Consider the following 57,671-nt stretch of genomic DNA (forward strand, 5'->3'; position numbering starts at 1 on the left):
AGGGCCTCGGCCTCGGCGCTGCGGGCGTCGAGGCCCTGCGCGCACGCTTCGTCACGGACGACGCGAGCGAGAACACCACGAGCCCGGCCGCCACACCCACGAGGTCGGCGAACCAGTCCTGAAGCGAGGTGGTGCGGCCGATCGGCAGCGCGCCCTGCGCGAGTTCGGAGAGACCACCGAACGCCGCGAGCCAGACTGCCGTCACGAGCGTGCCGATACCCGCGAATCGCGACGTCACGGCCAGCATCGCGAACAGCGTGACATGGATGATCGTGCCGAGATGGGCGACGCCGGACGGCACGTCCGACGACGGCGTGAACAGCACGTAGAACGCGAACAGTGCCGACACCACGAGGGGAGCGACGCGCAGCGGCCGCGTCACCACCGCGCGTTCACCACGGCTCGATCTCGTCGTGCGCACCGGGGGACGGCGCGCCGTGCGGAAGATTGCCGGCCTCGGCGAACGCCGTCACGACCCGGAAACCGGTGTCGAGTGCCTCCTCGCCGTCGGGGTGCGCGAGACCCGCGATCGCGCCGTCGGGATCGAGCGTCACGTGCGCGAGCGGCTCGCCCGACGTCGTCTCGCACACCACCCAGCTGTACCGCGTGCCGGCGTGCCACTCGCCGAGGCTGTGCTCGACGTGGTCCGGGTCGGAGATGCCGAGGTCGGCGAGCGAGGTCCGATCGTCGATCCGGTCGTCCGCACGCGGCGCACGCAGGTAGAACTGTCCGGCGCTGATCTCGATGGGCTCCACGTCGTCAACCCTAGAACGTCGTGGGGCGCGGCCGCGCGGAAGCCGCGACCCGGCCGCACCCCACCGCGTTACCGTGGACGGATGGGCACGGAACCGGTGGCGGCACGGACGATGCGTGCCGTGCGTATTCCACGGCACGGCGGCCCCGAGGTCCTCGAACTCGTGTCGGTGCCCGTGCCGCGTCCGGAGCGGGGCGAGGTCCTGGTGAAGGTGAGTGCGGTCGCCCTGAACAACACCGACCTGTGGACGCGCGAGGGGGCGTACGGCAGCGCCGGAGATCCCGGCGCACTCTCGGGCTGGCGCGGGCCGATCGGCTTCCCCCGCATCCAGGGTGCCGACGTAGCCGGACACGTCGCGGCCGTCGGCGATGGAGTGGACGCCGAGCTCGTCGGCGCGAGAGTCCTCGTGGATCCGGCGATCTACGACTCCGACGGGCCCGACGCGAACCCCGTGGGGCTCATGGGCAGCGAACGCGACGGGGGCTACGCCGAGTACGTGACCGCACCGGCCGAGCGGGTCCACGACGTGACCGCGTCGCCGCTCACCGACGATCAGCTCGCGAGCCTGCCCACGGCGTACGGGACGGCACTCGGCATGGCCGAACGTGGTTGCCTGCGCGCCGGCGAGACGGCCGTCGTCTCGGGTGCGTCCGGGGGAGTCGGTCTCGCCGCGGTGCAGATCGCGCGGGCACGCGGCGCGACAGTGGTGGCGATCAGCAGCGCGGGCAAGCTCGACGCCGTGCGCGACGCGGGCGCCGATCATGTCGTCGACCGCGCAGGCGACCTTCCCGCGCAGCTGCGCGACGCCGCGCCGGACGGCATCGACGTCGGTCTCGACGTCGTGGCGGGTGAGCTCGTGACGCAGGCGCTGCCGTTGCTGCGCGAGGGCGGCCGGTGGGTCGTCGCCGGAGCGCTCGGCGGGTACGAGGTCGCGTTCGACATCCGCCGGCTCTACCTGCACAACGCGCGGCTCGTCGGATCCGCGATGCACACTCCCGCCCAGTTCGAGCAGCTCGTCGAGACTGCCCGGCGCGGCGACGTCGCGCCCGTCGTGTCGGCGACCTTCCCGCTCGACCGCGCCGCCGACGCCCAGCGGGCGCTCGCCCGGCGCGGGCACGTCGGGAAGATCGTGCTGCATCCCTGACCCGCGGCGAATCGGCTACGGCCGCAAGCCGACCGAACGATACGGCCGAGCGACCTCGGCCACCCGGACTCCCAGCGCGTCCGACCATCGGTGCGCGCCCGCAGTCGCGATCTCGTTGCCGGGGAAGCGCATCGAGAGGTTGATCCCCTCGGGTGTGCGATTGATCCACGCGTAGACGTCGTGGGTGTACTGCCGGCTGCGCAGGGCGCGCGCGTTGCGCTCGGGCCAGGTCTGCGCGCCCGGCAGTGAGCGAATGTCGAGATAGGACACCACGAATCGCGGTTCGACGGGCGCGCCGACGAGGTGGCGGATGCGGTCGAACGGGAACTCGCCCGCGGGAACGACACGTCGGATCGCGGCCTCGGCGAGCCGCGCGGTCGCCGGGAACGACTCCGCATCCACGGTGAATTGCAGTGGTGCGAGCCCCACGAACCAGCCCAGCGCGGCCTCCCACTGCGGTTCGTGCCGCGTGTGCACCGGCGTGACGGTGCGAAAGATGTGGCGATTGGGGCTGTCGGCGTCGAGGACGTCGTAGCTCGCCAGCCCGAGGCACGCCATGGTGCCCGCGAACGACGTGACTCCGACCTCCCGGCACGCCTCACCGAACGCACGCGCGCCGTCCGCGTCGAGCAGCCAGCGCGAGATCGACGCCTGCGCCGACGACGTGCGCGGACCCAGCGGGAGCGGGAACTCCGGAAGGCCGCTGCCGTCGAGCGCCGAGCGCCAGATGTCGAGCGCCCGCCGCGCCGCGCCGGGCGCAGGCCCGCTCTTGCGCTCGCGGTGCCCGAAATCGACGTAACTGCCCACCGAGGGAAGCTGCGGCGTGCGCCCCGCGCGGATCGAGTCGTAGAGCTCCGTGAGCTCGTGGGCCACGAGCACGATCGAGAAGCCGTCGAGGATCGAGTGGTCGCCCGCGAAGAAGACCGTGAACCGGTCGGTCCGGGACACCGTCGCGAACACGTACGACGGCCACGACCGCGCGGACGCGTGCTCGTCGAACATACGCTGCAGGCGATCGAAGTTCGACGGCGTACGCGTCGCGAAGACGATCCGGTCGACGTCGACCGTCCCGGGCGCCGTGGTGCGGCGGTGGACGCCACCGGCGTCGTCGGTGTGGGTGTCGGTGCGCAGCACCTCGTGCCGATCCACGAATGCCTGCAGCGTGCGCCGGAAGGCGTCGTGGTCGAGCGGGCCGTGGACGTCGAACGCGGTACCCAGCCACGACAGGCTCGTTCCTGCCGCCGGATCCCGGTTGAGGTGCGCCTCGTGGACGAACGACAACACCCGGTCGTCCTCGGCCCACGGTCCGTCGGAGGTGGGAAACCACTCTTCGAGAGCGCCGTCGGGTACGGGATAGTCGGCGAGTTCGGTGAATTCCATGGTGTCTCGTGCCCCGTCGCTCGCCGGTCCCGTTACCGCGATTCTCGGATACGGCGTTTCACACGGGTCAGCATCGCCGAGATTCCGCGCAGCCGAAGCGGACTCACGACGTCCGCGAGACCGAGCCGGACGTAGAAGTCGTCCGGAACGGCGAGGATCGCGTCGGCCGGCTGCCCGTCCAGGCCCTGATGGAGGATCGAGGCGAAACCGCGTGTCGTCGGAGCCTCGGGCGGTGCGGAGAAGAACAGCCGCACCGCACCCGGGTCGGACGCGTCGACCGAGAGGAACAGCGGCGACTGGCATTCCGGAACCGGCTCCATCGCCTGCTGCTCCATCTCGGCCGGCAACGCCGGAAGCTCGCGGCTCATCTCGAGCAGCAACTGCAGCTTGTCCTGACCGGACACCGCCTCGAAGTCGTCGAGGATCTCCGCGAGCGGAGCCGGCACGGCGGACGGGGAAGTCGAACTCATGACGCGGCGGGAACCTCGCCCGGCTCATCACCCTGGGCGATGGGCACGCGCACCGCGTTGCCCCATTCCGTCCACGAGCCGTCGTAGTTGCGGACGTTCGGGAAGCCGAGCAGGTGCGTGAGGACGAACCACGTGTGGCTCGACCGCTCACCGATCCGGCAGTAGGCCACGACGTCGTCGTCGGCATCGAGTCCGCCGTACACCTCGTCGAGATCGGCGCGGCTCTTGAACCGGCTGTCGGGAGCCGCGGCCTTCGCCCACGGGATGCTCACCGCACTAGGGATGTGGCCGCCGCGCAGCGCACCCTCCTCCGGGTAGTCCGGCATGTGCGTGCGCTCGCCCGTGTACTCCTGCGGCGAGCGGACGTCGACGAGCGGGCCCTTGCCGAGGTGTCCCAGGACGTCCTCCTTGAACGCGCGGATCGCGGCGTCGTCCCGCGTGACGACGGGGTAGCCGCTCGTCGTGGTCTCGGGGACGTCGAACGCGGTGTCGCGGTTCTCGGCGATCCAGGCGTCGCGGCCGCCGTCGAGCAGCCGGACGTCCTCGTGGCCGAAGAGCGTGAAGACCCACAGCGCGTAGGCGGCCCACCAGTTGCTCTTGTCGCCGTAGACGACGACGGTGTCGTCGCGGCGAATCCCCTTGCGGTCCATGAGCGCGGCGAACTGCTCGCCGTCGATGTAGTCGCGGGTGACGGGGTCGTTGAGATCGACGTGCCAGTCGATCTTCACGGCACCGGGAATGTGCCCGACGTCGTACAGCAGGACGTCCTCGTCCGATTCGACCACCTTGAGGCCCGGCGTCCCGAGATGGGCGGAGAGCCATTCGGTGGACACCAACCGCTCGGGGTGTGCGTACTCGGCGAAGGAGGGGTTGGGATCGGGCGCGACGGGCACGGCAGCTCCTGAGTCGGACAGCACGGATCGGCGGTCGTGGAACGAGCGCCGACGATTTTCGTCGCCGATTCTATGCGCCGCCGCCGCGGTGGTCACACCTGCGGCGACGGCGCGAGAGATGTCACACGATCGGCGCACCCGCGAACGCGCCGGCGCTGACGACCGAACCGACCGGTTCGGACCGCTCGCACACGTCGCGCATCGTCCGGACCAGCAGATCCAGGAACGCCGACATCGATTCGGACGCGCGCGCGGTGTCCGGGAACCGGGAACGCAGTGCGAGCCCGGTCGTCGTCCGCGAGATCCAGAACTGCGCGTCGTCGGCGACCGTCACGTTGGAGATGTGATGGGCGTTGAGCACGTCGTGCTGATCGGTACCGGGAAGCTTGCGGTAGTCGATGTACGACACCATGAACACGTCGGTGCGGGTGCGGCGGTACCGCTCGCCGAGTGCCTCGACGACCTGGGGCATCCGGACGCCGCCGAGGGTGAGCCCGGTGCGGAACTCCGCGTGGGTCGCCCTGAGGTCGGCGTCGAAGTCGCCCGTCGCGTGGGCGACCATCGGTGCGCTCGTGGTGAGCCAGCCGATCGCGCCCGCCCACTGCGGATCTCGCCGCGTGTGCAGCGGGTACTGCAGCGGCAGTTCGTCGAGACCGGTGAGATCGCGGAGCGCCGACGTCATGGCGGTGAGCGTTCCGGTGTACACGCTGCCGCCGGCCGCGAGGCAGGCGCGTTCGAACGCCTCGGTCTCGCAGGCGGACAACAGGGTTCGGACGTCCGCGCCCTGCGGCGCGGGATGGCCCGCCTCGACGCCGAGATCCAGCGGGAAGCTGGGAGCCGTTCCGCCGCACCGCTCGTAGAACTGTGCCCATGCCTGCACCCGCGGATCGGAGGTCTCGGCAGGGCTCGACTCCGCCTCGAGTCGGCAGTACTGCAGGAAACTGCCCGGCTCGCCGAGGCTTTCGTGGAGTTCGAGTCCGGCGCGCTCCATCTCGGCGCGGTCGCGTCCCGCGAACTCCTCGTAGATCGCACGCAGCTCACCGAGCGCGATCGCGATCGAGTAGCCGTCGACGAGCGTGTGGTCGAACGCGCTGATCACGGTGTAGTGATCGGGGCGCTCGATCGTCGCGAAGGTGTACGCGGGGAAGGTGTGCGGGTCGCACACGTCGGTGAACCGGCGGCGCAGGTGCTCGCGCAGCTCGTCGTGATCGGTGGCCGTCCACGGTTCCGACGGGTTGAGCTGGACGTCCCACGGATCGAACCCGACCCGGTGGACGTGCCCGGGCAAAGATGGAAGCCCGTCTGCAGGGTGTCGTGACGAGCGATGAAGTGCCGCACCGCGAGTTCGAACGCACGGCGATCGAGTTCGCCCGGCAGATCGAACGCCGCGGCCATCCACACACTGGTGCCGTGGCCGTGACGGCGTGCCGTCTCGAGATGGAAGCGCTGGTTGTACGACGGCGGCGTCGCCGACGGAGTGACCGTGACGGGGGTCACCGACCATTCGGTGACGGTTCCCGGTTCGAGGACGTAGCGATCGATCGAGGTCACCTTCATGCCGAAACCTCCTCGGCTGCAGGGATGTCGCTGCGGGCGATCGTGTAGTCGCCGGTCTCCGCGACACTGCGGATGACGGTGGCGAGCGTGTGCGCATAGGTCGACGTCGACTCGTGCGCGGTGGGGGTGTCGGGGTACGAGAAGGCCAGCCACACGCCCTCGTTCACCCGGTTGATCCACATCGACGCGATGCGGGTGTCCTTGCCGCCGACGATGCCGGTCGCGCGGGTCGAGACGAACGCGTCGGCATGGGGCATGTGGCGGGCGTCGATGTACGAGACGATCGGCGGGGGAGCGAGTGAGGCGGTGTCTCCGCTTCCCAGCGAGTCAGCCTGTGCCACAACGGTTTCGACGACCTGCTGCACCGAGACGCCGCTGAGCGACTTGCCCTCGGTGAACGCTTCCTGTGCGCGTCCGGCGAGATCGGCGAAGCTCCGCGCGCCGTCGATGTCGATCGCGACCGGGACGAGGTTGATGAACCAGCCCTGCGAGAGCATGTACTCGTTCTCGCGGACGGCGAGCGGCGTCATCGACATGTAGCTCGTGCGTCCCGCGACCTCGAGTTCGGTGATCGCGAGCGCGGCGAAGATGCCCCCCGCGAAACCCGAACCCAGCTCCTTGCACCGGCGCCCGAAGGCGAGGCACTGCTCGCCGTCGGCGAGTTCGAAGCGGGTGCCGACGGCAGGCTTCGGGCCGTCCTCGACACCGAGATCGAGCGGGAACTGCGGGAACGAGCCGCCCGAGCGCGAGAGATAACCGAGCCACTTCGCGACCTCGGGGGAGGCCATCGTCAGCTGGGACGCCTGCTCGCGCTCGCGTGCGGCGTAGTCCGCGTAGCTCGCGGCGGGCGGGAGTTCGGGTGAGGTGCCCGCGAGCCGGGCGTCGTGGAGCGTCCTGATCTCGGCGAACGAGAGCAGGATCGACACCATGTCGGTGTGCGCGTGATCGACGGCGTGGTAGAGCGTGAACGAGCCGTCCGGATCGTCGTCGTCGGGCTCGTGTTCGACGATGCCGAACACGAACGCGGGCCACGCGAGGGCGCTGGCCTCCTCGGCGAAGCGCTTCGCGACGTGGTCGCGGACCTTCTCGGTCGTGTCGAGCACACCGATGTCGGTTGCCTCGAGCGCGATGGCCTCGGTCGGCACGACCCGGCGCCGCACCGCGTTGTCGCGATCCGCGGCCGAGCGCGTGTCGTCCTCGAAGGAGAACCAGCTGTGGAGGGTGCCGTGGCGCCGGACGTACTGTTCGAGCACGGCGGTGATGTCCGAAATGGACGGTTTGCCAGGGAAATCGAACGCGACACCGATCCACGGTGACTGCATCTCGCCGGCCTCACGTGCGAGGCGGGCCCTGCGGAGATGACGTTCCTGCATCGTCGTCGGCGGCATGGGATCCACCGGCGCCGCCGCGGCGGCATCGCGCGCGGCGGGGGTTGCGGTCCACGTGACCACGCGCCCCGGGCGGGGACGCCACTGCGTGATCAAGTTCATTTCCATCGGGCATGCTCCTACAACGAACGTCGATGACGAGGGCGAGCGAGATGGAGGGAGGAGGGTTCTGCTGCCTTTGGCGTTTACCTGGTCCAGAATTGAGGTAACGCGGTCGATTTGGCGAGACGCTCGCTCGTATGACCTTCGTTACACGGCTTCGGTCCGGTACCCCTCCGCTCGCCGAAACGTGTGCCGCAGTGAGCATTTGCTGCGAACGGGATCTCCGTTCCGTGCTCGTGTGCGACACACCCTCGAGACGGTCGTCACGTTACACGATCGATGCACAATCGCTACGCTTGCTCGGTGTCGTCAGCTGCCCGCTTCCGTGACAGCGCTCGCGTAAGTCGTTGGGCGCCTTGGCTGGGGCTCGCCACGAGCCTCACCGCAGTTTTCATGCAGTTACTCGATGCGACGATCGTGAACGTCGCCTTACCCAGCATCGCTGTGGATCTGGGTGCCCCCGTCTCGACTCAGCTGCTCATGGTCAGCATCTACACGTTGTCGTTCGCGTGTGCGCTCATCACGGCCGCGAGACTCGGCGACATTCTCGGGCGACGCCGGGTGTTTCTCGCGGCACTCGCCGCGTTCGTCGTCGCCTCCGTGCTGTGCGGGCTGGCCACCTCGGGTCCGGCGCTCGTGGTGTTCCGGGCGCTGCAGGGTCTCGCCGCGGGGTCGATGTCGGCGCAGACCTTCGCGATCATCTCCGCACTGTTCCCGAAGCGCGCCCATCCCCGGGTGTTCGGCATCTACGGCGCGACCATCGCGCTCGCGACCGTCAGCGGACCGCTCGCGGGCGGCCTGCTCATCGAGTGGAATCTCTTCGACCTCGGCTGGCGGATGATCTTCCTCATCAACCTGCCGATCGGTGCACTCGCGCTGATCTTCGGCGCGGTCTTCCTCGTCGACGCGCGCGCTACTCGCCGCCCGAAACTCGACCCGGTCGGTGCCGTGCTCTCCGCGCTCGGACTCGTACTGCTCATCTATCCGCTGGTCGAGGGCCGCGAACGTGGCTGGCCCGCGCCGATCGTCGCGATGCTCGTGGCCTCGATCCCGGTTCTCGCGCTGTTCGTCTGGTACGAGCACCGGCTCGGCCGCCGCGGCGGCGATCCCGTGCTGCGGCTCGGGCTGTTCCGCGACTCCTCCTTCTCGCGGGGCGCGCTGCTCGCACTGCTGTTCTTCGGCACGCTCACATCGCTGATCTTCACGATCTCGCTGACTCTGCAGTTCGGCTTCGGATTCTCGCCGCTGCGGGCCGGCATCACGACGCTGCCGTGGGCGATCGGGACCGGTATCGCCGCCGTTCTGTCGTCGATGGTCTACCGGCGCATCGGCAACCTCGTGCTCCCCACCGGAATGCTGCTGTTCGGCGGCAGCCTGCTGCTCACGGCGGAGATCCTCGGCCGTGAGGGCACCGACCCGCGGTGGCTCGTGCTCGCGGGGCCGCTGCTGCTCGGTGGCGCCGGGCTCGGCCTGTTCGTCGCGCCGCTGCAGTCCGCGATCCTCGCGTCGGTGCGGCCCGCCAACTCCGGGTCGGTGTCCGGCCTGCTCCCCACCATCCAGCAGGTCGGCAGTTCGCTCGGCCTCGCCCTCATCGGCATCGTCTTCTTCCAGTTCGTGGCGGGCCAGGCCGACACGGCGGTGAACGAGCAGCGACCCGCGTTCGCGGCGAGACTCGAATCCGCCGGCATCCCGTCGTCGTACGTCCCACAACTCGAGACGCGGTTCGCCGACTGCGCGACGGCCCAGCTCGGATCGTCGTCCCCGATGCACGTGCCCGACGAGTGCGCCGACGCCGGGACGGGCGCCTCAGCGGCGCCGCAGGCGATGGTCGACTCGGCGCTCGCCGCCGCCCACGACGCGACACGCGCAGCGGCGGGGGAGGCATTCCTCGTCGCCCAGCAGCGCGTCATGTGGTCGATCGCCGGTGTGTCGGTCGTCGTCGCCGCACTCTCGCTGACGCTGCCGCGCCGCAACCGCATCGTCGAACCCGACGCCCTCTCGTCCGACGACGACGCATCCGACGAACCCGACAACGAGCCCGAGCCCGTGCCCGGGCGCTGACCGAGTCAGATCTCGCGCGGGACGCTCCACAGGTCCGACACCGCGAAACCGAGTTCGGTGAGCAGTGAACGGACGAGAGGCAGGCCGATCCCCACGACGCTGGACGGATCGCCCTCGATCCGCTCGACGAACCAGCCGCCGAGCGCGTCCAGCGTGAACGCCCCCGCGACGGCGAGCGGTTCACCCGACGCGAGATAGGCCTCGAGTTCGGCGTCCGTCGGAGTCGCGAAGTGGACGACGGTGGCGGTGTGCGCATGCCGTTCGCCCACGGTGACGCCGTTCGAGATGTGCACGATGCTGTGCCCGGTGAGCAGCGTCCCGCTGCCGCCCGCCATCGTGCGCCAGCGGGTCCGCGCCGCGTCGACGGTGCCCGGCTTGCCCTGCAGTTCGCCGTCGATCAGGAGCATCGAATCGCAGCCGACGATCACGGCGTCGTAGATGCCCTCACGGGTGACGGCCTCGATGACGGCCGTCGCCTTCGCCCGGGCCAGTTCGCCGACGACGAGTTCGGGCGCGGGATCGGGGCCGAGGCCCGCGGTGACAGCGTCCTCGTCGACACCCGACACGCGGACGACCGGATCGATGCCCGCCGCACGCAGCACGGCGAGCCGCGCCGGGGAGGCCGACGCGAGCACGAACGTCGTCATCGCACACCACCCGAGACGTTGCCGAACGCGAGCGGCGAGAACGAGGACGGCGAGCGCCCGACGCGCATCGAGCGCCGCGGGTCGGCCCACACCTCGGTATCCGACATCCGCGCGTACTCCTGGTGGTCGCGGTGCGCCTCGACGGCCTGCAGCACCGCCAGCAGCGCGGCCACGTCGTCCGCGGTGGGATTGCCGCGCACGATGTCGATCCGGCCGTCCCGCACGGTCACCGCATGACCGTGTCGTGTGTCATGGTCGGGCCGGTTCGTGGGGCTCGTCATGACGCACGAGCCTAGCGCGCCCGAGGACCGGTACACGGGTAGCGAGAGCGGCGCGTTCTAGGCTTCGAAGCATGTCGACGATTCCCGATCGCCCGCCGCTCGACGAGAGCGCCCTGCGCGGCGCGCTCCTCTCGCCCGACGACCCGGCGACGTTCTGGCGCGGCCTCGACGTCGTCGCGGACACCGGCTCGACCAACACCGATCTGCTCGCCCGCGCGCGGGCGGGCGACGCCGATCGCCGGCTGCTGCTCGCCGAGTACCAGTCGGGCGCGCGGGGCCGCCACGCGCGCTCGTGGGTCGGACCGCCGCGGGCGCAGCTCGTCGTGTCGGCCGTCGTCACGCTTCCGGACGCCTCGCTCGCCGCGGCGGGCTGGCTTCCGCTCGTCACCGGTCTCGCGGTCGTCGACGCCGTCCGCGAGGTCGCGGGCGTCGCCGCGGACCTCAAGTGGCCGAACGACGTCATGGTCGCGGGCCGCAAGCTCGCGGGGATCCTCGCCGAGGTCGCGGTGGCAGCACCCGATCCGGTCGTCGTCGTCGGCGTGGGCCTCAACGTGTCCACGACGCGGGACGAGCTCCCCGTGGACACCGCGACGTCGCTGCATCTCGAAGGCGCCACCGCCGTGGACCGCGGCGAGCTGGCCGTCGCGTTCGCACGTGCGCTGGGGGAGCGCCTCACCCGCTGGCTCGGCGCGAACTGGGATCCCGCCGACCTCGCCTCCGACTATCGCGAGCGCTGTTCGACCCTCGGGCGCCGGGTCCGCGCGGAACTGCCCGGCGACCGCGTCGAGATCGGGATCGCGCGAGACATCGACGCCGACGGGCGGCTCGTCGTCGAGCGGGACGGCGGGCAGGAGCCACTCGTCGTCGCGGCGGGCGACATCACGCACCTGCGCCCGATCGGGGACGACGGCGCACCGAGGGGGGACTGACGATGGCCTACCCCGAGGACGCGCTCGCCGACGACGAGGAACTCGTCCTGCATCGCCATCCGCACTGGAAGGCGCTCGTCGGTCCCGCGCTCGTGTTCGTGCTCGTCACGGCCGCCGCGGGATTCGCGGGAGGGCTCGTGCAGCGGCACGTCGAGGGCGCGGGCACGACGGTGGGCCTCGTCGCGGTGGCGGCGGTATGGCTCGCGCTGGTCGTCTGGCGGAGCCTCGTCCCGTTCGTCCGCTGGAACACGACGCACTTCATCGTGACCGACCGGCGCGTGCTGGTCCGCGAGGGCATCGTCACGCACCGCGGCATCGACATTCCGCTCGCCCGTGTGAGCAACGTCCAGTTCCGGCACGGCATCGTCGACCGGCTGCTGCGGACCGGGACGCTCGTCGTGGTCGCGGCCTCGGACGATCCCCTCGAATTCGACGACATTCCGCAGGTGGAGCGCGTGCACTCGCTGCTCTACCGCGAGGTCATGGACGCGACCGACCGGCGCGAGCCACCGTGGCGGCCGACGGCCGGTCCTGGCTCCGCCGACGACGTCGACCGGCCGCAGGGGCGGCGGTGACACGCGCGGGCGCGGGGGCCGTGACGATCACCGCAGTGTGCCGCGTTCCGCGCGCACACGAGGTCCGTACTCTGTCCCTGTGACCGCAGTCCTGCTGGCAGAAGACGACGAAGCCATCGCCGCGCCCCTCTCGCGCGCTCTGGGCCGCGAGGGGTACGACGTCACGGTCGAGCAGACCGGCCCCGACGCACTCGAGCGCGCTCTCGGCGGGTCGTTCGATCTGCTGATCCTCGATCTCGGACTGCCCGGGATGGACGGCCTCGAGGTGTGCCGTCAGGTCCGGGCGAACCGTTCCGATCTCGCCGTCCTCATGCTCACCGCCCGTACCGACGAGGTGGACTTCGTCGTGGGGCTCGACGCGGGCGCCGACGACTACGTCGGAAAGCCCTTCCGGCTCGCCGAACTGATGGCGCGTGTGCGGGCGCTGTTGCGCCGGCGCGGCGGCTCGGAGGACTCGGTGGTCGAGGTCGGCGACATCCGGCTCGAGCCCGCCGCCCGTCGCGTCCTCGTCGACGGCTCCGAGATCGCGCTCGCGAACAAGGAGTACGAACTGCTGCGGGTGCTGCTCGAACACGCCGGTCAGGTCGTCTCGCGCGAGCAGATCCTGCGCGAGGTGTGGGGAGACGTCGAACTGCGGGGATCGAAGACGCTCGACATGCACATGTCCTGGCTGCGGCGGAAGATCGGCGACGAGGGGCCCGTCGCCGAACGCCGCATCGCGACCGTGCGCGGCGTCGGTTTCCGATTCAACGCGGACTGATCACCCGTGCGCCGCCGTCTGCTCCAGACGATCCTCGCGGTCGTCATCCTCACGTGCCTCGTGCTCGGTGTGCCGCTCATGTACACCGCGTGGCTGTGGGTCGAGGACATCACGCGCAGCGATCTGCAGAGCCGCCTCGAGCGCATGGCCGACGAGATCGTCGAGCAGGAGAACGACGAGGGCGTCGTGATCGGGGAACTGAACGAGACCCCGTTGCGGCTTCTCACGCCCGCGGACGCGAGGCTCGTCGTGGTGTATCCGAGTCAGGTCGACTCGGCCGCGACGGCGGAGATCGGCGCGCGTGTCGTGCCCTCGCCGCTCGTGGAATCGCTGTCGATGGGCACGAGCGGATCGTTGCGGCTCGAGGTGCCGTCGGACGAGATGCGGATGCGCCAGCAGCAGGCCGTGGGCGCAGTCGGTCTTCTCGTGCTCGCCTCGCTCGGCGCCGGGACGTCGGTCGCGGTCGTCACCGCGCGCAGGCTCTCGGACCCGCTGCTCGACGTCGCGCGCAGAGCGGCGCGGCTCGCCGAAGGCGACTTCCGCCCGGACACGCGCCGGCACGGCATCGCCGAACTCGACCGCGTCTCGGACGTCCTCGACTCCGCGACCGTCGAGATCTCGGGCCGGCTGCAGCGCGAATACGAACTCGTCGGCGACGTCTCGCACCAGCTGCGCAGCCGGCTCACCGCGGTGCGGCTGCGGCTCGACGAGCTCTCGGTCCACCCCGATCCCGACGTCGTCCTCGAAGCGAACGAAGCGATGGCGCAGGTGGACCGGCTCACCGAGGCGATCGACGATCTCATGCGGTCGTCCCGGATCGGTGGCGCCGACCGCGCGGTACCGATCGTGGCGGCGCTCGAGAGCGTCGTCGGCGACTGGCAGGCGCCGTTCCAGGACGCCGGGCGCAGGCTCGAGCTCCGCGGCGACCCGGAGCTGCTCGCTGTCACGACGCCGCCGCGACTGCGCGAGGCCGTCGCGGTCCTCGTCGACAACGCCCTCGTGCACGGTGCGGGCCCGTGCTCGGTGTCGGTCCGTTCGGTGGCCCGGCGTGGTGCGGGCACCCGCGGCGAGCCGCTCGTCGCCGTCGAGGTCGCGGACGACGGCGAGGGCGTGAGCGACGATCTGGCGCCTCACATCTTCGACCGTGGCTTCTCGGGCGCGGGGTCGACGGGGGTCGGGCTCGCGCTGGCCCGTGCGCTCATCGAAGCGGACGGGGGACGGCTCGAACTGCAACGACGTCGACCGGCGCTGTTCGCGATCTTCCTGCCGACCGAACGCGACGCGGGCCGGATACGCGACGTGCGCGAACCCCGCTGACGGGCGGTCCGGTCAGGACCGCAGATCCCGGTCGCGTCGTTCGCCCGCCTCGTCGGCGAGCATCGCCTCTTCGGCCAGTACCACCTCTTCGGTCAGCGCGGCCGTCGAGACCGTCCCGGCGATCTCCGCCTCCGCGAGCGTCGTGTCCGTCCGGTGTCCCGCGTCCGGCGTCACGATCGGTGCCTTCTCGGGGAAGACGAACCACTTGAACGCGAAGTACCGGAACAGCATCTGCAGGATGTTGCCGATGATGTAGGCGCTCACGAAGTCGGCGATGTTCTCCACCGTGAGGCTGACGTTCGGTACCCGCAGGTTGAACGCGTAACTGGAGATGTAGAGCGGCACGAAGCTCAGCACGACGCCGACACCGCTGATCCCGAAGAACAGCAGCGCCTCACTCGCGCGATCGCGGCCACCGCGGTGTTTGAACGACCATTCGCGGTTGAGGACGTACGACACGAGCACCGCGACGACGCCCGCGATCACCTTCGCGGTGACCGGCTTGTGGTCGAGAATCGTCAGCTTGAGGGTGTAGAAGATCGCGGAATCGATGACGAAGGTCGTTCCGCCGACGATCGCGAACTTCACGAATTCGGCATGGCGGGCCACGAAATCCCGTGCGGGCTCCGGAAGCCGGGCGTGAACGCCCTCGAGTACTGACACAACGTTCGAGTGTACGAACTATGGCTGAGGGATTGCTATGAGGTGGACTCGATCGGCGCCCCGCGTGTCGCACGGCACGTCGTCGCGGCACGGTGCCGCTCTCTCCCGGCCGGCCCCGGACCGGCCCCGGACCGGGGCCGACGGCCGCTGTGACACCGCCGGCGACCGTCGTGACACCATATGAACGTGACCGTGACCCCCGACCAGTCGCCCGTGTCCGCCCGGCCCGAGCCGCCGCGCGAACTCGCGGCGGGGCAGCCCGTCGTGACGATGATCGGCGGCGGCCAGCTCGCGCGGATGACGCACCAGGCGGCGATCGCGCTCGGCCAGAGCCTGCGCGTACTCGCGGCGTCCGCTGACGAGCCCGCCGCGCGCGTGACGCCCGACGTCGTCCTCGGTAGCCACGACTCCCTCGACGATCTGCGGGCCGCCGCGACCGGGTCGCACGCACTGACCTTCGACCACGAGGGCGTTCCGACCGAGCACCTCGAGACGCTGGTCGCGGAGGGCGTCAACGTCCAGCCGCCGCCGCAGGCGCTGATCTACGCGCAGGACAAGCTCGCGATGCGTCGTCGGCTGAGCGAGCTCGGCCTCCCGATCCCGCCGTTCGCGGAGGTCACGTGGGCGGGCGACGTCGAGGCGTTCGCCGACGAGCACGGCTGGCCCGTCGTGATCAAGGCGGTCCGCGGCGGCTACGACGGCCGCGGCGTGTGGATGCCCGAGGACGCCGACGACGCCGAGCGCATCGTCGGCGAGCAACTCGACAAGGGCACGACCCTCATGGTGGAGCAGCGCGTCGCGTGGCGCCGCGAACTCTCGGCGATGGTCGCGCGCTCGCCCTTCGGGCAGGGCGCGGCGTGGCCCGTCGTCCAGACGGTGCAACGCGACGGCCAGCTCGCCGTCGCGATCGCACCCGCACCGGACCTGTCGCAGGAACTGGCCGACCACGCGTCCTCGCTGGCACTGCGGCTCGCCGGCGAGCTCGGCGTCGTCGGTGCGATGGCCGTCGAGCTGTTCGAGACCGAGGACGGCCGGGTGCTGGTCAACGAGCTCGCGATGCGCCCGCACAACTCGGGCCACTGGACGATGGACGGCGCGCGCACGTCGCAGTTCGAGCAGCATCTGCGGGCGGTGCTCGACTACCCGCTCGGCGACACCTCGCCGATCGCGCCGGTCACCGTCACCGCCAACGTTCTCGGTGGCGCCGAGTCGCCCGCGATGAGCATGGACGAGCGGATCCATCACCTCTTCGCGCGGATGCCCGACGCGAAGGTGCATCTCTACAACAAGAGCGAGCGCCCCGCCCGCAAGATCGGGCACGTCAACATCGTGGGCGGACCCGGCTCGCTCGACGACGCCGAGTACGTCGCGGACGTGCGTGAGCGGGCCGAACGCGCCGCCCACTGGCTCTCGCACGCCGAGTGGACGGACGGCTGGGACCCGCACACCGGGACGACCGACGAGGCAGGAGCACAGCGATGAGCGCGACGACGACCGGCGGCCCCCGTGTCGGGCTGATCATGGGCAGCGACTCGGACTGGCCGACGATGGAGCAGGCCGCGATCGCGCTCGCCGAGTTCGACGTCCCGTTCGAGGTGGGCGTCGTCTCGGCCCATCGCACCCCGCAGCGCATGCTCGACTACGCGCGCGACGCGGCGGGCCGCGGCCTGCAGGTCGTCGTCGCGGGCGCGGGCGGTGCGGCACATCTCCCGGGGATGGTGGCGTCCGTGACGCCGCTCCCCGTGATCGGTGTCCCGGTGCCGCTGAAGCACCTCGACGGCATGGATTCGCTGCTGTCGATCGTGCAGATGCCCGCAGGCGTCCCCGTCGCGACGGTCTCGATCGGCGGAGCGCGCAACGCGGGCCTGCTCGCGGTCCGCATCCTCGCCGCCACCGATCCCGCGCTGCGGTCGCGGATGGAGACCTTCCAGGCATCGCTCGAGACGATGGTGCTGGAGAAGGACGCGGCACTGCGCGAGCGTCTGCTCGGCTGACGGCGGAGCCGACCGTGCTGCGCCGGGTGGGGCCGCCGGAACGTTCCGGATCGCGGGCGCGCACCGTGGACCGGATCGTCGCCGTGATCGCGGCCGTCCTGTCGACGGTGTGGATCGTGACCGTCTCGGAGTGGTCGGGCGCGTCGATCGTGACGCAGCTGCTGGTCTGCGTCCTCGGACTCGGACTGACCGTTCCGCTCGCGTGGCGCCGGACGCGTCCCGAACTCTCCGGCTGCACGATCGCGGTGTTCGCGCTCGTGCATCTGGTGTTCGTCGACACGGTCGTCCTGGCCGAGGTGCTCACCGTGCCGGCCGCCGTCTATGCGATGGCGGCGTACGCGCGGCAGTGGGCGTGCGTCCTCGCGCTCGTACTCGGCGTCGTCGGCTCCGGCATCGCCGGTGCCGTCTACCTCGCGTACGACGGCATGCCGCGATGGGGTTTCGTCCTCAACATCGTCCTCTCGGCCGTCTTCGTCGCCGCGATCTGGGCGTTCGGTGCGGTGCGGCGGGTACGGCTGCAGGAACTCGATGCGCTCGCCGAACGCGCCCGGCTGCTCGAACTCGAACGCGAGCAGGAGGCCCGGCTCGCCGCCGCAGACGAGCGCGCCCGCATCGCGCGCGAGATGCACGACATCGTGGCGCACTCGCTGACCGTCGTCATCGCGCAGGCGGACGGGGGACGGTACTCGGTGCCTGCCGGTTCCGACGCCGCGGCGGTCTTCGACACGATCGCGTCGACGGGGCGCGAGGCACTCTCGGAGATGCGAGCACTGCTCACGGTGATGCGCGACGGCGACGAACGCTCGTTCGCGCCTGCGCCGACCATCGACGACATCGCGGTACTGGTCGACGAGACGACGTCGAGCGGCGTCGCGGTCGACGTCGAGACGCTCGGGACGCCGCGCGACGTCCCGCCCGGTACCGCGCTCACCGCCTACCGCGTCGTCCAGGAGTCGCTCACCAACGTCCTCAAACACGCCGGCCCGGTGCGCGGGCGCACGTGCGGATCGAGTGGGGCGCCGACGCGCTCGCGCTCGTGATCGTCGACGACGGCCGCGGCGGCGCCGCGCTCGTGTCGGCCTCGGCGGGCGGCCAGGGGGTCGCCGGGATGCGCGAGCGAGTGCGGCTGCACGGTGGGCGACTGCATGCGGGCCCCGTCGGCGGTGGCGGCTACCGTGTCGAGGCGAGTCTTCCGTACGAACAGCGAGGGGCGGAGCGGTGACGGACAACCCGGGGGATGGAGCGCCGATCGCGGTCGCGCTCGTCGACGATCAGCAGCTGGTCCGCGCCGGCTTCCGCATGGTCATCGAATCGCAGCCGGACCTCGCGGTCGTCGCCGAAGCGGACAACGGGCGCGACGCGCTGCGGGTGCTCGCCGAACGCCGCGCCGACGTCGTGCTCATGGATGTGCAGATGCCCGGCATGGACGGCATCGAGGCGACGCGGCGGCTGCTCGCCGCACCGTCGCCGCCGAAGGTCGTCGTCCTCACGACGTTCGACAACGACGAGTACGTGATCGCTGCGCTCGGTGCGGGGGCGAGCGGCTTCCTGCTCAAGGACGTCCCCGCGGAGGACATGCTCGCGGCGATCCGGACCGTTCACCGCGGCGACGCCGTCATCGAACCGCGCTCGACGCGCAGACTGCTCCGGCACGTCGGCGCCCACCTCGCGAGTGGTTCCGCCCCGGGTGGCGCCGCTCCGACCGTTCCGGACGATCTCACCGCGCGGGAGATCGAGGTGCTCGCCGAGATGGCGCGTGGCCTCAGCAACGCCGAGATCGCGGCGAGCCTCACGATCTCGGAGACGACCGTGAAGACCCACGTGGGACGAGTGCTCGCGAAGACCGGGTCGCGCGATCGGGTTCAGGCGGTGATCTTCGCCTTCCGCGTCGGACTCGTGTCGCGCACCGATCTTCTCGAGGAGGCCGGCGGCGAGGCCGGTGGTACCGCGAACCCCGGTTGATCCTCCCCGGGTAGGACGCCGCGCGGCGCAGAGACCCTTCCGTGCTCCGACGCGCCGACCTCGCTGTTCTTTCTAGTCTCGGGGCATGACGTTCGAGGGCGTTCCGTTCGGGGACACGGATTTCGGGGGCACGACTTCCGGGGGCACGGGGCCGGAGGCCGCGCCCGCCGTCCGGGTGAGAGGGCTCTCGAGGCCCTTCGCCCCGCGCGTGCCCCGCCGATGGACACGCGGACGTGAGCCGGCCTCGTCCGGTCCCGACATCGCGCGGCCCGACATCGCGCGGCTCGACATCGCGCGGCTCGACATCGCCGCGGGTGCGCTCACGGCGATCCTCGGTCCGTCGGGCTCGGGAAAGAGCACCCTCGTCGACAGCCTCGCGGGCGTGCATGCTGGATCGGATACGGGCCGGGGCGTCTCGGGTGTCGTCGAGATCGCGGGAACCCGGATCTCGACGTTGCGCGACTCCGCCCTCACCGTCTTCCGGCGCGATCACATCGGGACGGTGTTCGCATCGGCGAATCTCGTCCCGATGTTCTCGGCCCGCGAGAACATCCTGCTGCCGATGCGGCTGGCGGGACGCGAACCCGCGGACCCGTGGTTCGACGAGATCGTCGCCCGCTTCGGGCTGGCGGAACGACTCGGCCACGCGCCGGAGCAGCTCACGACCTACGAGCAGCAGTGCGTCGCCCTCGCGCGTGCCCTGGTGTCGCAGCCGGACGTGGTGTTCGCCGACGAACCGACGCGGCACCTCGACTCGATGGCGACGTCGCGGTTCCTCGGCCTGCTGCGGGCGAGCGTTCGCGAGGATCGCCTCACGGCCGTGCTGACGACCCACGATCCCGTGGTCGCGTCGTACGCCGATCGAGTCGTCGTGCTCTCGGACGGCCGGATCACCGGGGAGATCGCCGATCCCACGCCCGCACGAGTGGCCGCCGGCCTCGGCGAACTCGCGGGACGGCCGATCGAGGACAGCGGCGGTGAACGATGGTGAGTGCGTGGCGCACACCGCGACCGGTGACGACGTCGCTCGCGTGGGCGCTCGCTCGTGCCGACGGCGCCCGGTTCCTCGTCGCGGGGGTGGCGGTCGCGGTCGCGGTTGCTCACCTCGTCGTCGCGCTCGCGCTCGCGGACGGCCTGCGCGCGGGCGCGGCCGACGTCGCGACGGCCCACCAGCGCGAGACCGACGTGCTGGTGACGGGACCGCTGGATCCCGCTGTCCTCGGCCAGGTACCCGGCGTCGCGCAGGTCGTGTCCGACGACACCGTCGCGGTGCGCGTCGACGCCGAGCACGGAACGTGGTCCGGGGTCGCGGCGTCTCTCGCCACGCCGGGGCCGTTGCGCTGGCAGACGCTCTCGGCGGGACGATTCGCCGAGACACCCGGTGAGGTCGTGGTCTCCGACGATGCGGGTGTCGCGATCGGCGACGCCGTCCGGATCGCGTCCACCGGCGGCGTGGCTGCCCCCGTCGGTGCGACGGTCGTCGGCCTCGTCGACGTCGGGGACACGGCGTTCCGGGCGAGCCCCGTCGCCGTGTTCGGTTACGAACAGCAGTGGACGCGGCAGTTCGCGTCGGATGCGACGTGGCGCGTCGCCGCTGCCGCGGGGACGGCTCCGGACGTCCTCGTCGAGCGCATCCGCACGAGCGTTCCCGGAGTGGACGTCGTGGTCACGGGAGAGGAGGCACGAGCGGAGATGCCACCGGCCGGGCCCGGGTGGATCTCGATCGTGGTCCTCGTGATGCTGTGTTTCGCGGCGGTCGCCGCGCTCGTCGCGATCTCGATCGTGCATCACACGTGCGCCGTGGTGCTCGGGGGGCGCACCGCCGAACTCGCGGCGCTACGCCGGGTGGGTGCATCGGCAGCGCAGGTCCGCGGAGCGCTCGCGGTCACGGGAGCGATGCTGGCAGCGGCGTCCTCGGCGCTCGCGATCGTGCTGGCGGCCGTCGCGACGACGGCGCTCGGTGGGGTCCTGCACGACGTCGGAGTTCCATTCGCGCACAGCGAGTTCCGTCCGCTGTGGGGACTCGCGGGAGCCGGCGCGGGGTTCGCGGTGATCGCGGTCGCGAGTGCCGGTCCGGTCCTGCGGGCCACGGGTGCCTCGCGCTTCGTGCCCGGCGCTCCGGCCCGGGTACGGCTGCGCTCGCGCGCCCACGTCGCACTCGCCGTCGCCGGAGCCGCCCTCACCGTCCTCGGCGTCGTCCGCACCGACATCCGGATCGCCTGTGCCGGCGGCCTCGCGACCTTCGTCGCGCTCATGCTCGCGGCGCCCACGCTGCTGCCGTTCGTCCTGCGTCCGTTGCGACGGCGGCTCTCGGCCGCGGGCCCGATCGCGGATCTCGCGATCCGCGCCGCGACGCGCGCGTCCGGCCACACCCGCATGACGGCGTCCGCTCTCATGGTGTGCGTCGCGCTGTCGAGTACGGCGGTCGTCGGTGCGACGATGCTGCGTGAGAACACCGACGACCTGCTCGACGAGTACTACCCGGTGGACCTCACCGCGACCTTCCCGAGCCCGCTGCCACCGCTCGCCCGCGACGTCGTCGCCGCGGTCGGTGGCGTGTCCGACGTCGCGTCGCTCCGTGCTTTCGAGACACCGGAGATCTCCGGGTACGTCGTCGACGCCGTCGCCGCGCGCGACGTCGCGAGGCATCCCGTCGCCGCGCCCGCGCCGGGAACGATCGTGTTGTCGCAGTACGATCTCGCGCGGCTGGACCTGACGGCGGGGGAGACGACCGAGGTCGGCGACGCGGCGCTCGTGGCGGTGCGTGGGCCGGACGGCAGCCCGCCCGTCGTCGCCGACACGGAGGCTGCGGCAGTCGGTGCGCGAGAGGAGGTGTCCGCCTTCTGGATTCGGCTCTCCGATCCGCACGGGGGGGCGAGTGCTGCCGAGGCCGTCACGGCCGCGGTGGCCGGGCTCGACTCCGCGAGCACAGTCGATGGGCCGCTACCCGTGCGCGACGAGATCGGCACCGCGATCGGCACGACGCTCGTCGCCTCGCTGGGCGTGCTGTCGGTGGTGTTCGTCGTCGCGGTGGCGGGGGTCGGGAACAGCGTCGCGCTCACGACGCGCGAGCGCGCCGGCGAGTCGGCACTGCTGCGGATCATCGGGCTCGGCCGACGTCAGCTACGACGCGCGGTACTCGGCGAGGCGGTGCTCGTCGCGGCTGCAGCCACGTTGTGCGGTGCGGTCTTCGGCGTCGTCCACGGGGTCGCGGGCGCCGCTGCGGTGACGGGGCTCGGACCGGTCTCGGTGGACGCGGTGCCGTGGCTCGCCGTCGGGGGCATCGTCGTCGCCGGTGTGGCGGGCGGTCTCGTCGCCGCGGTGGTCCCGGCAGCGCGAGCGGCCCGGCGCCCGCACGGGGTACGTCGACGCCGCGACGCCGCGACGCGCCAGATCACGACAGCGAGCGGGTGACCTTCTCCGTCTCGACCCGGCGTTCCTGCCGGTCGGGATCGGGGTGAGCGACCTGGACGAGCGAGGCACCGGCCACGAGCGGCGCCAGCAGCGACTCCACGAGGTCGTCCGCCGTCGACCACGTGCGGGACGACAGCACCCGATCGGCCGCGGTGAGGCCGCTGCGCTCCGCCGCGTCCGCGGCGGCGGTGGCGATCTCCGCGACGGACATCCCGGACAGTGCCGCGCCTGCGCCCGCCGGTGAGAAGGCGTCGCCGTGCACCCGCACCGCCGTCGCGTAGTCGACGATCCCGAGCGGCAGGTCGGGGACCGGAAGACCGAAGGCGTGCAACGACAGTGCGACGACCTCGGGGGCATCGGAGTCGAGCCCGTCGGCCGTCACGAGAGCGGCGGCGACGTCGGTGTCGTCGGCGTCGAGCACCGCCTCGGCACCCGCCCACCACACGCCGAGCAGGACCGCAGCCGTCTGCCAGTGCGCAGGCAGGAGGACGGCGACGCGGTCGCCCGGCGCGATCCCGATCTCGTCGCGCAGCAGGTTCGCCGTCTTGGCCGCCCAGTTGGCGAGTGTGACCGCGGACAGCTCGATCCGCTCGCCGGTCGCGTCGTCGTACCAGGTGATGCGCGGCCCGGCCGGATCGCGCGTCAGCGCGGGATCGAGCAGGGCATCGGTGAGTGTCGCGGGCATCGTCGTGCCGTCCTTCGGGATCGAGATCGGGTGCAGGAGCGTCAGTTGACGCACCGGGGCGAGTCGGAGCCCGCCGTGATCGGCGGGCCGGGCGGCACCGGGGTCATCGTGCCGTCGGCGGAGGTGACGCCGTCCGGAGCCGTCCCGGTCGGTGTCTGCGCCGTGGTGGCGCTTCCTTCGACGCCCGGCCCGCTGTAGTCGGAGGCGAGGACGACCCGGACCTCGTCGTCGGACAGCGACGAATCCGCCTCGATGTCGACGTCGCCGACGGACGCCGCGACGGCGCGCGCCGCGTCGGACTCCGGATCTGCCGCGAAGACCGTCGTGCGGGCCGGAGTCGTGCCCGTGTGGTTTCCGACCTCGCCGGTCGCGTAGCCGATCTCGGCGAGCGCAGCGGAGGCCGCGTTCGCGAGCCCGGAGACGGCGCTCGCGTTCGCGACGTCCACCGTGACCGTGGACGGATCGATGTCGGGGGCGGGCGACGTGGTGGCCGAACCGGACTCGCTCGTCTCGTCGCCGGCATCCTCGCCGACGAGCCCGGCCACGAACGACCGGACCTCGGGCGGATCGACGACGACGATCGACTCGCCCCACTCCGTCATGCCGTTGAGGTTCGCGACGGGGATCGTGTCGAACTGGACGTCGCCGCCCGCGAGATTCTGCAGTTGCCGCGCGAAATCGACGATGTCCCAGTCGTCGTCGATCACGACGGACCGCTCGACCGCGCGGGTGAGCTGGCTCAGCTTCGCGGGGTCGCTCAGTGTCCTGGCGCTGAGCACCTGGTTCGCGAGCGAGGCCATGAAGACCTGCTGACGGACGATGCGGTCGAGATCGCCGCGCGGCAGATCGTGCCGCTGCCGCACGAAGCTCAGGGCGTCCGGCCCGGACAGGGTCTGCTCACCCATGGTGAAGTTCGCGCCCGAGAGCGGTTCGTCGACCGCTTCGTTCAGGCACACGTCGACGCCGCCGACGGCGTCGGTGAGCAGCACGAATCCGAGCAGCCCCACCTCGGCGTAGTGGTCGACGGTGATGCCGGTCAGGTCCGCGACCGTCTCCACGAGCGCTTCGCGACCCGCCCGCGAGGACTCCCGCTCGGCCTCCGTCTCGGATTCGCCCTCCTCGACGAGACGTTCGCGTTCGGTCGCTTTCGTCGTTCCGTACGCGGCGTTGATCTTCGACTCGCCGATGCCGGGGACGTCGACGTACGAGTCGCGCGGGATCGAGATCGCCGTCGCGGAACTGCCGTCGTTGGGGACGCGGATGAGCAGGATCGTGTCGGTGTTGGTGGCGGCCTCCTCGCCGGCACGCAGCGTGTCCAGTTCCTGCTGGCTCAGCGGGTTCCCGTGCGCGTCGGTGCGGCTGTCGGTGCCCACGAGCAGGATGTCGACGGCGCCGTCCGCACCGCCGCCGAGGCCGAGCCCGCCCGCCGTCGCGAGGTTGCTGCGGAGCGAATCGATACTGCGCCACGCGAGCCCCGTCGTCACGAGGACCAGGATCGACGCGAGCGCGACCACGAGGCGAAGCCGCCCGCGTCTGACCTCCGCACGCCGGTCCGCCGGCGACCGCACCTCGTTCGACACGCAGACCAGGCTACTGCCGAGCCCGCCGTGGCCGGGGTAGCCCCGATCCGGCGTGGCAGTGTTCACGCACGGGCACGGCGGCGCGCACATGGGACACTCGCGGAGTGAACACCATGCTCGTCACCGGCGCGGCCGGTCAGCTCGGCAGCGCCGTCGTCGCCCGTGCCGGAGAGCTCGCACTCCCCGTCGTCGCGGCGGTGTCGAGCGATCTCGACATCACCGACGAGCGCGCCGTGGAGCGCGCGGTCGGCGCACGCGAACCCGGCGACGTCCTCGTGAACTGTGCCGCGTACACCGCCGTCGACGCCGCCGAGACCGATGCCGGCCGCGCGCATGCGGTCAACGCGCTCGGTCCCGGTCTGCTCGCACGGGCGTGCGCCCGCGCCGGGGTCCGGCTGATCCACGTCTCGACGGATTACGTCTTCGCGGGCGACGCGCACGAGCCGTACGACCTCGACGCCCCGACCGCGCCGCGCACCGTCTACGGTCGCACCAAGCTCGACGGCGAGATCGCCGTGCACCGGGCGCTGCCGTCCGCGCACGTCGTGCGGACCGCCTGGGTCCACTCGGGTACCGGGACCGACTTCGTCGCGACGATGCGCCGGCTCGAGGGCACCCGCGAGAGCGTCGACGTCGTCACCGATCAGGTCGGGTCGCCGACGTACGCGCCCGATCTCGCCGCGGGCCTCGTCGAACTCGCGACGACGCCGGTCGACGCGCCGATCCTCCACGCCACGAACGCCGGCGTCGCGAGCTGGTTCGATCTCGCCCGGGCCGTCTTCGAGGGCATCGGCGCCGACCCCGAACGCGTGCACCCGTGCACCTCCGAGCAGTTCGTGCGCCCCGCGCCGCGCCCCGCGTACTCGGTCCTCTCGCCGCGCGCCTGGGAGGCCGCGGGGCTGACGCCGCTGCGGCCCTGGCGGGAGGCGCTCGCGGACGCGCTCGCCGCCGGCTGACGTCGCGGCGCACCACGCGCCGTACGGGTGATGCGGCGAATCACCGGCCGCCCGCTACGCTTGCCCGCGTGAGTTCGAAGCTGGCCGTGGTGACGGTGACCTACTCGCCTGGCGAGCATCTCGAGCGATTCCTGTCGACGCTCGCCGCGGCGACGACCCACGAGCACGTCGTCGTGATGGCCGACAACGGGTCGACCGACGGCGCGCCCGAGGCGGCGGAGGCGGCGTTCGAGAACGCGCGACTGCTGCGCACGGGCGGCAACATCGGCTACGGCGGCGCCGTCAACCGCGCCGTCGCCGAGCTGACCGACGTCGACTACGTCGTCATCGCAAATCCCGACGTCCGCTGGTCCGAGGGTGCGATCGACGAACTCCTCGCCGCTGCCGAGCGCTGGCCGCGCGCGGGGGCGCTCGGCCCGCTCGTGAACGAACCCGACGGCTCGGTCTACCCGTCGGCGCGCGAGGTGCCCGGAATCGTGTCGGGCGCCGGTCACGCCGTGCTGGGCAGGATCTGGCCCGGAAACCCGTGGACCCGCCGCTACCGGCAGCAGGACATCGCGGTCTCGGAGCGCCCGGTCGGCTGGCTCTCCGGCTCGTGCCTGCTCGTCCGTCGCGACGCCTTCGACTCGATCGACGGGTTCGACTCCCGCTACTTCATGTACATGGAGGACGTCGACTTCGGCGATCGCCTCGGCCGGGCCGGATGGCTCAACGTCTACGTGCCGTCCGCACACGTGACGCACGCCAAGGGGCACGCCGCGGGCCGTCATCCCGAGATCATGCTGCCCGCGCACCACCGCAGCGCGTACCGCTTCCAGGCCGACCGGCATCCGCACGTGTGGCAGGTGCCGCTGCGCGTGGCGCTGCGGATCGGGCTCGCGGTGCGGTCGAGGCTCGCCGTGCGCGCGGCCCTGCGCGAGCGCGCTGCGGACGTACCGAACACGCGGACCGGGCAGCCGGAGCAGCGTCCCGAGAGCAGAGACGAGAGGGTCTGACACGTGGGAATCGAGAAGGCCACCGATGCGGTGGTGCTGGTCGGTGGCAAGGGAACCCGGCTGCGGCCGCTGACGATGTCGGCACCCAAGCCGATGCTGCCGACGGCGGGACATCCGTTCCTCGAACACCTGCTCGCGCGGATCCGCGCCGCGGGAATCGAGCACGTGATCCTCAGCACGTCCTACAAGGCCGAGGTCTTCGAGGAGTACTTCGGCGACGGCTCGGGCATCGGCCTGGACATCGAGTACGTCACCGAGGACCAGCCGCTCGGCACGGGTGGCGGCATCCGCAACGTCGAGTCGGCGCTGCGCGGCGACCACGTCATGGTGTTCAACGGTGACGTCCTCACCGGCGCCGACCTCGGAGCGATCCTCGACACGCACGTCGAGAAGGAGGCCGACGTCACGCTGCACCTGGTGCGCGTGAGCGATCCCCGCGCCTACGGCTCGGTCCCCACCGACGCGGACGGCCGCGTCACGGCGTTCCTCGAGAAGACGCAGGATCCGCCGACCGACCAGATCAACGCCGGCTGTTACGTCTTCACCCGCGCCGCGCTCGAGAAGATCCCGACCGGTCGTCCCGTGTCCGTCGAGCGCGAGGTCTTCCCGAGTCTGCTCACCGACGGCTCGCGCGTCTTCGGTTACGTCGATCACACGTACTGGCGCGACATGGGGACGCCCGAGGACTTCGTGCGCGGTTCCGCCGACCTCGTCCGCGGCATCGCGCCGTCGCCGTTGCTCGAAGGTGAACGGGGCGAGGCACTCGTGCATCCGAGCGCCGGCATCGGCGGGGGAGCGCTCCTGATCGGCGGCACCGTCGTGGGCCGCGGCGCGGTGATCGGTGCAGGTGCACGGCTCGACGGCGCCGTCGTGTTCGACGGCGCGCAGATCGAGGCGGGGGCCACCGTCGAACGCTCGATCGTCGGATTCGGCGTCCGGATCGGCCCGCGTGCGCTCGTTCGCGACGGCGTCATCGGCGACGGAGCGGACATCGGAGCCCGCTGCGAACTGTTGCGCGGAGCCCGCGTCTGGCCGGGTGTGGCGCTGCCCGACGGCGGAGTACGGTTCAGTACGGACGTCTGAGCGGTCGCTCCCGCGCCACCTTCGGACGTGCCCGCTGGATCGACGGTACCGAGGGTCGGGTTGAGAGGTTCGAGGCAATGGCCGAGTTCACGCGCTATGTCGCGATGGGGGATTCGTTCACCGAGGGAGTCGGCGACCCCGACCCGCAGCGTCCCGGTGGGCTGCGCGGCTGGTCGGACCTCGTGGCCGAGCAACTCGCCTCCCGCACGCCCGAGTTCCGGTACGCGAACCTCGCGATCCGCGGCCGTCTGCTCGACGCGATCGTCGACGAACAACTCGGTCCCGCCCTCGACATGGCACCCGATCTCGTGACGATCTACGCGGGCGGCAACGACATGATGCGCCCCAAGTTCGACGTGGACCGGCTCGTGGGACGGTACGACGACGCCGTCGCCCAGCTCACCGCGACGGGCGCGACGGTGCTCGTGTGGACGGCGTACGACGCCGGGTGGTCGCCGGTCTTCGGCAAGCTCCGCGGGCGCAACGCCGTCTACAACGAACTCGTCCGCGAGGTCGCCGACCGGCACGGCGCGACGCTCGTCGACTTCTGGCGTTTCGACGAGTACGACGACCACCGCATGTGGGACTGGGACCGGCTGCACATGTCGTCGCTCGGGCACCGCAACATGGCGGCCCGGGTCCTCGGCGTGCTCGGCGTCGAGCACGCTCTCGAGCCGGTGAGCCTCGGAACGCTCGCGCCGCAGCCGAAGTCCGAGGCGCGCCGTGAGAACCTGGTCTGGGCACGAGAGTTCTTGTTGCCGTGGATTTCCCGCCGGGTGCGGGGGACGTCCTCGGGTGACGGCGTCACCGCGAAGCGGCCGGTCCTCGCACCCGTCGGCTGACCCGCTGCGCCGCCAGCGCGAGCAGTCGTTCGATCGTCTCGTGCTCGGCGTCGTCGGGAAGCGCGTCGACCGGCCACCACCGCAGATCGACCGACTCGTGGCTGCGGACCGGGGCGGCGCCGTCGGGCGCCGTCACGAGGAACTGCAGATCGAGATGCCGGGTGGGCAGCCCGAGCGAGCACGTGATGGGGTGCGTGTCGAGCGAGAGCACGCCGGGTGAGATCGACAGCCCCTCGATGCCGGATTCCTCCCGAGCCTCGCGCAGTGCGGCGCCACGCACCGTGAGGTCGGTCTCCTCGCAGTGGCCGCCGAGCTGAATCCATCTGCCCACCTTCGGATGCAGGGTCAGCAGGACGTTGCGCATGGAGGCGTCCACCACGATCGCCGACGCCGTCACATGGCCGGGCGCGTACTCGCGCAGCACGCCGCGCGGGGCAGCGGCGAGGAAGGCGAGCACCGTGTGCCGCAACGCTTCCGCGGTGGCATCGGGCGCCTGCCATGCCTCGAGTTCGGCGACGGTCGAGGCGTGGATCGATTCGGCACTCATCACGCCTCCAGGTAGCGGCCGGCGGTGTCGGCGGGCTCGCGTGGGGTGAGGTCGTCGGGAGGGTACCCGATCGCGATCGCGCCCACGGGATTCCAGTCCTCCGGCAGATCCAGATGCTCGCGGACGACATCCGGGGCGAAGATCGTCGAACCGATCCAGCAGCTCCCGAGCCCGCGTGCGGCGAGCGCGACGAGCAGTCCCTGCACGGCGGCACCCGCGGCGACGGTGAACATCGTCTCCTCCGCGGCGGTGCGACGAGCGTCCGGGTAGCTGTGCGCGCCGTCGGGAACCATGAACGGGATCACGACTTCCGGTGCGTCGTAGAGGATTCGGCCGCGATCGACCCGCGCCGCGATCGAGTCCGCGTCGCGGCCGTCGCTGCGGAGGTCGGCCTCCCAGCGGTGCTTCATCGCGTCGAGCAGCCGGACGCGGCGGCCGCGATCGCGCAGCCGGACGAAACGCACCGGGCGGGTGTGATGTGGTGCTGGGGCGGTGAGCGCATCGGCGACGGCGTCGGTGATCAGCGCCGAATCGACCGGTGCCGAAGCGAATTCGCGGACCGAGCGACGCACCAGCACGGCCTCGCGCCGGCCCTGCTCGATCGCGAACTCCGTCCCGAGGTGGAACAGATCGTCCTCGCCGGGACGCACCAGCGCATGCGCCGTCGAGCCGTCGTCGCGCAGCGTGAGCCCCCGGACGACGGCCACCGGGACACCGCCGAGCTTGCCTTTCGCGAGATCGGCTGCGGCGGCGATCTCGTCGGCCACCGCGACCTCGGTGACGACGAGATCGTTGCCCTGCGAGTCGCGGCCGCCGGCGTAGGCGTGCAACACGGCGAGCCCGGCCGACCCGATCGCGACGTCGGTCTGCCCCGTCCGCCACGCGCGACCCATCGTGTCGGTGACGACGACGGCGACGGTGACGCCGGTCGCGGCGCGCACGGCCTCACGCAGCCGGGCGGCGCTCGCGTCGGGATCCTCGGGGAGCAGCGCGAGTTCGCCCGACTCGACGTTCGAGCCGTCGACGCCCGACGCCGCCTGGACGATCCCGAGCCGGTTCTCTGTGATGAGCGTGCGCCCCTTGCGGGCGAGCACGCGCACCGACTCGCCCTCGACGAGCCTGCGGCGCAGCGCATCTCGCTCGTCCGGATCGCGCGGTGCCGCCACGAGACGGCCCTCGGTCTTCGAGAACGCCTTGCTCGTCACGACGAGGACGTCGCCGTTCTCGAGCGGCGGGAGCGCGGCGAGCAGGATCGTCGCGAGGTTGTCGCCGGGACGGAACTCCGGCAGGCCCGTCACCGGGACGATCGTGATCGCGGCTCCGGACGCGTGATCGGCGACGTCGGAAGCCGATCCGCCGTCGCTCACGGTGCGATGCCCGCGATGTCGAGCGCCGCCCGCACCATCGCGGCGGTGGCCTCGGGATCGGTCATGAGCAACGGCACGGACCGCACCGTGACTCCGGGGATCTCGGCGGTGTCGCCCGTGTGGACGAGCCAGCCGTCGAGGATTCCGGTGTCCGAGCGCGAACCGTAGTGATTGCCCACTGCTTCCGCCGTCGTCTCGACACCGATCGCGGAGAGGCAGTCGTCCGCCATCCCGCGCAGCGCCGCGCCGCCGACGATGGGGGAGATCCCGATCACCTTCGCCGTCGTGGTCCGCAGCGCACCGCGGATGCCGGGGACCGCGAGGATCGCACCGATGCTCACCACGGGGTTCGACGGCGCGAGCAGGACGACGTCGGCGTCCTCGATCGCCGAGAGGACGCCCGGTGCCGGCCGCGCGTCGTCGGCGCCGACGTTGACGAAGTCGTGCGTCTCGATGCGGGCGCGGTAGCGGACCCACCACTCCTGGAAGTGGATCGCCTTGCGGTCGCCGGTGTCGGGATCGGTGACGACGACATGGGTTTCGCTGCGATCGTCGGTGACGGGCAGCAGTGCGACTCCCGGTTGCCAGCGCACGCACAGTGCCGCGGTGACGTCGGAGAGGCTGTACCCGGTGCGCAGCATCCGGGTCCGGATGAGATGGGTCGCGATGTCGCGGTCGCCGAGGCCGAACCAGTCCGGTGTCGCGCCGTACGCCGCGAGCTCCTCCTTCGCATTCCACGTCTCGTTCGCGTGCCCCCACCCGCGCTCGGGATCGATTCCGCCGCCGAGGGTGTACATGCACGTGTCGAGATCCGGGGTGATGCGCAGGCCGTGCATCCACACGTCGTCGCCGACGTTGACGATCGCCGTGATGTCGTGTTCGCCGTCGTCGTCGCGGCCGAGCAGGCTGCGCACTCCTTCGAGGAATCGCGCGCCGCCGACACCGCCGACCAATACAGTGACCTTCACGACGTATCAGCCTAGCTGCGCACGATCGCGAGGCCACGTCCCGTGCTCGAGCTGTGCGCGAGCTGCGCCGGGCCTGCGGCGAAACCCGGAAGCCTATTCGAGATTTCGCCGAACTCTTCACCACGACACACCGGTGCGTGCCATAATCACAGGTATGTCATTCCCACGCCGTCGGCCATTCGGATGGCTTGCAGCGGGCACTCTTTCGAACGCGGATTCCTCGAATATTCGTTCGAAGTGTCGTGACATACGTCCATTCGCGCGCGAACTGTAGGTGAGGAGGCGGAGCGATGCCCGACGAGTACACACGCGGTGCCGATGTCCACGGTTTTCCCGGCGGGGGGCCGTGGGCCGTAGGCCCGACGACCGACATCGACGAGCCGCGACCCGATTCCGATGCGAGCGCGGCGAACGGCGCACGCATCGACGGCGAGACCGACCGGGAACACGACAGCGCACCGATGCTGAGCGTGGTTCCGAGCGAGTCGAGTCCGGCGAGCGATCCCGTGTTCCTGCGAGGGTTCGACGAACTCTTCGAGAACATCGAGGATCAGTGGCAGGAACGCGCACTCTGCGCGCAGACCGACCCCGAGGCGTTCTTCCCCGAGAAGGGCGGCTCGACCCGCGAAGCCAAGCGGATCTGCCAGGGATGCGAGGTTCGCGACGAATGCCTCGACTACGCCCTCGCGAACGACGAGCGTTTCGGCATCTGGGGTGGCCTCTCCGAACGGGAGCGCCGGCGCCTCAAGCGCGGCATCGTCTGAATCGTCCGGCCCCCGGGTCACGGATCGGCAGTGCCGCGGCTAGTCCTCCGGCGCCCCGTCCGGATCGACCACGTCCGGATCGAGCCCGAGGTATGTCGCCACCTGCTGCACCAGAATCTCGTGCAGCAGGTCGGTGAGGTCCTCGGGATCGTCGGCACGGTGCTCGACGGGCCTGCGGAACACGACGATCCGGGCGCGCGTGGCGTCGCCCCGTCGGTCGATGCCCGCGGGGACCAGGCGCGAGAGCGGAACGGGCCCGTCGGCGACGACGTCGTCGGGCCACTCCACCGAATCCGGATCGATCGCGCGGATCTTGGGAACATCGTCGACGGCGATGTCGAGTCCGCGCAGGCGTCCGCCCCACCTGTCGTCGATCGGGCCGAACGCGTCGAGGACGGCGAGATCGAACCGTTCGGCGCGCGAACGGCGCCCCGGAACGTCGGGCGGAAGGACCGGTCCACGCGGGCCTCGGCCGTGCCGCTCGACCGTTCGGGCTGTGTGGCGGCGGCGCGGAGGTCTTGCCATGGCGCCGACATTACAAGCTCGCGGCGGTGTGTCCGAGTGGGGTGGCGAGGACAGGAGAGTTAAGGTGCTGGCTGTGAGATCACTGCGTCGATGCTGCCGACCCGGGTGCAAGAACCCCGCCGTTGCGACGCTGACGTACGTGTACTCCGACTCGACCGCCGTCGTCGGGCCGCTCGCGACGGTCGACGAGCCGCACTCGTGGGATCTCTGCGAGACGCACGGGTCACGGATCACCGCCCCGATGGGATGGGAACTCGTCCGGCACGAGGGTGCCTTCGCGTCGAGCACGCCCGACGAGGACGATCTCACCGCGCTCGCCGAGGCCGTCCGTGAAGCGGGTCTCGGCGAACGCCACGAGGACGCCGCCGCCGTCTCCGACGCCTCCGCCGACGGCGACCGCGGTGCGGCGCCCCCACCTCGGACCGGACGCCGCGGTCATCTGCGCGTCCTGCCGGACCCCTCGGTCTGAACCGGGCCGTCCCTCCGCTCTCCACTTCCCGCGCGATCCCCTCGCCACCGGTCGGCACCGCCGCAGCCTCCCGGCGGATAGGGTGAGCGCTGCCGTCGTCACCGCGGCCCCTGTCCACAACCCGAAGGAGCCCAGCCGTGTCGCGATCCGCCGAGTCCGTCCATTCCGTCGTCAAGGCGTACGACGTACGCGGTCTCGTGGGCGAACAACTCGACGAGGGATTCGTGCGCGATCTCGGTGGCGCGTTCGCCCACCTCATGCGGTCGGAGGGCGCCGCTCGCGTCGCCGTCGGACACGACATGCGCGATTCGTCGCCGACGCTCGCGCACGCGTTCGCCGAGGGGGTGACGGCACAGGGGCTCGACGTCGTGCTGCTGGGACTCACCTCGACCGACGAGCTGTACTTCGCGTCGGGACGGCTCGAGTGCCCGGGCGCGATGTTCACGGCGAGTCACAATCCCGCGCGCTACAACGGCGTCAAGATGTGCCGGGCGTTCGCCAAGCCCGTGGGACAGCAGACCGGTCTGGCAGACATCGCGCAGCAACTCGTCGACGGCGTCGCTCCCTACGACGGCGCGCGCGGCGACATCGCCGAGGCCGATCTGCTCGCGGACTACGCGGAGTTCCTGCGCTCGCTCGTCGATCTCTCCGAGTTGCGTCCGACGCGCATCGTCGTCGACGCGGGCAACGGCATGGGCGGCATGACGGCGCCCGCGGTCTTCGGTCCCCTTGCGGCGGTCACGATCGATCCCCTCTACTTCGAGCTCGACGGGACGTTCCCGAATCACGAGGCCAATCCGCTCGATCCCGCGAACCTCGTGGATCTGAGCGCGCGCGTCCGTGAGACGGGCGCCGACCTGGGGCTCGCCTTCGACGGCGACGCGGACCGCTGCTTCGTCGTCGACGAGAAGGGCGACGTGGTGTCGCCGTCCGCGATCACGGCACTCGTCGCGCAGCACGCGCTCGCGGCCGAGCCCGGCGCCACGATCATCTACAACGCGATCACCTCGCGTGCGGTCCCCGAACTCGTCGAGGAATGGGGCGGCGTCGCCGTCCGCACTCGGGTGGGCCATTCGTTCATCAAGCAGCAGATGTCGGAGACCGGTGCGGTCTTCGGCGGCGAGCACTCGGGGCACTACTACTTCCGCGACTTCTGGAACGCCGACTCGGGCATGCTCGCGGCGCTCCACGTCCTCGCCGCGTACGGCGCGCAGGATCGTCCGCTCTCGGAACTCATGGCCGAGTACGTGAAGTACGCGGATTCGGGCGAGATCAACTCGACGGTCGACGATCTCGCAGCGGCGGCCGACGAGGTCGTCGCGGCGTTCGCGGAGCGCACCGTCGCCGTCGACACCCTGGACGGCGTGACCGTGGATCTGGGCGACCACACGTGGTTCAACCTGCGCCCCTCGAACACCGAACCGCTGTTGCGGCTCAACGCCGAGGCGCCGTCGCGCGGCGCCGTCGACGCGGTGGTGGGAGAGATCCTGGGCATCGTGCGCGGCCGACTGGGATAGTGGGATCCACACCGTTCGACCCCGCGCAGTGCGGCCCGTCACACTGCACGGAGGTCGGCACGACGAGACCGGCCGGCACCACGAGGCCGGCCGGAAGGACAAGGGGGTGGTCGGGGCGATGACGACACCGATGCCCGTTCTCGACCTCGACGACGAGGCGGCGATCGGCGCCGCCGATCGTCACGCGGTGCTGCGGTCCGCGGCGACCGCAGGGGCGCAACTGCGGGCCGCGCAGGCAGCGGTGGACGAGGGCGAGCTCACGGGACTCGCGGGGATGCGGCCACGCAGCCTCGTACTCGTGACGGCAGCGGGCCGTCCGGCGCGTGCCGCTGCACTCGTCTCGTCGACGGCGACGCTCGGGTTCCCGGTCGTCCGCGTGCCCACGACGCCGTCGTGGGTGGGTCCGCTCGACGTCGTGGTGGTCGCAGGCGACGACGCCGGTGATCCGGCCCTCGCCCACGCCACGGACGCCGCGCTGCGCCGGCGGGCGGAGACGGTCGTGGTCGCCCCGTTCGAGGGGCCGCTGCGCGACGTCGCGGCGGGCCGGGCTCGCTCGCTCGCGCCGAGGATTCCGGCGCACCCACGCCACATGCTGATGCGGTATCTCGCGGGCTTCCTCGCGGTCGCCGCGGAACTGGGCAGGCCCGACGAGGCCGCGGCCGTCGACCTCGCCGCGCTCGCGGACGCCGCCGACGCCGAGGCCGTGCGCGGCGGACCCGGCAACGAGATCTTCCACAATCCCGCGAAGTCGCTCGCGTCGCGCGTGCACGGCCGCCGCGTCGTGTTCACCGGCGCCGACGCGCCCCACGTCGAACTCGCGCGGCACGCGGGCGAGGCGGCGGTGTTCGCGGGAGCTGTCGCGGCGTCCGCGCCGCTGCCCGATGTCGTCGCCGCGGCGCCCACGTTCCGTCCCGCAGCGGACGTCGATCCGCTCTTCTTCGATCCGGACCTCGACGATCCGGGGGACCGTCCGATCCGTGCGTTCGCGTTCTCGTCCGTCGCCGACGAGGACACGACCCGGCGCCGGCTCGCGACGGTGCCGGACGCCGAGGTCCTGGTCGCGAGCGAACTCGGTGAGCAGTCCGGCGACGTCGTCGCGCAACTCGTGACGCTCGCGACTCGTGTCGATCTCGCCGCGGCGTATCTCCAGCTGATGGGTGGTCACTAGTGCGGGTACTCGACGGCGCGATGCGCTACTACGCGTGGGGTTCGCGTTCGGCCATCGCCGCCGTTCAGGGCCGCAGGGTGCCGTCGGCTCATCCCGAGGCGGAGTTGTGGTTCGGCGCGCACCCGGGTGATCCCGCCCGCGTTCTCGGCGACGACGGCGCGGCCGAGGGGACGCTGCTCGACGTCGTCGAAGACGATCCCGTCGCGGCGCTGGGGGAGCGCAGCGTCGATCGCTTCGGCGCGCGGCTGCCGTACCTGCTCAAGCTGCTCGCGGCGGAGGAACCGCTGTCGCTGCAGGCGCATCCCAGTTCGGTGCAGGCCGCCGAGGGCTTCGAGGCCGAGAACGTCGCGGGGCTTCCGCTGGACGCCGCCGACCGCAACTACAAGGATCCGAGCCACAAGCCCGAACTCGTCGTGGCGCTCACCCCGTTCGAGGCGCTCGCCGGCTTCCGCGATCCCAAGCGCACCGTCGATCTGCTCGCCGCGCTCGCGGCGCCCGAGCTCGAGCCGTACGTGTCGCTGCTGGCCGAGCAGCCCGATTCGGGAGGGCTGCGCGCGCTGTTCACGACGTGGATCACGTTGCCGCCCAACGCCGTCTCGGCACTGATGCCCAAGCTGCTCGACGCGTGCGTCGCACTGCTCGCGTCCGACGCCGACGGCGAGTACGTCCGCGAGGCGCGCACGGCACTGCAGCTCGCGGAGGCGTATCCCGGTGACAGCGGGGTGTTCGCGTCGCTGCTGCTCAATCGCGTGTCGCTCGAGCCGGGGGAGGGGTTGTACCTGCCCGCGGGCAACCTGCACGCGTACCTGCACGGGGTCGGCATCGAGATCATGGCGAACTCCGACAACGTGCTGCGCGGCGGTCTCACGCCCAAGCACGTCGACGTTCCGGAACTGCTGCGCGTCCTGGATTTCGACGCCGTGGACGTCCCGCTCGTCGAGCCGCGATCGCTCGGTGACGGCGAGTACGTGTACGACACTCCAGCACCGGAGTTCGCGCTCGCGCGTATCGAACTCGGGGCCGGTGCGCACACCGATCTCACCGAGCGCGGACCACGGATCGTCCTGGTGACGTTCGGCCGCGTGCGGGTGACGTGCGGCGGGAGCGTCGTCGATCTGCCCGCGGGGCACGCGGTGTGGGTCGCGGACGACGAACCGGACATCCGGATCGACTCGGACACCGAGCACGCGCAGGTGTTCCTCGCGACAACGGCGCAGGACGGTGGGCGAGGGTCGCTGGGCTAGCCTGGACACCACCATCGCGAGATCGAGAGAGGCATTCATGACGACGTCGGTACCGGCCACCCCCACCGTGGATTCACGCGGAGGGCTCGACTTCAAGGTGGCGGATCTCTCGCTCGCCGAATACGGACGCAAGGAAATCCGTCTCGCCGAGCACGAGATGCCAGGACTGATGGCGCTGCGTCGCGAGTACGCCGACGTGCGCCCGCTCGCCGGTGCGCGGATCTCCGGCTCGCTGCACATGACGGTCCAGACCGCGGTGCTCATCGAGACGCTCGTGTCGCTGGGTGCCGAGGTGCGCTGGGCGTCGTGCAACATCTTCTCGACGCAGGATCACGCGGCCGCGGCGATCGTGGTGGGCCCGAACGGAACTCCCGAGGAGCCGCGCGGCGTTCCCGTGTTCGCCTGGAAGGGCGAGACGCTCGAGGAGTACTGGTGGGCCGCCGAGCAGATGCTCACGTGGCCGGGCGAGCCCGCGAACATGATCCTCGACGACGGCGGCGACGCCACGATGCTCGTCCTCAAGGGCAAGCAGTTCGAGAAGGCCGGAGTCGTCCCGCCGACCGACGACGACCACGACTCCGACGAGTACAAGGTCTTCCTGTCGCTGCTGCGCCGTTCGCTCGAGGAGACCCCGGGCAAGTGGACGGCGGTCGCCGAGTCCGTCCGTGGCGTCACGGAGGAGACCACGACCGGCGTGCTGCGGCTCTACCAGGTCGCTGCGTCGGGCGAACTCGCGTTCCCTGCGATCAACGTCAACGACTCCGTCACCAAGAGCAAGTTCGACAACAAGTACGGCACGCGGCACTCGCTCATCGACGGCATCAATCGCGGCACCGACGTCCTCATCGGCGGCAAGAAGGTGCTCATCTGCGGCTACGGCGACGTGGGCAAGGGCTGCGCGGAGTCGCTCGCGGGCCAGGGCGCGCGCGTCCAGGTCACGGAGATCGATCCGATCAACGCGCTCCAGGCGCTCATGGACGGCTTCGACGTCGTCACGGTCGAGAACGCGATCGGCGACGCCGACATCGTGATCACCTCGACCGGTAACAAGGACATCATCTCGCTCGACCACATGAAGGCGATGAAGAACCAGGCCATCCTGGGCAACATCGGGCACTTCGACAACGAGATCGACATGGCCGGCCTCGAGCGCTCGGGCGCCACGCGCATCACCATCAAGCCGCAGGTCGATCAGTGGGTGTTCGAGAACGGCAACTCGATCATCGTGCTGTCCGAGGGCCGGCTGCTCAACCTCGGCAACGCGACGGGCCACCCGTCGTTCGTCATGAGCAACAGCTTCTCGAACCAGGTCATCGCGCAGATCGAGCTGTGGACCAAGCCCGACGAGTACGACAACGAGGTCTACCAGCTGCCCAAGCACCTCGACGAGAAGGTCGCCCGGATCCACGTCGAGGCGCTCGGCGGCGAGCTCACCAAGCTCACGAAAGATCAGGCCGAGTACATCGGCGTCGACGTCGAGGGCCCGTTCAAGCCCGAGCACTACCGGTACTGAGCGGCGGGCCGGCTCGAATGGGAGCGCTCGTCGCACTCGAGGGTCTCGACGGCGCCGGGAAGAACACGCTGGTGCAGGGTGTGCTCGCGGCACTGACCGATCGTGGTCTCGCCGCGGCCACCCTGGCCTTCCCGCGGTACGGGAGGTCGGTGCACGCCGACGTCGCCGCCGAGGCGCTGCACGGTCGGCACGGTGATCTCGCGGAGTCGGTCAACGCGATGGCGATGCTGTTCGCCCTCGACCGCGCCGGCGCCGCCGCCGAGCTCGCCGAGCTGGTCGCCACGCACGACGTCGTCGTGCTGGACCGGTACGTCGCGTCCAACGCGGCGTACGGCGCCGCGCGGCTCGCGCAGGACGCGGACGGCCCGTTCGTCGACTGGATCCGCGAGCTCGAGTTCGAGCGGTTCGCACTGCCGGTCCCGGATCTGCAGCTCTATCTCGACACTCCCGTGACGCTGGCCGAGCTCCGTGCGCGTGCCCGCGAGAGCGAGGTGTGCCGGGCTCTCGACGCGTACGAGCGCGACAGCCCGCTACAGACCCGCACCGGCCGCGCGTACGCGGGACTTGCCGCGCGCGCGTGGATGTCGCCGTGGTGGGTGCTCGATCCGGAGGTCGACGTGGCGCGACTCGCGGACGACCTGGCACTCTCGACGGGGTCGTGACCCGGTGCTCACGGAGGTACGACCCGGCGCGTCGCCGATGCCGCGGCGCGCCGAAACGGTGATCGCGCCGTTACCGGCGGGAAAGGTGTAACGATAGGAGCCATGAAGCCCAGGATTCTCGTCGTCGACGACGACACGGCGCTCGCCGAGATGCTCACGATCGTCCTGCGTGGCGAAGGTTTCGAGCCCCACGTGGTGGGCGACGGCACCCAGGCACTGTCCGCGGTGCGTGAGATCCGGCCCGATCTGGTCCTGCTCGACCTGATGCTTCCCGGTATGAACGGCATCGACGTGTGCCGCGTGCTGCGCGCCGACTCCGGTGTCCCCATCGTGATGCTCACGGCGAAGACCGACACGGTCGACGTCGTGCTCGGCCTCGAGTCCGGTGCCGACGACTACATCATGAAGCCGTTCAAGCCGAAGGAACTCGTCGCGCGCGTGCGCGCCCGGCTGCGCCGGACCGAGTCCGAGCCCGCCGAGGTGCTCAGCATCGGCGATGTCGTGATCGACGTTCCCGCGCACAAGGTGACGCGGGGCGACGAACCCATCTCGCTGACTCCGCTCGAATTCGATCTGCTGGTGGCGCTCGCCCGGAAGCCGCGGCAGGTCTTCACGCGTGAGGTGCTCCTCGAACAGGTGTGGGGCTACCGCCACGCGGCCGACACCCGCTTGGCCAACGTCCACGTTCAGCGGCTGCGCGCGAAGGTCGAGAAGGATCCCGAGAATCCGGAGGTCGTGCTCACGGTCAGGGGGGTCGGCTACAAGGCCGGACCGCCGTGACACGTGTCTCTCGCTGGCGGCGCCGGGTCAACCGGCGCGTCACCCCCGTCGTCCGCTGGGCGAGTACGGTCGGCAACGCCGTCGCCCACACGTGGCGGCGGTCGTTGCAGCTCCGCGTCGTCGTCTCGACGCTGACGCTGTCGATCATCGTCATCGGTGTGCTCGGCGTCGTCCTCACGAGCCAGATCACCGATCGGCTGCTCGAGTCGAAGATCGGTGCGGCGACCGAGGAACTCGACCGCGCCCGCGCCACCGTGGACGAGACGCTCGAGGGGTCGGACTACTCGTCCGCGGTCGCCCAGCTCAACGGGATTCGTGCGCAGCTGACCAATCGCGATCCCGACGAGCCCGACGCGTCGGGCTCGGCCGGTGCGTTCGAGCCGGTGCTCATCGTTCCGGGCGAGGGACCGCGCGCCCCGGTCTCGGTGGGCGCGGAGGCCGAGATCCCGGAGTCGCTGCGGACGTTCGTCCAGGCGAATCAGATCGCCTACCAGTTCTCGACGGTGCAGGAGCGCGGCGGCTATTCCGGCCCCGCCCTCATCATCGGCTCACCGACGACGACGCTCGAGCTGTATCTCATCTTCCCGCTCGAGAGCGAGGAGCGGACGCTCTCGCTCATGCGGGGCACGCTGCTCGTCGGCGGCGGCGTTCTCGCCGTGCTGCTCGCCGCGATCTCGTTGCTCGTCGCGCGGCAGGTCGTGCTGCCGCTGCGCTCGGCGTCGCGCATCTCCGTGCGATTCGCCGACGGCCGCCTCAAGGAACGCATGCCGGTCCGGGGCGAGGACGACATGGCCCGGCTCGCGATGTCGTTCAACGAGATGGCCGAGAGCCTGTCCAAACAGATCACGCAGCTCGAGGAGTTCGGCAACCTCCAGAAGCGGTTCACGTCCGACGTCAGCCACGAGCTGCGGACGCCGCTCACGACGGTGCGCATGGCCGCCGATCTCATCCACGACGGCAGCGAGGATCTCGATCCGGGCATGAAGCGCGCGTCGGAGCTGCTGGTCACCGAACTGGACCGCTTCGAGCAGTTGCTCGGGGACCTCCTCGAGATCAGCCGGCACGACGCCGGTGTCGCCGAACTCGCGGCGGAGCAACTCGACGTCCGGCTGTGCGCCCGCGCTGCGATCTCGACGGTGCGGCACCTCGCGAAGGAGAGCGGGACCGAACTCATCGTCGACATGCCGGGCGATCCGGTCATGGCGGAGGTCGATCCCCGCCGCGTCGAGCGCGTGTTGCGCAACCTCCTCGCGAACGCGATCGACCACGGCGAGGGCAAGCCGGTGCTGTTGCGGGTGCGCGCCGACGACAACGCCGTCGCGCTCGTCGTCCGCGACCAGGGCATCGGGTTGCGGCCGGGTGAGGAGAAGCTGGTGTTCAACCGGTTCTGGCGGTCCGATCCGTCGCGGGTGCGGCGGTCGGGCGGTTCCGGTCTGGGGCTCGCGATCAGCGTCGAGGACGCGAATCTGCACGACGGCAGGCTTGAGGCGTGGGGCGAACCGGGGAAGGGCTCGGTGTTCCGGCTCACCCTTCCGCGTGTGCGGGGGCGGAAGGTGACGTCGTCGCCGCTGCCCCTCGCGCCGACGATCCGCAAGGCCGTACAGGGTCGTCCGCCGACGGCCGAGCAGTCGGCCGATCCCTTCGAGTCGGCTGATCCCTTCGAGTCCGACGATCCGCTCGAGGTCGAGGGGTCGGCCCGTGCCGAGACGGCGGGCGAGGTCGACAGCGACGCCGAAATTCCGGACGATTCGGATATGCGCAGCAGTATCACCGCAGACGACACGAGCGCCGACCCCGGCGTGGACGACACGGCCGTGGACGACGAGAGCGTGGACGATTCGTCGCGCGCGAGCACCCCGTCCGGCCGCCGACCGGGGGAGGAGTCGTCGTGAGGGCGCGGGCACTGGTCGCGCTGCTCGTGGGTCTCGCCGTCGGCCTCACCGGCTGCGCGAGCCTGCCGAGTTCGTCCGCACCGCAGGCGGTCGGCACGATCGACCGCCAGGTCCCCGCGACGAGCATCGAGGCTCCCGTTCCCGGGCGCGCGCCGGACCTGCTGCTCCGCGACTTCCTGGGGGCGAGCACCGACCCGGCCAATCGTCACGTCGCGGCGCGGCAGTTCCTCACCGACGACATGTCGGAGTCGTGGGACGACGAGGCCAGCACGACCATCGTCGACAAGGTCGACGTGCTGCCCGAGGCGCGGTCGTCGAACGAGGCCACGTACACGATCCGTGCGAACAAGGTCGGCCAGCTGCGCGAGGGGGGCCTGTACGAGGCGGAGGAGGGCAGCTACGACGCCCGGATCCGGCTCGAACAGGCCGACGGCGAATGGCGGATCGCCGCGCTGCCGCCGGGCGTCGTCATGGATCGCGCGCTGTTCCTCGGCAGCTATCAGCAGCGTTCGCTGTACTTCCTCGACCCGACGGGGACAGCCCTCGTTCCGGATCCGCGCTGGATCTCCGGCGGCGACGATCAACTCGCCGCGCAGCTCGTCGGCCTGCTCGTCGAGGGACCGAAGTCGGCCCTCGAGCCCGGGGTACGGACCGAGCTCGGCGACGGTGTGACGCTCGCTGGGCCGATCACGAAGGCCGACGGCAGGACCGGCGCGGTGGGTGTCGGGCTCGGCGGCGTCCGGATCAATCTGCAGGGCCTCGGGGGGTTCGACACCGAGTCGCGGACGCGGCTCGCGGCCCAGCTGGTGTGGACGCTGTCCAACGCCGAGATCTCCGGGCCGTACCGGCTCGAGGCGGACGGCGCACCGCTCGACGACCGTCAGCCGGACGGCTGGTCGACGTCGGACGTCGCGTCCTTCGATCCGCTCGCCGGCGCGAACCCTGCGATCGGGCTGCACGCGCTGCGCGAGGGCTCGCTCGTCAAGGTCGACGACGGCGGGCTCGTTCCGTTGCCGGGAGTGTTCGGTACGTCGGGCGGCCTGCGGTCGGCGGCGCTGTCGGTCGACGGTGATCTCGTCGCGGGGGTCGAGGACACCGGCCGTCCCGCCCCCGAACCGGGGATGTCGCTGCTGGTGGGCGACTACGGGACGGGCGAGTCCGCGAAGGCGCTCGACGCGGGCTCGATCACGCGTCCGAGCTGGGATCTCGACGGCTCGTCGGCATGGGTCGCCGTCAACGGGACGACGGTCGTGCGCGTCGTGCGCGAACGGTCGACGGGCAATCTCAGCGTCGTGGGCGTCGACACGGGTGCGATCACGGCGCTCGGGTCCAACATCTCCGAACTGCGGCTCTCGCGCGACGGGGTCCGTGCGGCGCTGATCGTCGACGGCGACGTGTACCTCGCGACGGTCGTGCGCGGCTCGGGCGGCGGCTACTCGCTGACGGCGCCGCGCGAGATCGGCGCGGGCCTCGGCAGCCCGGCCCTGTCGCTCGACTGGAGCGACGGCGAGACCGTCGTGGTCTCGCGGGCGGCGCCCGAGACCCCCGTCGTGCAGATCGCGGTCGACGGCTCGCGGACCGACGCGCTCCCGAGCCGCAATCTCACGTCGCCCGTCGTCGCGGTCGACGCCTCGCCGACGACCGAACTCGTGGCCGATGCGCGCGCGGTCTTCCAGCTCAACAACAACGACCCCGCGAACGACCGGTTCTGGCGCGAGGTGCCCGGCCTCACGGGCATCCGGGCGATTCCGGTCCTGCCCGGCTGACCGCGTCCCGCTTTCGCAGGGACGCGCGTGTCGGTGGGGCGGCGGATACTGCGCGGTGTGCGGAGCCTCCTCGATCTCGCGTTGCCCGCCGTCTGCGGCGGATGCGGTACACCGCTGCCGCCACCGTCGGGCGGTGCGCTGTGCCGTGAGTGCCGCGACGTCCTTCGGGACGTGCCCGCGCGGGTGAGCCCGCGCGTCGATCCGGGCGTGCCGGTGTGGGCGCTCGGCCGCTATCGCGGGGTGCACCGCGGTGTCGTCGTCGCGGCGAAGGAGCACGGCCGGCGCGATCTCGCCGCGCCGCTCGGCGCCGCCCTCGCCCGCGCGCTGCTCGACCTCTACGGGTGGGGCGAACTCGATCCGTCCGCCCCGGTGTGTCTCGTGCCCGCGCCCACCCGGGCGGCCGCGGCCCGGCGGCGTGGCGGCGATCCCGTCACGGCCGCCGCTGTCGCTGCGGTGGGCGGCGACCGCGTGTGCCGTGCGCTGCGGACGTCGTTCGCGGCGCGCGACTCGGTGGGGCTCTCGCCCGCGGCACGCCGAGCCAATCTCGAGCGGTGGGTGCGCGTGGACCGGCGGGCGTTGCGGTCGCGCGCACCGGGCTCGGTCGTCCTCGTCGACGACGTGCTCACGACGGGGGCCACCGCCGCCGTGTCGGTGCGCAGGCTCGCGGCGGCGGGTGTCGGTGTGGCTGCGATTCTCGTGGTCGCGGCCGTGTGAGGTGAATTGTGCGGGAACATCTGGCGCACATCGGGCCGGGCAAGTAGTTTTGGGTTACACCCGATGCGCAGGTGGGAGGTGATGACGAGAAACCTCAGCCGGCCGAGACGTGTTGCAGCGAAGTCTCTTTCGCGTCCGTTCCGGCACAGTTCGTTTCCCGTCGTCCCGTGGATCCGGGACGGCACCGACCTCGGGAGGATCGTGTGACGACCCCGCAAGCTGTGCAAGCCCCTCTTACACGCAGTGACGAGGCCACCGCGGCCGCGACGTCGGAGATCGTGGTCAAGGGACGAGGAGTCGAGATACCGGATCACTTCCGGGTGTACGTCTCGCAGAAACTCGCTCGTCTCGAACGGTTCGACCCCACCATCTTCCGCTTCGACGTCGAACTCGAACACGAGAACAACCGCCGCCAGGCGAAGGCGTGCCAGCGAGTCCAGATCACGGCACGAGGCAAGGGTCCGGTCGCACGCGCGGAGGCGTGCGGAGACAGCTTCTACGCCGCGTTCGAGTCCGTCACGTCCAAGCTCGAGAGCAGGCTGCGCAGGGTCAAGGATCGCCGCAGGGTCCACTACGGAGAGAAGACCCCCGTCTCGGTGGCGGAGGCCACCGCACCGCTCGCAGCCGACACCGCCGCCGACCTCGAACCGGACGGCACCGATCACGACGCGTCCGAGAATCTGCCGGGCCGCATCGTGCGCCGGAAGGTGCACAAGGCGGACCCGATGACGGTCGACGACGCACTGTACGAGATGGAGCTCGTCGGACACGACTTCTTCCTGTTCCACGACAAGGAAACGGACAAACCATCCGTCGTGTACCGCCGCCACGCATTCGACTACGGTCTGCTCAGGCTGGAGTGACCTGCACTCCCGGCCGCGACGCGCGCCCCGCGACGCGGCCGGGAGCGCCGTGCTCGGCGACGAGCGCCTACGATGGAGTCCGACCGATGCAAGGCGTCGGCCGGACTCCGCGGTGTGTGGGGGGACCGGGCCGACGCCCGTGCACCGTGAACGATTGAAGCGCCCGCGAGACAAGAGGACGAGTAAAGACTGTGCCGTCGATGTCGCTGTCCAAGCTGCTCCGTGTTGGTGAAGGTCGCATGGTCAAGCGGCTCAAGCACATCGCGGATCATGTCGAATCACTCGAAGGCGACTACGAGTCGCTGACCGACGCCGAACTCCAGGCGCAGACCGAGGCGTTCCGGGAACGCCATCGCGCCGGGGAGTCGCTCGACGAACTGCTGCCCGAGGCGTTCGCGGTCGCCCGCGAGGCCTCGTGGCGCGTGATCGGCCAGAAGCACTACACCGTGCAGATCATGGGCGGCGCGGCCCTCCACCTCGGCAACATCGCCGAGATGAAGACCGGTGAGGGCAAGACCCTCACGTCGGTGCTGCCCGCCTACCTCAACGCGATCTCGGGCGACGGCGTCCACATCGTCACCGTGAACGACTACCTCGCCAAGCGCGACGCGGAGTGGATGGGCCGTGTCCACCGCTTCCTCGGGCTCGAGGTCGGGTCGATCCTCTCCGGGATGACGCCCGCCGAGCGCCGGGCCGCGTACGGCGCGGACATCACGTACGGAACGAACAACGAGTTCGGCTTCGACTACCTGCGTGACAACATGACGCACTCGCTCGACGACCTCGTCCAGCGTGGCCACAACTTCGCAATCGTCGACGAGGTCGACTCGATCCTCATCGACGAGGCGCGTACGCCGCTCATCATCTCGGGTCCCGCGGACGCCTCGAGCAAGTGGTACGCGGAGTTCGCGCGTATCGCGCCGATGCTGAAGAAGGACGTCCACTACGAGGTGGACATCCGCAAGCGCACCGTCGGTGTGCACGAGGCGGGCGTCGAGCTCGTCGAGGACCAGCTCGGAATCGACAACCTGTACGAGGCGGCCAACTCGCCGCTCGTGAGCTACCTCAACAACGCGATCAAGGCGCAGGAGCTCTACACCAAGGACAAGGACTACATCGTCCGCGACGGCGAGGTCATCATCGTCGACGAGTTCACGGGCCGTGTGCTCGTCGGACGCCGCTACAACGAGGGCATGCACCAGGCGATCGAGGCGAAGGAACACGTCGAGATCAAGGCCGAGAACCAGACCCTCGCGACGATCACGCTGCAGAACTACTTCCGGCTCTACGACAAGCTCTCGGGCATGACGGGTACGGCCGAGACCGAGGCCGCCGAACTCCACCAGATCTACGGGCTCGGCGTCCTGACGATCCCGCCGAACCGTCCGATGGTGCGTGTCGACCAGGGCGACCTGATCTACAAGACCGAGGAGGCGAAGTTCTCGGCGGTCGTCGACGACGTCGTCGAGCGGCACCAGAAGGGCCAGCCCGTCCTCATCGGTACGACGAGCGTCGAGCGGTCGGAGTACCTGTCGCGGCAGTTCACCAAGCGTGGTGTCAAGCACAGCGTCCTCAACGCGAAGTTCCACGAGCAGGAGGCGTCGATCATCGCCGAGGCCGGTCGGCTCGGTGCCGTCACGGTGGCGACGAACATGGCCGGCCGTGGTACCGACGTCGTGCTCGGTGGCAACCCCGACATCATCGCCGACGGCCTGCTGCGCCGCCGGGGGCTCGACCCCGTCACGACTCCGGAGGAGTACGAGGCGGCGTGGGACGAGGTCCTCGAGGAGGTCAAGGCAGACGTCAAGGCGGAGGCCGAGCGCGTCCGCGACGCGGGCGGGCTGTACGTCCTCGGCACCGAACGGCACGAGTCGCGCCGTATCGACAACCAGTTGCGCGGTCGTTCGGGACGTCAGGGAGATCCGGGCGAGTCGCGGTTCTATCTGTCGCTCGGTGACGAGCTCATGCGCCGGTTCAACGGTGCGGCCCTCGAATCGATCATGACGCGGCTCAACCTGCCGGACGACGTGCCGATCGAGGCGAAGATGGTCTCCAAGGCGATCAAGAGCGCGCAGACCCAGGTCGAGCAGCAGAACTTCGAGACCCGTAAGAACGTCCTCAAGTACGACGAGGTCATGAACCAGCAGCGCACCGTGATCTACCGCGAGCGGCGCCGCATCCTCGAGGGCGAGGACATGGAGGGCCAGGTCGACGGCATGATCGAGAACGTCGTCAAGGCGTACGTCGCCGGCGCGACCGCCGAGGGTTACGTCGAGGACTGGGATCTCGATCAGCTGTGGACGGCGCTGCGGACGCTCTACCCCGTCTCGATCGACCACAAGGAGCTCACCGCCGAGGACGCGAACGGCGAGGTCCCCGATCTGTCGGCGGACGAACTCGAGCGGATCATCCTCGAGGACGCGCACGACGCGTATGCGCGGCGTGAGGCCGAGATCGACGGGATCGCGGGCGAGAACGGGATGCGCGAGCTCGAACGCCGTGTCCTGCTCAGCGTCCTCGACCGCAAGTGGCGCGAGCATCTCTACGAGATGGACTACCTCAAGGAGGGCATCGGCCTGCGCGCGATGGCTCAACGAGATCCGCTCGTCGAGTATCAGCGCGAGGGCTACGACATGTTCACCGGCATGCTCGACGGGCTCAAGGAGGAGTCCGTCGGGTTCCTGTTCAACGTGCAGGTCGAGGCGCAGCAGCCGCAGTCGCAGTCGGGTGTCAGCGTCACGGCGGCGTCCGCAGCCGCGGCGTCGAAGTCGGCGCCGGGGCGTCCCGCGCGCCCCGAGGCCGATGCGCAGCCCGCCCCGGCTCCCGCGCTGCGAGCGAAGGGTCTCGACGACGAGTCGCCGCGCGGACTGACGTACTCGGGCCCCGCCGAGGGCGGCGGGACCGAGCTGACGCGTGAGCGCGGCGAGCGTGGCGGTGGCGACGGGCAGACCCGTCGTGCCCGCCGCGAAGCGGCCCGCAAGGACGCGAAGGCGGCCAAGAAGTCTCGCGCGAAGCGCTGAGGTACTCGCGCGAAGCGCCGAGCGGTCAGGACACCCGCAGGGACGTCACACACCACGTGGGCGTCCCTGTGGCCGTTCGGCGTTCGTGCATCCGGCCGGCGAACGCGAACACCCGCTCGCCGCGGCGGTAGGTCCCGAACAGTTCGAGCATCGCGGGGTCGGCCGAGTCCGCGGTGTGGACGCGGAGCACCGTCGCGGCACCGAGTCGGCGTGCGGGGTGGATCGGCGCGGCCGCAACCGATCTGAGGAGGTCGACGACCTCGGGCGCGAGGATCGCGCCGATGCGCGACGGCGAGCGGCGCCGGTCGAGGATCTCGAGGGCGAGCCGCACGGCGTGCTCGGCGCACGCCGTGGCGCGCCGCCGGTCGTCGGCAGGTGACGACGCCCCCGCCGCGCGACGTGCGGGTGGCCGGCCCGAGTGTGCCGACCGCGCCGCGCGTGGGCGTCGCAGTCCCGCACGAACCCCGAGCGGAGGTTCGCACGACGGTGCGCGCGCGACGAGTGCGTGTGCCGACTCGGTCGCGGCGGTGCCCGGATGCGGGTCGTTCGGATGTGTGCTGCTGTCGGTGCGCGTCGGCTCCATGCTGGCCCCCCGGCCTGTCGTCGTTCCCGTTGGTGCACGTTCCTGTTGGTGCGAGTTCCTGTTGGTGCGAGTTCCCGGTCGCGCGAGTTCCCGGGCCGTGTGCGTGTCGGCGACGAGTCCCCCCCTGGTCGGCGTTTCACGCAGTCGCCGTGCGCGAATGATGACACCGGGGCGGGCCTCGCGCCACCGGAATCGGCGAACCGGTGATTCGTCGGGTTAGTGTTGGCACCGTGCGTGGGCTGATCGTGGACGTGGGTGGGGTGCTGGCGAGCCCGGCGGGCTCGGCTGTCGAGTCGCTTCTCGGCGACGCCCGGCGCAGCGGTGTCCGGACGGCGATCGCCAGCAACGACCCCGGCGGTGCCGGAGCGGAGCCGTTGCGTGCACTCGCGGGTTCGCTCGTCGACGTCGTCGTGCTCTCGGGCGACGTGGGGGAGGCGAAGCCCGACGCCGCGATCTACCGCCGTGTGGCGGCCCTGCTGGATCTCCCGCCGCGCGAGTGTGTGTTCGTCGACGACCTCCCCGCGAACGTCGCGGGCGCGGCCGCGGTGGGCATGGCGGGTGTGCTCTTCGACGCCGACGACGCGGCGGCTGCGCTCGCCGAGGTGGCGACGCTTCTCACGACCGACACAGGAGGCGACGACTCGTGACGGCCCGGCTCTCGGCGCAGGACGCGTCGTTCTTCTTCCTGGAACGCAGTACGCCGATGCACGGCGGTTCGGTCGCGATCTTCCGTTGTCCCCGTGGGGGTTTCACGTACGAGGCGTTGCTGAACGTCGTCGAGTCGCGGCTCCCCGCGGTACCGAGGTATCGCCAGAAGGTTCGGGAGGTGACGCTCGGGTTGTCGTTGCCCGTGTGGGTCGACGATCCCGATTTCGACATCGAGTACCACGTGCGCCGCTCGGCGCTGCCGAGCCCGGGCAGCGAGGCGCGGCTGTGGGATCTCGTGGCGCGGTTGATGTCCCGGCCGCTCGACCCCGCACGGCCGCTGTGGGAGATGTATCTCGTCGAAGGTCTCGGCAAGGGTGACGGCAACGGCAGCGGCCGGTTCGCGATCGTCACCAAGTCGCACTCGTCGCTGGTGGACGGCGTCGAAGCGCTCGACATCGGCCAGGTCATCGTCGACGAGACCCGCACTCCCGAACCGCCCGCCGAGGACCTGTGGATGCCCGCGCCCGAGCCGAGCGATGCGACGCTCGCGGCGGCGGCGCTCGGCGAACTCGTCATGCGGCCCGCGGAGGGGGTGTCGGCGGTGCGGCACGCTCTGGCGGACTTCGCGACGAGCGCGGGCCGGGCGCTCGGCGCCCTCGAGAAGGCCGCGCGGCTGGTACACACCGCGACGAATTCGGCTCCCGACAATCCGCTCAACGCGCCGATCTCGCGGAGCCGGCGTTACGCGACGGCCCGGACGCCGCTCGCCGACTACCGCGCGCTGCGCGAGCGCTACGACTGCGAGATCCACGACGTCGTCCTCACCGTCGTGACGGGGGCGCTCCGGGGATGGTTGCAGTCGCGAGGCGAACTCGTGGGGGAGTCGACGATCGTGCGCGCGATGGTGCCGATCTCGGTCTACGACACCGAGGATGCCGACGGCGCGCCCGGCGCGGAGGGTGACGACGAACCCGCCGGCCGAGCACGCGTGTCGTCGTGCCTCGTGGATCTTCCCGTCGGCGAACCGAGTCCGGCGGTGCGGTTGTCGCACATCGCCCACGCGACGGCGTCGTCGGCGGGTCACGGCCGGCGCGTGACGGCACGCACGATGGCGCGGCTGCCGGGGTTCGCACCCGCGACGTTGCACGCCGTCGGCGCGCGCGTCGCCACGAGTTTCTCGCAGCGCATGTTCAACCTCGTCGTGACGAACGCCCCCGGTCCGCAGCGCGCCCGCTACGTCGGTGGCGCACAGCTGACGCAGATGTATCCGGTCGCTCCGCTGCTCCCGAACCAGACGCTCTCGATCGCTCTCACGTCCTACGACGGCGACGTCTACTACGGTTTGAACGCGGACCGGGACGCGATGAGCGACGTCGACGTCGTCGCGTCGCTGCTGACCGAATCGCTCGAGGAACTGTCCGAGTACGGCCGGTGAGAGATCGACGAACAGGTGGACCATGACACGGATATATGTGCCGGCGACGATCGAACTGCTCGAAGGCTTCGTCGAGACCGACGAGTTCGATCCGATGAGCCGCACCGCGTTCGCGGTGACGGGCGCGCTGCGCGAGTCGTACTCCTCGGGTGACGACGACGAACTCGAGGCCGTCGCGATGGGCGAGGCCGCGCGGGCGTCGCTGCGACTGCTGGCGGGCCGGATCGCCGATCGCGGCGCCGAGGGCGTCCGGATGCGCCGCGTCGTGATCGCCGCGGACGTCGACGACGTCACGCCGCGTCCCGATCTCGACGACGCCGTCGTGCGGCTCGCGGCTCCCGTCACGATGCGTCAGGTCGCGTCGGTGCACGTCGATCTCGAGGACGCCGAGAGCGCGATCGCCCGCGCGGTGGAATCCGTCGACGAAGCGGATCTCGGGGATCCGGAGGCGGAGTTCGTGCTCGGCGACGCCGAGGATCATGCGCTGGCGTGGTACGCCACGCAGGAGGTCCCGTTCCTGCTGGATCTGTTGTGAGGGCTGGACCTGCTGTGAGCCGCGTCCGGGTGTGATACCCACGACACGCTCGTACGTGAACCCTACGGTACCGTAGGTTCGCGAACGAGGAGGATGGCTTCCGATGGGTTTGAAGGAATGGGTCGGCGACCCCGCAACGGCTCGGATCGCGTCGCGTGGCGCGGCGTCGTGGCTGCGTCACGCCGCGGTGAAGCTCACGACGCCGCTGCTGCCCGACGACTACCTGCATCTGGTCAATCCGCTGTGGTCCGCCCGTGAGCTGCGGGGCCGCATCGTGGAGGTGCGGCGCGAGACGTCGGACTGCGCGACGATCGTCATCAAGCCGGGCTGGGGCTTCGACTTCGGGTACCGCGCCGGCCAGTACATCGGCATCGGCCTGCTCGTCGACGGTCGCTGGCACTGGCGGTCGTACTCGCTCACCTCGCCCGCGGGTTTCACGGACGATCTGATCTCCATCACGGTCAAGGCGATGCCCGAGGGGCTGCTCTCGACCCACCTCGTCGGCGGTGTCCCGCCGGGGACCGTCGTGCGGCTCGCGGCCCCGACGGGGAACTTCGCGCTGCCCGAGCCGCCGCCGGAGCGGATTCTCTTCGTCACCGCGGGCAGTGGCATCACCCCCGTGATGTCGATGCTGCGGACCGCCGCGCGGCGAGGTTCGGTGACCGACGTCGTGCACGTGCATTCGGCCCCGACCGAGGACGACGTCATCTTCGGCGACGAACTGCGCGCGCTGGCGGCCGAGTACCCGAGTTACCGGCCGCTGCTGCGTTCGACGCGGACCGAAGGCAAGATCTCGCCCGCCGATCTCGACGAACTCGTCCCGGACTGGCGTGAGCGCGACACGTGGGCCTGTGGCCCGCTGGCGATGCTGGACGCGTACGAGGCGCACTTCGCCGAGGCGGGCCTCGAGGACCGGCTGAATCTCGAACGTTTCGCGGTCTCGCGCGCCGACATCTCCGGTGAGGGCGGAACGGTGACGTTCACGCGGTCGGGACGCACGCGAACGGTGGACGGTGCCACGACGCTGCTGGAGGCCGGCGAGGACGCCGGTGTGCTCATGCCGTTCGGGTGCCGGATGGGCATCTGCCAGACGTGTGTCGTGCCGATCGAATCGGGCCATGCCGTCGATCTCCGGACGGGGCGCCAGCATGCGGAGGGCGAACGCGTCCAGACGTGTGTGTCGGCGGCCGCCGGGGACTGTACGCTCGACGTCTGACCGCCGGTGTCCGTCGGTCGTCAGGCCGGCAGGCACGGAACCGCAGTGACGGTACCGGCGTAGCCGATACGGAAGGACCTTCGGTGGCCATCACCGACATCAAGGAATTCGCTCACCTCACCGCCTCGGACATCGAGGCGCTCGGCGACGAGCTCGATTCGATCCGCCGTGAGGTCGAGTCGTCGCTCGGCGTCGACGACGCCCGCTACATCCGCCGCACGATCCAGTTCCAGCGCGTGCTCGAACTCCTCGGCCGCGCGGCGCTCTGGCGTGTCGACGACCGCACGACGTGGGCCGCGGGTACCGCGCTGCTCTCGCTCGCGAAGATCGTCGAGAACATGGAGCTCGGGCACAACGTGATGCACGGGCAGTGGGACTGGATGAACGATCCGGAGATCCACTCGGTCGGCTGGGAGTGGGATCAGCTCGGCCCGTCCGAGCACTGGAAGCGCGCCCACAACTACTCGCATCACACGTACACGAACGTCGTCGGCATGGACGACGACATCGGCTTCGGCGTCCTGCGGATGACGCGCGACGTCCCGTGGCGGCCGGTCAACCTGCTCCAGCCCGTCGCGAACATCGTTCTCGCGCTCACCTTCGAGTGGGGGATCGCGATCCACGACCGCACGTTCGCGGAGGAGCTCGAAGGCGTGCGGCCCGGCAAGCTCGACTCCCAGACGAATCGTGACTTCGCGCGCAAGATGATCCGTCAGCTCGGCAAGGACTTCGTGCTGTTCCCCGCGCTGTCGGGCCGCCGCTGGCGACGTACGCTCACCGCGAATCTCAGCGCGAACGTGATCCGCAACATCTGGGCGTACCTCGTGATCTTCTGCGGCCATTTCCCCGACGGCGCAGAGAAGTTCACGGTTGCCGAGTACGAGCGTGAGACGCGTCACGAGTGGTATCTGCGGCAGATGCTCGGCAGCGCCAACTTCCGGAGCGGGCGCGTGATGGGCTTCCTCAGCGGCAACCTGAGCTACCAGATCGAGCACCATCTCTTCCCCGATCTCCCGTCGAATCGGCTTCCGGAGGTCGCGAAGCGGGTGCGCGCGCTGTGCGAGAAGTACGACCTGCCCTACACGACGGGTTCGCTCGCCGGGCAGTACGTCAAGGCGTTGCGGACGATCCACACCCTCGCGCTGCCGGATCGCTACCTGCGTGCGACGTCCGACGATGCCCGCGAGACGTCGTCGGAACGCAAGTTCCGGACGCCGCTCGTGCGCCGCGCGATCGAGGAGGGGCGGGCTCGTGGGCTCGCGTCGTCGCTCGAGGTGCTGCGGCAGGCACGCCGTCGCAAGTGAGGATGCTCACACACCGTCGCTTACCTACGGTCGCGTAACCTACGGTTTGGTAAGTAAGCCGGGGTGATCGCGAGCACGAGGAGGATTGGGTGGCCATCAGTGACGTCGAGGAGTACGCACACCTGACCGACGCCGACGTCGAGGCACTCGGGCGAGAGCTCGACGCAATTCGGCGCGACGTCGAGGATTCGCTGGGCGACCGCGACGCGCGGTACGTCCGCAACACGATCCGCCTCCAGCGTTCGCTCGAGATCGCCGGCCGCGCAGTGCTGTTCGCAAGCCGTCGTCGTCCGGCCTGGCTGCTGGGTGCCGGCCTGCTCGGGACGTCGAAGATCATCGAGAACATGGAGCTCGGGCACAACGTGATGCACGGGCAGTGGGACTGGATGAACGACCCCGAGATCCATTCGGCCACATGGGAATGGGACAACAACGATCCCTCGGCCCATTGGAAGCAGACCCACAACTACCTGCATCACAAGTACACGAACATCCTCGGGATGGACGACGACGTCGGATACGGACTGCTGCGGGTCACGCGCGATCAGCGCTGGAAGCCGTTCTATCTCGGCAACCTCGCCTACAACACCGGCCTGATGCTGTTCTTCCAGTGGGGCGTCGCGGTCCAGCACCTCGAACTCGGGAAGGTGGCCCAGGGCCGGGTCCCGAAGGAGGAGACGCGCCGCAAGCTCCGCGAGGTCGGCGCCAAGATCGGCAAGCAGGTCGCGAAGGACTACGTGCTGTACCCGGCGCTCACGGGGCGCGCGTGGAAGAGAACCATGACGGCGAACTTCGCCGCGAACACGATCCGCAACGTCTGGACCAACGCGATCATCTTCTGCGGCCATTTCCCCGACGGCGCAGAGAAGTTCACGAAGGCCGACATCGAGATCGAGACGCAGGCGCAGTGGTACCTGCGGCAGATGCTCGGCAGCGCCAACATCTCCGGGTCCAAGCTCATGGACTTCATGAGCGGCAACCTCAGCTACCAGATCGAGCATCACCTGTACCCCGACCTGCCGAGCAACCGGCTGCGGGAGATCTCGGTGCGGGTGCGCGAACTGTGCGACAAGTACGACCTCCCGTACACGACGGGGCCGTTCCTCGTGCAGTACGCGAAGTCGTGGCGCACGATCGCGAAGCTCTCGCTGCCGAACCAGTACCTCGCCGACACCGCCGACGACGCACCGGAAACCGCATCGGAGAAGCGTTTCGACGGCACCGGCAGCGTCGTCGACCCCGAGACCGGGAAGCGTCGCGGACTGCGTACCGCGATCGCTCAGGTGCGGCGCGGCCGCAGGCTCACCGCCGCACGCGACACGCTGCGCCGCGTCGTCGGGCGCTGACGCCGGCCGTCACCACGAGTCGTTCTGCGCGATCGCCGCGAGCAACTCACGGATGGCGTGCACCCGGGCCGCCGACTCGCCCCCGAGCTCGTCGAGAGCGCACTCGGGGTCGGTCGGCGGCCCCATGTGCGTGCAGCCGCGAGGGCAGGCCGCCGTCGCCTCCGCGAGATCGGAGAACGCGCGCACGACGTCGTCGGGAGAGATGTGCGCGAGGCCGAACGACCGGATTCCCGGCGTGTCCACGATCCAGCCGCCGTGCGGCGCAACCGAAGTCGGGGCGGGCAGCGCGACCGACTGTGTCGAGGTGTGCCGGCCCTTGCCCACGCCCGAGACCACGCCGGTCGCGCGTTCGGCCTCCGGCACGATCCGGTTCACGAGCGTCGACTTGCCCACCCCGGAGTGGCCGATGAGTGCGGTCACCTCGCCGTCGAGATACGTCTCGAGGTCGCCGAGATCGTCCGCCGTCCCGGCGAGCACGACGGGGAGATCGAGATCGGCGAACGACGCCGCGAACTCGGCCGGATCGCTCAGATCGCTCTTGGTGAGACACAGGATCGGGGTCAGCCCGCCCGCGTAGGCGGCGACGAGGGCCCGCTCGACGAAGCCCGTGCGCGGCGGCGGATCGGCGAGCGCGACGACGATCAGCAGCTTTCCCGCGTTGGCGACGACGATCCTCTCGTACGGGTCGGTGTCGTCGGCGGTGCGGCGCAGGACCGTCGAGCGTTCCGCGACCCGCACGATGCGCGCGAGCGTGTCGGGCCTGCCGGACAGGTCGCCCACGACGTCGACGTTGTCGCCGACGACGATCGGGGTCCGGCCCAACTCCCGTGCGCGCATCGCGACGACGCGGCGGTCGGGGTCGCCGCCGAGGACGCATCCCCATCTGCCGCGGTCGACGGAGACCACCATCGCCGCCTCGGCGTCGAGATGCTCGGGGCGGGTCTTGGTCCGCGGCCGGGTTCCCTTGCCCGGACGGATCCGGACGTCCGATTCGTCGTACCGTCGTCTATTCAGTGCGCGCTCCTTCCGGGTGCGAACCATCGTGTGCTGCAGAAGAATCGAGCATCGTCTCCCACATCCGGTCGAAGCCGGGAAGAGTCTTGGCCGTCGTCGCGACGTCGTCGATCTCGATGCCGGGGACGCGGAGTCCGACGATCGCTCCCGCGGTCGCCATCCGGTGATCCGCGTACGCCCGCCACGGGCCGCCGTGCAGCGGGCTCGGCCGGATCTCGAGTCCGTCGGCGGTCTCGGTGACGTCGCCGCCGAGGCCAGCGAACTCCGTCGCGAGCGCTGCGAGCCGATCGGTCTCGTGGCCGCGGAGATGCGCGATCCCCCGCAACGTGGACGGGGTCGTCGCGAGCGCCGCGAGTGCGGTGACGGTGGGGGCGAGCTCGCCGACGTCGTGGAGGTCGACGTCGAGACCGAGCAGCTCGCCGGGGCCGCGAACCGTCAGCCCCGCATCGGTCCGTCGGACGTCCGCGCCCATGTCCGTGAGGATCGCCCGGATCGCGTCGCCGGCCTGGGTCGTCTCGGCGGGCCAGTGCGGCACGGTGACCTCACCGCCGGTCACGGCGGCGGCCGCGAGAAACGGTGTGGCATTGGAGAGGTCGGGCTCGACGACCCAGTCGACCGCGCGCACCGCACCGGGCTTCACGGTCCACTCGGAGGGTGCGCCGTGACGATGCGCGATCTCGACGGTCACGCCCGCACGCCGGAGCATCGCGACGGTCATGTCGATGTGGGGGAGCGACGGGACGGGCGGTCCGTCGTGCCGGACCGTCACCCCGGCGTCGAACCGCGCCGCCGAGAGCAGCAGACCCGACACGAACTGAGAGGACCCGGACGCGTCGATCGTGACGGTGCCGCCCGGCACCTCGCCGCGGGCGTGGACGGTGAACGGCAGCCGATCGCCGTCCACGCGCACACCGAGCCCGCGCAGGCCGTCGAGCAGCGTGGCCTGTGGCCGCGTGCGTGCCTGCTCGTCGCCGTCGAACTGCACGTCGGCATCGGCGAGCGCCGCGAGCGGCGGAACGAATCGCATGACGGTCCCGGCGAGCCCGCAGTCGATGTGCGCGCCGCGGATCGGCCCGGGAACGACGTGCAGCGTCGTCGCCGAGTCCGCCTCGGTGATGCCGGTGCCGAGCGCGCGCAGGGCAGCGATCATGAGGTCGGTGTCGCGGCTACGCAGCGCGCCGGTCACGGTCGACGGGCCGTCGGCGAGTGCGGCGAGCACGAGCGCGCGATTGGTCATCGACTTCGAGCCGGGTACGGCGACGACGGCTCGGACCGGTCGCGGTGCGGTCGGGGCTGTCCAGGCACGGGTGCTCACGCCTCCATCTTCGCCCATCGGGCCGCACGCGTGCCGCAGCCGGGGTCGGCCGGGCGCGACATGC

The 57,671-nt window shown here is 70.7% G+C and carries 55 protein-coding genes (1 of these 55 running past the window's edge); 37 read left to right on the forward strand and 18 right to left on the reverse strand.

Annotated features, from left to right (window positions below; translation table 11 throughout):
* Positions 1-122, forward strand: partial view of a tyrosine-protein phosphatase gene (locus RR1_RS04780; RefSeq protein ID WP_010839243.1) — the end only. It extends 727 nt beyond the left edge of the window; the window shows 122 of its 849 coding nt (coding positions 728-849); its start codon lies off the left edge, out of view; its stop codon occupies positions 120-122.
* 270 nt (positions 123-392) lie between these two features.
* Here the strand turns inward: RR1_RS04780 and RR1_RS04790 are convergent, their stop codons facing one another.
* Positions 393-755 (reverse strand): hypothetical protein, encoded by a 363-nt coding sequence (locus RR1_RS04790; protein WP_051111249.1) that lies wholly within the window; start codon positions 753-755, stop codon positions 393-395.
* An 81-nt stretch (positions 756-836) separates the two neighbouring features.
* Here RR1_RS04790 and RR1_RS04795 point away from each other — a divergent pair, with 81 nt between their 5' ends.
* Positions 837-1,898: a zinc-binding dehydrogenase gene (locus RR1_RS04795; RefSeq protein ID WP_040774306.1), complete on the forward strand. Its 1,062-nt coding sequence runs from the start codon at positions 837-839 to the stop codon at positions 1,896-1,898.
* A gap of 15 nt (positions 1,899-1,913) precedes the next feature.
* Here RR1_RS04795 and RR1_RS04800 read toward each other — a convergent pair whose 3' ends face one another.
* The 5 genes from RR1_RS04800 to RR1_RS04820 form a co-directional block, all read right to left on the reverse strand.
* Entirely contained in the window at positions 1,914-3,278 is a 1,365-nt protein-coding gene (locus RR1_RS04800) for a condensation domain-containing protein (protein ID WP_010839241.1), read from the reverse strand.
* A 32-nt stretch (positions 3,279-3,310) separates the two neighbouring features.
* Entirely contained in the window at positions 3,311-3,748 is a 438-nt protein-coding gene (locus RR1_RS04805) for a SufE family protein (protein ID WP_040774303.1), read from the reverse strand.
* Positions 3,745-4,641, reverse strand: a complete 897-nt coding sequence (locus RR1_RS04810) for a sulfurtransferase (protein WP_040774301.1) — start codon at positions 4,639-4,641, stop codon at positions 3,745-3,747. The genes RR1_RS04805 and RR1_RS04810 overlap by 4 nt, the downstream gene beginning before the upstream one ends.
* A 121-nt stretch (positions 4,642-4,762) precedes the next feature.
* Complete coding sequence (locus RR1_RS04815) at positions 4,763-5,929, reverse strand: amino acid adenylation domain-containing protein (protein WP_010839238.1); 1,167 nt, start codon at positions 5,927-5,929, stop codon at positions 4,763-4,765.
* Positions 5,930-6,194: 265 nt separating this feature from the next.
* The gene (locus RR1_RS04820) at positions 6,195-7,694 is read right to left on the reverse strand and encodes a condensation domain-containing protein (RefSeq protein WP_040774298.1); all 1,500 of its coding nucleotides are present in this window, start codon (positions 7,692-7,694) and stop codon (positions 6,195-6,197) included.
* A 387-nt stretch (positions 7,695-8,081) separates the two neighbouring features.
* Between RR1_RS04820 and RR1_RS04825 the strand changes: the two genes are divergently transcribed.
* On the forward strand, positions 8,082-9,749 hold the full coding sequence (locus RR1_RS04825) for an MFS transporter (RefSeq protein ID WP_010839236.1): 1,668 nt from the start codon (positions 8,082-8,084) through the stop codon (positions 9,747-9,749).
* Positions 9,750-9,754: 5 nt separating this feature from the next.
* Here the strand turns inward: RR1_RS04825 and RR1_RS04830 are convergent, their stop codons facing one another.
* Both RR1_RS04830 and RR1_RS04835 read right to left on the reverse strand, forming a co-directional pair.
* Positions 9,755-10,396, reverse strand: a complete 642-nt coding sequence (locus RR1_RS04830; protein ID WP_010839235.1) for a Maf family protein — start codon at positions 10,394-10,396, stop codon at positions 9,755-9,757.
* The gene (locus RR1_RS04835; protein ID WP_010839234.1) at positions 10,393-10,626 is read right to left on the reverse strand and encodes an acyl-CoA carboxylase subunit epsilon; all 234 of its coding nucleotides are present in this window, start codon (positions 10,624-10,626) and stop codon (positions 10,393-10,395) included. The genes RR1_RS04830 and RR1_RS04835 overlap by 4 nt, the downstream gene beginning before the upstream one ends.
* Before the next feature lie 122 nt (positions 10,627-10,748).
* Here RR1_RS04835 and RR1_RS04840 point away from each other — a divergent pair, with 122 nt between their 5' ends.
* The 4 genes from RR1_RS04840 (at position 10,749) to RR1_RS04855 (ending at position 14,258) form a co-directional block, all read left to right on the forward strand.
* Positions 10,749-11,606 carry a biotin--[acetyl-CoA-carboxylase] ligase gene (locus RR1_RS04840; RefSeq protein WP_010839233.1) on the forward strand — a complete coding sequence of 286 codons (858 nt, stop codon included), beginning with the start codon at positions 10,749-10,751 and terminating at the stop codon, positions 11,604-11,606.
* A gap of 2 nt (positions 11,607-11,608) precedes the next feature.
* On the forward strand, positions 11,609-12,181 hold the full coding sequence (locus RR1_RS04845; protein WP_010839232.1) for a PH domain-containing protein: 573 nt from the start codon (positions 11,609-11,611) through the stop codon (positions 12,179-12,181).
* A 79-nt stretch (positions 12,182-12,260) separates the two neighbouring features.
* Positions 12,261-12,941 carry a response regulator transcription factor gene (locus RR1_RS04850; protein WP_010839231.1) on the forward strand — a complete coding sequence of 227 codons (681 nt, stop codon included), beginning with the start codon at positions 12,261-12,263 and terminating at the stop codon, positions 12,939-12,941.
* Between the two features lie 6 nt (positions 12,942-12,947).
* Positions 12,948-14,258: a sensor histidine kinase gene (locus tag RR1_RS04855; protein ID WP_010839230.1), complete on the forward strand. Its 1,311-nt coding sequence runs from the start codon at positions 12,948-12,950 to the stop codon at positions 14,256-14,258.
* Between the two features lie 12 nt (positions 14,259-14,270).
* On the opposite strand, the gene RR1_RS04860 is transcribed toward RR1_RS04855, so the two are convergent.
* Entirely contained in the window at positions 14,271-14,921 is a 651-nt protein-coding gene (locus RR1_RS04860) for a GtrA family protein (RefSeq protein WP_010839229.1), read from the reverse strand.
* A 180-nt stretch (positions 14,922-15,101) separates the two neighbouring features.
* On the opposite strand from RR1_RS04860, the gene RR1_RS04865 reads away from it, so the two are divergent.
* The 7 genes from RR1_RS04865 (at position 15,102) to RR1_RS04890 (ending at position 22,291) form a co-directional block, all read left to right on the forward strand.
* Positions 15,102-16,403: a 5-(carboxyamino)imidazole ribonucleotide synthase gene (locus RR1_RS04865; RefSeq protein WP_010839228.1), complete on the forward strand. Its 1,302-nt coding sequence runs from the start codon at positions 15,102-15,104 to the stop codon at positions 16,401-16,403.
* On the forward strand, positions 16,400-16,915 hold the full coding sequence (gene purE, locus RR1_RS04870) for a 5-(carboxyamino)imidazole ribonucleotide mutase (protein ID WP_010839227.1): 516 nt from the start codon (positions 16,400-16,402) through the stop codon (positions 16,913-16,915). The genes RR1_RS04865 and purE overlap by 4 nt, the downstream gene beginning before the upstream one ends.
* A 14-nt stretch (positions 16,916-16,929) precedes the next feature.
* The gene (locus tag RR1_RS04875) at positions 16,930-17,955 is read left to right on the forward strand and encodes a sensor histidine kinase (protein ID WP_238559040.1); all 1,026 of its coding nucleotides are present in this window, start codon (positions 16,930-16,932) and stop codon (positions 17,953-17,955) included.
* Complete coding sequence (locus tag RR1_RS22795) at positions 17,916-18,137, forward strand: ATP-binding protein (protein WP_238559039.1); 222 nt, start codon at positions 17,916-17,918, stop codon at positions 18,135-18,137. The genes RR1_RS04875 and RR1_RS22795 overlap by 40 nt, the downstream gene beginning before the upstream one ends.
* Positions 18,134-18,877: a response regulator gene (locus RR1_RS04880; protein ID WP_010839224.1), complete on the forward strand. Its 744-nt coding sequence runs from the start codon at positions 18,134-18,136 to the stop codon at positions 18,875-18,877. Before RR1_RS22795 ends, RR1_RS04880 begins: the two co-directional genes overlap by 4 nt.
* A gap of 85 nt (positions 18,878-18,962) precedes the next feature.
* Entirely contained in the window at positions 18,963-19,868 is a 906-nt protein-coding gene (locus tag RR1_RS04885) for an ABC transporter ATP-binding protein (RefSeq protein ID WP_071990762.1), read from the forward strand.
* Between the two features lie 23 nt (positions 19,869-19,891).
* A complete protein-coding gene (locus RR1_RS04890) occupies positions 19,892-22,291 on the forward strand; it encodes an FtsX-like permease family protein (RefSeq protein WP_072713603.1) in 2,400 nt (799 codons plus the stop codon).
* Here RR1_RS04890 and RR1_RS04895 read toward each other — a convergent pair.
* Complete coding sequence (locus tag RR1_RS04895) at positions 22,272-22,976, reverse strand: TIGR03089 family protein (RefSeq protein ID WP_040774391.1); 705 nt, start codon at positions 22,974-22,976, stop codon at positions 22,272-22,274. The two genes, RR1_RS04890 and RR1_RS04895, sit on opposite strands and share 20 nt — an antisense overlap.
* 41 nt (positions 22,977-23,017) lie before the next feature.
* Positions 23,018-24,556: an LCP family protein gene (locus RR1_RS04900; RefSeq protein ID WP_274518694.1), complete on the reverse strand. Its 1,539-nt coding sequence runs from the start codon at positions 24,554-24,556 to the stop codon at positions 23,018-23,020.
* A 104-nt stretch (positions 24,557-24,660) separates the two neighbouring features.
* Between RR1_RS04900 and rfbD the strand changes: the two genes are divergently transcribed.
* From rfbD to RR1_RS04920, 4 genes are all read left to right on the forward strand, one after another.
* Positions 24,661-25,512 carry a dTDP-4-dehydrorhamnose reductase gene (gene rfbD, locus RR1_RS04905; RefSeq protein ID WP_010839219.1) on the forward strand — a complete coding sequence of 284 codons (852 nt, stop codon included), beginning with the start codon at positions 24,661-24,663 and terminating at the stop codon, positions 25,510-25,512.
* Between the two features lie 68 nt (positions 25,513-25,580).
* Positions 25,581-26,507 carry a glycosyltransferase family 2 protein gene (locus tag RR1_RS04910; protein ID WP_010839218.1) on the forward strand — a complete coding sequence of 309 codons (927 nt, stop codon included), beginning with the start codon at positions 25,581-25,583 and terminating at the stop codon, positions 26,505-26,507.
* 3 nt (positions 26,508-26,510) lie between these two features.
* Complete coding sequence (gene manB, locus RR1_RS04915; protein ID WP_010839217.1) at positions 26,511-27,590, forward strand: mannose-1-phosphate guanylyltransferase; 1,080 nt, start codon at positions 26,511-26,513, stop codon at positions 27,588-27,590.
* 77 nt (positions 27,591-27,667) lie between these two features.
* Positions 27,668-28,432: an SGNH/GDSL hydrolase family protein gene (locus tag RR1_RS04920; RefSeq protein WP_010839216.1), complete on the forward strand. Its 765-nt coding sequence runs from the start codon at positions 27,668-27,670 to the stop codon at positions 28,430-28,432.
* Here the strand turns inward: RR1_RS04920 and RR1_RS04925 are convergent.
* The 3 genes from RR1_RS04925 to cofD are packed head-to-tail and all read right to left on the reverse strand — an operon-like array spanning position 28,395 to position 31,314.
* Positions 28,395-28,979, reverse strand: coding sequence for an NUDIX hydrolase (locus tag RR1_RS04925; protein WP_040774385.1), 585 nt, complete (start codon positions 28,977-28,979; stop codon positions 28,395-28,397). The two genes, RR1_RS04920 and RR1_RS04925, sit on opposite strands and share 38 nt — an antisense overlap.
* Positions 28,979-30,346: a coenzyme F420-0:L-glutamate ligase gene (locus tag RR1_RS04930; RefSeq protein WP_010839214.1), complete on the reverse strand. Its 1,368-nt coding sequence runs from the start codon at positions 30,344-30,346 to the stop codon at positions 28,979-28,981. Before RR1_RS04930 ends, RR1_RS04925 begins: the two co-directional genes overlap by 1 nt.
* Positions 30,343-31,314: a 2-phospho-L-lactate transferase gene (gene cofD, locus RR1_RS22800; protein ID WP_010839213.1), complete on the reverse strand. Its 972-nt coding sequence runs from the start codon at positions 31,312-31,314 to the stop codon at positions 30,343-30,345. Before cofD ends, RR1_RS04930 begins: the two co-directional genes overlap by 4 nt.
* 461 nt (positions 31,315-31,775) lie before the next feature.
* Between cofD and RR1_RS04940 the strand changes: the two genes are divergently transcribed.
* Entirely contained in the window at positions 31,776-32,078 is a 303-nt protein-coding gene (locus tag RR1_RS04940; protein ID WP_051111258.1) for a WhiB family transcriptional regulator, read from the forward strand.
* A 39-nt stretch (positions 32,079-32,117) separates the two neighbouring features.
* Here RR1_RS04940 and RR1_RS04945 read toward each other — a convergent pair whose 3' ends face one another.
* The gene (locus tag RR1_RS04945; RefSeq protein WP_010839209.1) at positions 32,118-32,603 is read right to left on the reverse strand and encodes a metallopeptidase family protein; all 486 of its coding nucleotides are present in this window, start codon (positions 32,601-32,603) and stop codon (positions 32,118-32,120) included.
* A gap of 73 nt (positions 32,604-32,676) precedes the next feature.
* Here RR1_RS04945 and RR1_RS04950 point away from each other — a divergent pair, with 73 nt between their 5' ends.
* From RR1_RS04950 to secA, 12 genes are all read left to right on the forward strand, one after another.
* A complete protein-coding gene (locus RR1_RS04950; protein WP_071990766.1) occupies positions 32,677-33,072 on the forward strand; it encodes a DUF3499 domain-containing protein in 396 nt (131 codons plus the stop codon).
* 137 nt (positions 33,073-33,209) lie between these two features.
* Positions 33,210-34,589, forward strand: coding sequence for a phosphomannomutase/phosphoglucomutase (locus RR1_RS04955; protein WP_010839207.1), 1,380 nt, complete (start codon positions 33,210-33,212; stop codon positions 34,587-34,589).
* A gap of 118 nt (positions 34,590-34,707) precedes the next feature.
* The gene (locus tag RR1_RS04960) at positions 34,708-35,757 is read left to right on the forward strand and encodes a hypothetical protein (RefSeq protein ID WP_040774379.1); all 1,050 of its coding nucleotides are present in this window, start codon (positions 34,708-34,710) and stop codon (positions 35,755-35,757) included.
* Positions 35,757-37,001 (forward strand): mannose-6-phosphate isomerase, class I, encoded by a 1,245-nt coding sequence (gene manA, locus RR1_RS04965; protein ID WP_010839205.1) that lies wholly within the window; start codon positions 35,757-35,759, stop codon positions 36,999-37,001. Before RR1_RS04960 ends, manA begins: the two co-directional genes overlap by 1 nt.
* A 37-nt stretch (positions 37,002-37,038) precedes the next feature.
* Positions 37,039-38,514 (forward strand): adenosylhomocysteinase, encoded by a 1,476-nt coding sequence (gene ahcY / locus RR1_RS04970; protein ID WP_010839204.1) that lies wholly within the window; start codon positions 37,039-37,041, stop codon positions 38,512-38,514.
* Between the two features lie 17 nt (positions 38,515-38,531).
* Positions 38,532-39,176: a dTMP kinase gene (locus RR1_RS04975; RefSeq protein ID WP_010839203.1), complete on the forward strand. Its 645-nt coding sequence runs from the start codon at positions 38,532-38,534 to the stop codon at positions 39,174-39,176.
* A gap of 102 nt (positions 39,177-39,278) precedes the next feature.
* Positions 39,279-39,956 (forward strand): MtrAB system response regulator MtrA, encoded by a 678-nt coding sequence (gene mtrA / locus RR1_RS04980; protein ID WP_072713604.1) that lies wholly within the window; start codon positions 39,279-39,281, stop codon positions 39,954-39,956.
* Positions 39,953-41,848 carry an MtrAB system histidine kinase MtrB gene (mtrB, locus tag RR1_RS04985; protein WP_081634207.1) on the forward strand — a complete coding sequence of 632 codons (1,896 nt, stop codon included), beginning with the start codon at positions 39,953-39,955 and terminating at the stop codon, positions 41,846-41,848. Before mtrA ends, mtrB begins: the two co-directional genes overlap by 4 nt.
* The gene (lpqB, locus tag RR1_RS04990) at positions 41,845-43,614 is read left to right on the forward strand and encodes an MtrAB system accessory lipoprotein LpqB (RefSeq protein ID WP_010839200.1); all 1,770 of its coding nucleotides are present in this window, start codon (positions 41,845-41,847) and stop codon (positions 43,612-43,614) included. The genes mtrB and lpqB overlap by 4 nt, the downstream gene beginning before the upstream one ends.
* Before the next feature lie 57 nt (positions 43,615-43,671).
* The gene (locus RR1_RS04995; protein WP_238559038.1) at positions 43,672-44,328 is read left to right on the forward strand and encodes a ComF family protein; all 657 of its coding nucleotides are present in this window, start codon (positions 43,672-43,674) and stop codon (positions 44,326-44,328) included.
* A 203-nt stretch (positions 44,329-44,531) separates the two neighbouring features.
* Positions 44,532-45,191, forward strand: coding sequence for a ribosome hibernation-promoting factor, HPF/YfiA family (hpf, locus tag RR1_RS05000; protein ID WP_051111247.1), 660 nt, complete (start codon positions 44,532-44,534; stop codon positions 45,189-45,191).
* A gap of 191 nt (positions 45,192-45,382) precedes the next feature.
* Entirely contained in the window at positions 45,383-48,211 is a 2,829-nt protein-coding gene (gene secA / locus RR1_RS05005; protein WP_010839197.1) for a preprotein translocase subunit SecA, read from the forward strand.
* Between the two features lie 25 nt (positions 48,212-48,236).
* Here secA and RR1_RS05010 read toward each other — a convergent pair whose 3' ends face one another.
* Complete coding sequence (locus RR1_RS05010) at positions 48,237-48,794, reverse strand: Rv3235 family protein (protein WP_051111246.1); 558 nt, start codon at positions 48,792-48,794, stop codon at positions 48,237-48,239.
* A 230-nt stretch (positions 48,795-49,024) separates the two neighbouring features.
* Here RR1_RS05010 and RR1_RS05015 point away from each other — a divergent pair, with 230 nt between their 5' ends.
* The 6 genes from RR1_RS05015 to RR1_RS05040 all read left to right on the forward strand — a co-directional run bounded on the left by RR1_RS05015 (position 49,025) and on the right by RR1_RS05040 (position 55,278).
* Positions 49,025-49,441, forward strand: a complete 417-nt coding sequence (locus RR1_RS05015; RefSeq protein ID WP_010839195.1) for an HAD-IA family hydrolase — start codon at positions 49,025-49,027, stop codon at positions 49,439-49,441.
* Positions 49,438-50,877, forward strand: a complete 1,440-nt coding sequence (locus RR1_RS05020; RefSeq protein ID WP_010839194.1) for a WS/DGAT/MGAT family O-acyltransferase — start codon at positions 49,438-49,440, stop codon at positions 50,875-50,877. The genes RR1_RS05015 and RR1_RS05020 overlap by 4 nt, the downstream gene beginning before the upstream one ends.
* A gap of 22 nt (positions 50,878-50,899) precedes the next feature.
* Positions 50,900-51,412 (forward strand): DUF6912 family protein, encoded by a 513-nt coding sequence (locus RR1_RS05025; protein WP_040774291.1) that lies wholly within the window; start codon positions 50,900-50,902, stop codon positions 51,410-51,412.
* A gap of 103 nt (positions 51,413-51,515) precedes the next feature.
* A complete protein-coding gene (locus tag RR1_RS05030; protein WP_010839192.1) occupies positions 51,516-52,628 on the forward strand; it encodes a ferredoxin reductase in 1,113 nt (370 codons plus the stop codon).
* A gap of 83 nt (positions 52,629-52,711) precedes the next feature.
* Positions 52,712-53,932, forward strand: a complete 1,221-nt coding sequence (locus RR1_RS05035) for a fatty acid desaturase family protein (RefSeq protein ID WP_010839191.1) — start codon at positions 52,712-52,714, stop codon at positions 53,930-53,932.
* A gap of 89 nt (positions 53,933-54,021) precedes the next feature.
* Complete coding sequence (locus RR1_RS05040) at positions 54,022-55,278, forward strand: fatty acid desaturase family protein (RefSeq protein ID WP_010839190.1); 1,257 nt, start codon at positions 54,022-54,024, stop codon at positions 55,276-55,278.
* 9 nt (positions 55,279-55,287) lie between these two features.
* On the opposite strand, the gene rsgA is transcribed toward RR1_RS05040, so the two are convergent.
* Positions 55,288-56,319, reverse strand: a complete 1,032-nt coding sequence (rsgA, locus tag RR1_RS05045) for a ribosome small subunit-dependent GTPase A (protein ID WP_010839189.1) — start codon at positions 56,317-56,319, stop codon at positions 55,288-55,290.
* Positions 56,285-57,625: a 3-phosphoshikimate 1-carboxyvinyltransferase gene (aroA, locus tag RR1_RS05050; protein ID WP_010839188.1), complete on the reverse strand. Its 1,341-nt coding sequence runs from the start codon at positions 57,623-57,625 to the stop codon at positions 56,285-56,287. Before aroA ends, rsgA begins: the two co-directional genes overlap by 35 nt.
* Positions 57,626-57,671 lie beyond the last annotated feature (46 nt).

Origin of the sequence: Rhodococcus rhodnii NBRC 100604 (assembly GCF_001894925.1) — a bacterium.
GTDB classification, from domain to species: Bacteria; Actinomycetota; Actinomycetes; order Mycobacteriales; family Mycobacteriaceae; genus Rhodococcus_F; species Rhodococcus_F rhodnii.

Excerpts from the sequence above, each read along its gene's own strand:
- RR1_RS04925 (WP_040774385.1), bottom strand. The coding sequence starts at position 28,979 with ATGAGTGCCGAATCGATCCACGCCTCGACCGTCGCCGAACTCGAGGCA.
- RR1_RS05030 (WP_010839192.1), top strand. The coding sequence starts at position 51,516 with ATGGGTTTGAAGGAATGGGTCGGCGACCCCGCAACGGCTCGGATCGCG.
- RR1_RS04865 (WP_010839228.1), top strand. The coding sequence starts at position 15,102 with ATGAACGTGACCGTGACCCCCGACCAGTCGCCCGTGTCCGCCCGGCCC.
- RR1_RS04830 (WP_010839235.1), bottom strand. The coding sequence starts at position 10,396 with ATGACGACGTTCGTGCTCGCGTCGGCCTCCCCGGCGCGGCTCGCCGTG.
- RR1_RS04960 (WP_040774379.1), top strand. The coding sequence starts at position 34,708 with ATGACGACACCGATGCCCGTTCTCGACCTCGACGACGAGGCGGCGATC.
- RR1_RS04840 (WP_010839233.1), top strand. The coding sequence starts at position 10,749 with ATGTCGACGATTCCCGATCGCCCGCCGCTCGACGAGAGCGCCCTGCGC.
- RR1_RS04945 (WP_010839209.1), bottom strand. The coding sequence starts at position 32,603 with ATGGCAAGACCTCCGCGCCGCCGCCACACAGCCCGAACGGTCGAGCGG.
- purE (WP_010839227.1), top strand. The coding sequence starts at position 16,400 with ATGAGCGCGACGACGACCGGCGGCCCCCGTGTCGGGCTGATCATGGGC.
- RR1_RS04820 (WP_040774298.1), bottom strand. The coding sequence starts at position 7,694 with ATGGAAATGAACTTGATCACGCAGTGGCGTCCCCGCCCGGGGCGCGTG.
- RR1_RS05010 (WP_051111246.1), bottom strand. The coding sequence starts at position 48,794 with ATGGAGCCGACGCGCACCGACAGCAGCACACATCCGAACGACCCGCAT.
- RR1_RS04825 (WP_010839236.1), top strand. The coding sequence starts at position 8,082 with ATGCAGTTACTCGATGCGACGATCGTGAACGTCGCCTTACCCAGCATC.
- RR1_RS04895 (WP_040774391.1), bottom strand. The coding sequence starts at position 22,976 with ATGCCCGCGACACTCACCGATGCCCTGCTCGATCCCGCGCTGACGCGC.
- RR1_RS04805 (WP_040774303.1), bottom strand. The coding sequence starts at position 3,748 with ATGAGTTCGACTTCCCCGTCCGCCGTGCCGGCTCCGCTCGCGGAGATC.
- RR1_RS04845 (WP_010839232.1), top strand. The coding sequence starts at position 11,609 with ATGGCCTACCCCGAGGACGCGCTCGCCGACGACGAGGAACTCGTCCTG.
- RR1_RS04920 (WP_010839216.1), top strand. The coding sequence starts at position 27,668 with ATGGCCGAGTTCACGCGCTATGTCGCGATGGGGGATTCGTTCACCGAG.
- RR1_RS04800 (WP_010839241.1), bottom strand. The coding sequence starts at position 3,278 with ATGGAATTCACCGAACTCGCCGACTATCCCGTACCCGACGGCGCTCTC.
- rsgA (WP_010839189.1), bottom strand. The coding sequence starts at position 56,319 with ATGGTTCGCACCCGGAAGGAGCGCGCACTGAATAGACGACGGTACGAC.
- aroA (WP_010839188.1), bottom strand. The coding sequence starts at position 57,625 with ATGGGCGAAGATGGAGGCGTGAGCACCCGTGCCTGGACAGCCCCGACC.
- RR1_RS04885 (WP_071990762.1), top strand. The coding sequence starts at position 18,963 with ATGACGTTCGAGGGCGTTCCGTTCGGGGACACGGATTTCGGGGGCACG.
- RR1_RS04795 (WP_040774306.1), top strand. The coding sequence starts at position 837 with ATGGGCACGGAACCGGTGGCGGCACGGACGATGCGTGCCGTGCGTATT.
- RR1_RS04975 (WP_010839203.1), top strand. The coding sequence starts at position 38,532 with ATGGGAGCGCTCGTCGCACTCGAGGGTCTCGACGGCGCCGGGAAGAAC.
- RR1_RS04940 (WP_051111258.1), top strand. The coding sequence starts at position 31,776 with ATGCTGAGCGTGGTTCCGAGCGAGTCGAGTCCGGCGAGCGATCCCGTG.
- RR1_RS05025 (WP_040774291.1), top strand. The coding sequence starts at position 50,900 with ATGACACGGATATATGTGCCGGCGACGATCGAACTGCTCGAAGGCTTC.
- ahcY (WP_010839204.1), top strand. The coding sequence starts at position 37,039 with ATGACGACGTCGGTACCGGCCACCCCCACCGTGGATTCACGCGGAGGG.
- mtrA (WP_072713604.1), top strand. The coding sequence starts at position 39,279 with ATGAAGCCCAGGATTCTCGTCGTCGACGACGACACGGCGCTCGCCGAG.